The organism is Tumebacillus lacus, assembly GCF_026410385.1.
Classification (GTDB): Bacteria; Bacillota; Bacilli; order Tumebacillales; family Tumebacillaceae; genus Tumebacillus; species Tumebacillus lacus.
Map to the genome: position 1 here is coordinate 279,932 of NZ_JAPMLT010000003.1, position 56,555 is coordinate 336,486.

Consider the following 56,555-nt stretch of genomic DNA (forward strand, 5'->3'; position numbering starts at 1 on the left):
CGGCAGCCAGTTCTTCATCGGCACCGGCGAAGGCGTGGTCTCGCTGAACAAGCAGCCGAACTACACCGTGTTTGGCGAAGTGGTCGGCGGCATGGAAGCGGTGCAGGCGATCGCCTCCACGCCGGTCGGTCAGAGCGAGACCGGTGAAAAGAGCAAGCCGACCGAAGACGTCGTGATCCAATCGGTCGAGATCCAGGAGAAATAAGGATCGGCACAGTCGCCCCTGCCCGCCCTCCATGCATAGACTGCCAAGAGAGATCATGCAGGCAGGGAGGCTCGGCCGATGGGAAAACGAAGAAAGAAACGACGCGACCGCGGGCCGCTGTTTGAGTATTTTCGCGAGTTGGCGAACCGACCCGATTTCTTGGTCATCCCCACACCGCCGGGGTTTGGTGTCGTAAGGCCCGAATATCAAGAGGCCTCGCCGCTTTTGACCGGGCAGGTTTTCTTTGACGATCCGTTCTGGAATGTGCTCACCCCGCCGCCGTTCGGGGAACAGGACCCTGTTTATCCGTACTACGCCCGCGTGCTGGCAGCGGTGGAACGGCGTCAGGAGGCCTGCCCCCACGGTCAGGAGTCGCCGACGTGCACGGCTGCAAGGGAAGCCTATTTTGCGGCTGCCCGTGAGTACTCGTATGAGTTGGACCACGTGTATGGACTCCGGCGATTTCAAGAAGAACGCCAAGAGGCGGCTCGGCAGAAAAAAGCCGCCAAACGAACAAAAAAACGTACCTGACACGCGTTCAGGTACGTTTTTTTCGTGCCGCCGAGCCGGTCATTTCGTCGCCGTTCAGGACCGTGCCGTTCTCCGTCTGGTACACAGCGCTGTATCCGTCTCCCATCCCGTTCCCCGTACCCGCGTTCGGGGGGAACGGGGCGGCCTCTTTGACGGGCAAGCCTTCTTTGTTCAAGATCGGTTTCACCTCTTTGGTGATCTTGCTCTCCAGCTTTTGATGGGCCTGTTGTTGCGGGATGTACTCTTTGATATCTTCGGCGTGCGATTTGATCGAGCCGCTGGTGCCGACCTGCACAATCGAGGAGTTGCTCATCGAGTTGATCCGCAAAGTGCCGATCGAGATCTTTTGCGTGACGCGCATCCCTCCACCTCCTGCCGTCAAAATGCCGAAAAGACATTGTCGTCGACCAAGTCGTTATCGTTCGTGTTCGTGGAACTGACCACGTTATAGGTCTGCGGGAAATCACCCGTGTTAAAAGAACCGGAACCGGAATACGTCTTGGCGGTCGTCTTCGGCGAGATAAACCCGGTATCCCCGATGTGCAGAACGCCGCCGGAGGAGACGTTGATCACTTTCAAGTTCCCTACTATGGCCGGCAAGACGACACCACCTTTGCTGACAACTTCTTGGATATAGGCAATCTATGCGGGGCGCCCGCCTAACGTGAACCTTTGCACCCGCCGTGCAATAGCCTATGAAGGAATCACATCTCACAAAAGGGAGTCTCCCGATGATCGCACGCGACCGAAAAAAACAAGTGTATGTCCAAAACGTGCAGGCCCTGACCGTCTTTTTCAGCTCTGTGCTGCAAGTCGGCGACGTCTACGGTGATTGCCATCCCTTCACGTACGCCGAAGCCTACTCCGGGTACCGAGGTGAACCCAGTTTCAAGACGGAAGAGGTGGCCCCGCCAAACAAAACCCGACTCAACTTTGACAATCAGCTCGATGAAGACCCGATTAACTTCAACATCATCGGCGAAAAGGTGGTCACTTACACGCCGAACATTCGAGGTGAAGCAGCGCGATGAAACTCAACATGCATGTGCAAAATGCCGACCTGCACGTCGGCGGCGTCAAGATCAACTCCGTCTCTTCCTCCTCCATCGTGATCTTTGGCGACGCCGAAAGTTTTTACCCGAAAGTTGTCTCGATCACACGCGGGCTCAGCACCGCCACCGTCGTGCCGACTGCCGGCCCCGGCGGTCCGGTCGGTTCGATCCGCTGAGTCTTTGTCCAATTGTGAGCGTCTCGGACACCGACAAGCGCGAAATCACATATTCTATCTAGTAACTACAACTGAAGGAGCGATACCGATATGCCAGCCCTTGTGGGGGGACCCATCAAAATCATCAGCGTTTCCGGCGGCAACGTCAGCTTTGGCGACACCGGGTTTGTAGCCCCGAAATCAGCATCCAAATCGTACAGCGGATCAGGCGGCGGTCTGACCGGCGACTTCCCTGTCTCGATCAACGGGATCAGCAACGTGAATACGTTCGACGCAGACGGCATCGATACGAACACGGCAGCGGGCGTCTAGAGAGCACCCCGATGATCAAGCGAGATCGACAAAGGCAAGTGATCGTTGGCCACATGACGGTACTGAACATCTCGTTCTCCTCCGTCCTGCAGGTAGGCGACGCGCCGGTGATCGAGCCGTTCGACTACGCCGAAGCGTATTCCGGCTATCGCGGAGCGGCTAGTTTCGTGACGGAAGAAACGCAAAAGCCCGTAAACACCCGCCTCCACTATGCCAATCAGGTGGATGAAGACGTTCGGGATTCCAACACCCTCGGTGAAGAGTACCTCGAAGCATTCGAACCGAACATTCGAGGAGTGAAAGCGCGATGAAGATCAAGATGCACATCACCAACGCCGATCTGCAAGTCGGCGCCATCAAGATCAACAACGTCTCGTCTTCCGCCGTGGTCATCCTCGGCGATTCGGAAGAGATCAAGCCCAATTCGATCTCTGTCACGCGCGGCATCCAAGCGCCGCTGGTGGTCACACCGTCCGGCCCCGGCGGCCCGGTCGGCGCGATCCGGTAAGAGCAGACAAGGCAAAAAAAGACCCTCTCGCCTGTTCGCGAGAGGGTCTTTTGCGTCTTACTCAGCCAATGCTTTTTTCAGCTCTTCGGTCAGGATCGGCACGATCTCGAACAGATCGCCGACGATGCCGTAGTCAGCGACTTTGAAGATCGGAGCTTCCGGATCTTTGTTGATCGCGACGATGACTTTCGAGTTGGACATGCCAGCAAGATGCTGGATCGCGCCGGAGATGCCCGCTGCGATGTACAGGTCCGGGGTGACGACTTTGCCGGTTTGGCCGATCTGCAACGCGTAGTCGCAGTATTCTGCGTCGCATGCACCGCGGGATGCGCCGACTGCCGCGCCGAGGACGTCAGCCAGCTCTTGGAGCGGCTTGAAGCCGTCAGCCGATTTAACGCCGCGACCGCCGGAGACGATGATTTTCGCTTCGGACAGGTCGACGCCGCCGGTAGACTTTTTCACCACTTCTTTGATGAAGGTGCGCAGGGAGTCAGCCGGGAGATCGACAGACAGGTTGACCGTCTCAGCAGAGCGGGAGGTGTCCGGCTCGGACTTGGTCAGGTTGTTCGGGCGGATCGTCGCAAAGATCAGGTCGGAGTTGACGGTGTTCTTGGTGAACGCTTTGCCCGCGTAGATCGGGCGGGTGAACACGAGGTTGCCGCCATCCAGTTCGACGTTGATGATATCAGACACAGCACCTGCGCCAAAGCGAGCTGCCAGTTTCGGCGCGAGGTCGCGACCGATCGCGGAGTGCGCCAGGAAGACGACGTTTGCCCCCGCTTCTTTGATCACAGCTTCGAGAGCTGCCGCGTATGCGTCCGGCACGTAGTTCTCCAGTGCCGCGTTGTTGACGACGTAGACTTTGTCAGCGCCGTAATGAGCGAACTCACCGGTGTTGACTGCTGCGTTGTTGCTAAGGACGGCTACCGATACTTCGCCGCCTTCCGAGATGTTTTTCGCTGCGCTCAGCGCTTCGAAGGTCACGTTGCGCACACCGCCGTTGCGGAGGTCTGCCAGGACGAGAATCTTTCTGCTCATGAATGATGCTCCTCTCTATCGGACGGTCTCTATTTTTACAGGACTTTTGCGTCGTTTTTCAGCAGGTTGACCAGTTCGGTCACGCGAGCTGCGTTGTCGCCTTCGAGGATGCGACCAGCCGCTTTGGACGGCGGCAGGAACGTTTCGAGGACGGAAGATTTGGCAGCGACTGCGTCGCCGGATACGCCCAGATCGCCGGCAACCGGAGTTTCCAGCGGCTTTTTGTTCGCTTTGCGGATGCCGATCAGGGACGGGTAGCGCGGGTCGTTGAGACCTTGCTGCGCGGTGATGAGCAGCGGCAGTTTGCCGCCGACGACTTCCAGGTCGCCTTCTGCGTCGCGCTGTGCGGTGACGTCGGTGCCGTTGATCTCAAGGCCGGTGACGGTGCCGATGTGCGGGATGTTCAGCAGTTCCGCGAGGCGGATCGCCGTTTGACCGGAGCCGCTGTCTACCGCTTGGTTGCCGGTGAGGATGATGTCGTACGACTTGTCTTTGAAGTACGCCGCCAGCACGTTGGAAGCGGTGAACTCATCGCCAAACAGCGACTCGTCGGAGATCAGAACCGCTTCGTCAGCGCCCATCGCAAGAGCGGTGCGCAGCGCTTCTTGTGCGCGCTCCGGGCCGATGGTGACGACGGTGACAGAACCGCCGTTAGCGTCGCGCAGCTTGATCGCCTCTTCGACAGCGTACTCATCGTACGGGTTCATGACAAAACGCACGCCGTCTTCTTTTACCTTGCCGCCTTCGACGACGATCTTTTCCTCGGTATCAAACGTTTGTTTGAGGCACACGAAAATGTTCATCGGTGTAGCTCCTTTCAACCAACTGGATTGTTCAAGGATGTGCTTGCTATTTTTTGCTGAGTCCGCCGATCATGATGTCGCGGACCGGCTGAATCAATGATAACAGATCGTACTTCGCCCCGGTAAGTATCCATGCGGTCACCGTCTCATCCATCGTGCCGAAGATCATGCGGCGGGCGATGCGCAGATCATGGTCGCGGAACTCGCCGCTGTCGACGCCCATCCGGATGATGTCGTCGATGATGCTGTAGTAGGGACGGATGATCTCGCCGATCTGCTTGCGCATCTCGGCGTTCGACTGACGCAGGTGCACTTGCGTAAACATCGCCAAGTCGGTGCTCTTGCCCAGCGTTTCAAAATAGACGGTGACGACGAGATGAAGCGCTTTCACCGGATCTTCCACGCCGGGCAACTCTTCCTGAATCCGGTCGACAATCGTGCCGATCGTCTCGCGCAGGATCGAGATTAAGATGTCCTCTTTGTTCTTGAAATACAAATAGACAGTTCCGTCGGCGACCCCGGCTTCGCGCGCGATCTTGGAGATCGGAGCGTTGTGATAACCGGCTTGACCGATCACCTTGACGGCGGCGCTCAGGATCGCTTCATATTTTTCACTGTTTTTCTTCTGTGCGATCTCTCTCACCTCAATGAATGAGTGTCCATTCATTTCTTGTTTTCTATTTTAGAATAGCGGGTCTAAAACGTCAACCGTCCGTTTGGTCAAAAGATGTGAAAAAAAACAGAAAAAAGCGGCCTGACCTCCAATAGGTCAGGCCGCTCTCCAATGCGGTATGTAAGCCCCGCGCGTGCCGTCGGACCCCGTGTTCCAGAACCCGCTCTCGCAGGTGGGTGACTCTTCGCCGTTTTTGACTTCCCAATCGTCTTGCAAGCAAGAGGTGGGCCTGTCAGCGACAGACGAGTTCCGTCTCCCTAGAAACACTCAAGGTTCAAAACATAAGAGCCCTAACGAGCACCGCAGGAAAGTTGCTTCTATAAGAACATTGTGCATAGGTTCGCTGCTTTCATATGTGCCGCGCTGCTTGGCTTGGCGTCTCGATTGCGTGTCGCTCTCGATGTCCTTATACTACTCTCTTCTCGAGTTCTCCTCAAGCCGCTGCGGAGAACACGCATTCACGGAATCGCGAGGATACGAGCGAGGAATGATACTGATGTCGCGCCAAGCAAGCGTTTGTCGGTCAGATTCACTTGCAACAGTCCTAGTTTGTCCTTTGGACAAGCTGGCTAAACCTGCCGATTTCATCGTCGTGGCGGTACGTCGTTTGGCAAACGAATAATATGACCATCGTCATATGGGGAAAATGACTTTCGACACTGTAATTTCAGCGATCCGACTGGTACGATAAGTCACGAGAGAAATGCCCAACATAGTTGAACGGAAAAAGTCCGGCTTCTACAGAGAAGCCGGACTTTTTTCTTGTGCAGGGTCTGTGGCGGACGGGATGCGATACTGATCGCGCACCGACCGGTACCACGGTGAGAAAAAGGCGAGCAGCGCGGTCGCTCCGTAGCCGATCGACGCGTAGAGATACAGCGTGCGCGCCCCGAGTTGGTCGCCGAGCACACCGGCCGCCAGCATCGTCACCATCGACAGCGAGGTGACGAGCGAGCCGTACATGCCGGTCACCCGCCCCATCAACTCGACCGGCGTGTTTTCCTGGCGCAAGGCTTGGTTCAGCGGATTGACAAACCCATTGAAAAACGCGCCTGCCGCGTAAAAGCACAGCGCGGTGATCAGATCGTCCGACAGGGCCAGACCTACCGAGGAGGCGCCAAACAGAAACAGCCCGGTCTGCATCAGATAGATCCGGTTGAACGAACGGTTCAATCGCGGCGAGACGAGCGAGCCGAGGATCGTGAAGATGCCAAACAAGGACACGGCCAGCCCGATCATCCGGCTGTCCGCTCCGAGTTCCCCTTGAAACAGCGGGTAAAACAGCACGTTGGTCGGCATCGCAAACATCATCACGAACGGAAACAGCGTCATCGAGAACAGCAGAGCCGGCGTCTTTTTGATATGCGCCGTGCCCTCCCGGAAATCGCGCCGCATTTTCTCCCGCAACGGTTCGCGCACGGTGGAACGCTCCAGCGGCGGGATGCGCACGCGCAACAGGAGCAGGCCGGAGATCAGAAAGGTAAGGCCGTCGAGATAGAACGGCCACTCAAAGCCCAGCGCCGCGATGGCCGCGCCGGCGATGATCGGTCCGAGGATCGTGAACAGATTGTCGAGGCTTTGCACCAGCGAGCTGGCGGTGAGGAGTTGGTCGCGCTCCACCACCTGCACAGTCAGCCCGACCTTGGCCAGATCGAACAGCCGCCCCGTCGAGGCGATCACAAAGCAGAGCGCGTAGAGCAGCGGCATCGACGGCATCAGCGGGATCAGGACGGTCAGCACGAGCCGCACGATGTCGGTGATCACCATCAGGCGCTTGCGGTCGACCCGGTCGACATACAGGCCGAAAAACGGGGCGAACAAGATCGGCGGCAACCAGTAGGCGGCCATCATGAACGCCATCGACATCGCCGAACCGGTGCGCTCAAAGATCAGGAGCGGCAAGGCGATCCCGGTCAGCATGTCGCCGATCTTGGAAAACGACTGCGACGCGAGCAACGCCCGAAAATCCCGATTTTTCAAAAGGGCGGCGTAACTCATCGCTCCGTCTCCCCGTCCGGGAGCCGGATGCGCTGCCAGCGGATGCCAAGGTCCGGGTGCGGGTCGAGCCCGTGCACACCCTTCTGTTTGGCGATGATCGACAGGCCGCTGCGGGTAAAGATAAACGGCGAGTCCTCGACGATGATCTGCTGAGCCGCCCGATACAGCAGGATGCGCGTGTCGCGGTCCGCTTCGACGCGGCACCGTTCGAGCACGGCGTCGAGTTCCGGATTGGCGTAGCTCATCCGGTTTTGGCTGCCCGCGGAGTGAAAGAGCGGATACAGCACCTCGTCCGGGTCGGTTCCGCCCGACGCGCCGAGAAAGAGCGCGTCATAGTCGCCGCTTTGCAAGGCGTCGTACAGATCGGACATCGGACGGACTTCGATCTTCATCTCGATTCCGCAGGCTCGCAGTTGATCGCCCATGTACGAGACCATTTTCCGCATCTGCTCGGTGGGGATCAGGATGGTGAAGGAATACCCGTCCGGGCAGCCCGCCTCCAAAAGCCGTGCCCGCACCTGCTCGCGGTCGCCTGTGAACGGGCGGTACTCGCCGTCATAAGCAAAGCTCGCGGGCGGGATCGGGCCGTGCATCGCATAGCCGACGCCGAGATTGACCTCGGCCAGCATCCGCTCGCGGTCGACGGCGGCGGCGAACGCTTGGCGCAGCGGTTTGCTGTCAAAAGGCGGCCGTGCGCAATTCAACCGCACGCCGTTGTAGCCGTGGGAGGCGATGGCGTCGAACGCCAGGTCCTGCCGCTCGCGAAGTTCCGGTACGCGCGCGTACGGCACTTCGTTGATCACCGTCAACTCCCCTTGCTCCAACGCCGCCAGCATCTGCGTCCCGTTTTCGTACCACGGCAGCTCAAGTCCCGCCGCATAGGGCAAGGCCGTGCCCGACTCATCGCGGCCCCAGTACCCGTCGTATCGCGCCAGTTGCACGGCAGACGGCGTTTTGGCGACGAAGCAGAACGGGCCGGTGCCGACCGGCACCGTCAGCGGTTCGCCCGCCCCCTCGTCCGGCACCACGATATTTCGCGTGGAAAAGATCATCCCGGCATTGGAGGCGAGGCTGGCGAGAAACGGCGCGTGCGGTTTGTGAAGGCGCACGCGGAAGGTCAGTTCGTCCACCGCTTCGACGTCCTCGACAAACGACAGCGCCGAACTCTGCGCCGAATCGTTGCCGCGCAACCGATTCAGACTCCAGACCGCATCGTGCGCGGTCAGCCGCACGCCGTCCTGAAACGAAACACCGGCTCTCAGGTGAAAACGGTACGCCGTCGGCGATTCCTGTTCCCAACGCTCGGCGAGATGAGGTTGCACCTCCATCGCGCTGTCGACTTCCAGCAGCGTGTCGTACAGGGCCCGCATCACGTGATACTCGGCAAAATTGACATCCGCCGTCGGATGGAACCGAAACGGCTCCGTGTCGAGGGCGAAGCGTATCCGATCGGAACTGCTCATGAGAAAATCACCCTTTCGCGGTTCTGTGTATACCCGTATGTACAGGGAAAAACGCCCCTGCAGGACGTTTTTCCCGGTGCTATGCATCACGCAGTCAAGGCCCTATGTAGGCCGTGCTGTGATTAGCAGTTGCAGTTGTTGTTGTTGCCGGTCGCTTTGCGCTCTTGCGTTGCTTTGACGATCCATTTCATCCCCGCTCACCTCCTTTTACGAATCGAACGAAGCGTGGATCAACCGCAGTTGCAGTTGTTGTTGTTACCGGTCGCTTTGCGCTCTTGCGCTGCTTTGACGATCCATTTCATCCCCGCTCACCTCCTTCGTTTCGTTCACCGGGCAACCCGATTAGCAGTTGCAGTTGTTGTTGTTGCCGGTCGCTTTGCGCTCTTGCGCTGCTTTGACGATCCATTTCATGCGAGATCACCTCCTTTCAAGGCATCGGAATGTCAGGATGTCAGGACGTCGAGCGCGTATTTCATATGCGTTTTCGTCGGCGGGCAAGGCTGGATGCCGTTTTGAATCCGCTCCAGCGGGCAGGCCGCGCCTTGACAAGACGGGCGGAAGAAACATTTCTGACACCCGCTGTCGACCGTCTCGTTCGCCTCCACCCAGAGGTTGAACCGCTCCTCGTTCAGGTTCAGGTTGCCGGTCTCGTCGAGCTGCCCGACGTGATTTTCCGCCAGGTCCAGTGCGACTGTGCATTTGCGGACAAGCCCGTTGGCCCCGATGACAAAGTGGAACGGCAACGCTGCGTAGCAGACGTGGGAGTGCGGCGCGATGATGTTCTCGATCACCGCCAGTGACAGCCCTTTGTCTTTCGCTTTCTTGTGCAAGGAGAACATCTCTTTGATGCCTTGCGAGCCGTCGCACACCTCCAGCGACTCATCGTTCGGTCCGCCCCATTTGCCGATGTTGCGGTAGTAGACCGGGAAGCGCGGGTCGCCGTCAAACACGTCGAGCAGATAGTCCATCAGGCGCGGCACTTCGTCGAGCGAGTTTTTGTCAAAATTAGTGCGCAGTTGGCAGTGATACTCGTAGTCGGTCTCCTTCATCGCCTTTAAATTGGAGAGGATCGTCTCGAACGTCGCTCCGCCGCCTTTTTTGATTCGACGCTTGTCGTGCTCTTCGCCGCAGCCGTCCAGCGTGATGTTGTAGGAGGTGATGCGGCAGTCGTCAACCAGCTTTTTGAACAGGTCCGGCTTGAGGTTGTAGCCGTTTGTCGTCATCGCCGAGGAGTATTGGATGCCGTACTTTTCGCAAAGTTCCAAAAAGTATGCCGACAGCTCCAAGATCACATCCGGCGCCTCGGTCGGTTCGCCGCCAAACCAGGAGATGTTCAGGTATTTGATGTGCGGCGCGCGCTCGGCGACCAAATTTTTGATCCCCTCGCGAATCTCCGGCTTCATCTCTTTGACCGCGAAGTCCTCGTAACAGTACACGCAGCGGAAGTTGCATTCCTCCGTCGGCATGATCGTCAGCTCAAACAGGTCATCGCGCTCGAACAGCTCGCGGTGCAGATCGTCCGCTTTGGCAAACTCATCTTCCTCCGCCGCCACCAGCAGCCCGCCTTCTTTGAGATCGGCGAGGATGCCGTCCAACTCCGTGAGCACCGCTTGCGGCTTCAGCGCCGCTTCGACTGTCGCCTGATCCTCTTCCGGCACCACGCCCACGACGCCGGTGTAGGAGTTGTAGACGACGAGATCGCCGTTTTCATTGCGCGTCTTAAAGTTAAAACGAGAAGGCTTATAGTGGGCAGAATCTGCCATTTGATCTCCCCCATTCCATTCATCCAACACTTTGTAAGGATTTATTTTGTAAATACCCTTCACTCACACTCTCAGTATATTGACCCCTTTGTAAATCATTCCAAATCATACATGAAATAATTTGAAGAGCCTGTACATTATTTATCAGAAAATAAAGAAAACCGTCCTGCACGAGAAGGACGGTCAGCCGATGGAGCCTTTCATTTCAAATTTGATCAAGCGGTTCATCTCGACGGCGTACTCCATCGGCAGCTCGCGGGTAAACGGTTCGAGAAAGCCCATCACGATCAGTTGGGTGGCGTCTTCTTCGCTGAGACCGCGGCTCATCAGGTAGAAGAGCTGGTCCTCCGACACTTTCGAGACGCTGGCTTCGTGCTCCAGCGTCACGTCATCGGTGCGGATCTTGTTGACCGGGATCGTGTCGGCAACCGATGCGTCGTCGAAGATCAACGTGTCGCATTTGATGCTCGCTTTTGATCCTGCCGCTTTGGGGCCGAATTCACAGAGACCGCGGTACGTGGTTTTGCCGCCCTGTTTGGAGATCGATTTGGAAAGCACCGTCGAGGTGCAGCCCGGCGCGAGGTGGACGACTTTTGCTCCGGCGTCTTGATGCTGGCCGCTGCCTGCGACGGCGATGGAGAGGATCGTCCCTTTGGCGCGGGGGCCGGTCATATAGACGGCAGGGTATTTCATCGTCAGTTTGGAGCCGATGTTGCCGTCGACCCACTCCATCGTCGCGTCGGTGCGGGCGACGGCTCGTTTCGTGACGAGGTTGTAGATGTTCGGCGCCCAGTTTTGGATCGTCGTGTAGCGGCAACGGGCCCGGTCCTTGACGAGGATCTCGACGACCGCCGCGTGCAGGGAGTCGGTGGAGTAGATCGGTGCGGTGCAGCCCTCTACATAATGCACGAAACTGTCCTCTTCGGCGATGATCAGCGTGCGCTCAAACTGGCCCATGTTTTCCGAGTTGATCCGAAAATACGCCTGCAACGGCACCTCGCAGCGGACGCCTTTTGGCACATAGACGAACGAGCCGCCCGACCAGACGGCGGAGTTGAGCGCGGCAAATTTGTTGTCGACAGGCGGGATGACGGTGCCGAAGTATTTTTTAAAAATCTCCGGGTGATCGCGCAAGGCGGAGTCGGTGTCGGTAAAGAGGACACCTTGATCGGCCAGCTCTTTTTGCATCGAATGGTAGACGACTTCCGACTCGTACTGGGCGGAGACCCCGGCGAGAAATTTGCGCTCCGCCTCCGGGATGCCAAGCTTTTCAAACGTGTCTTTGATCTCTTCGGGCACCTCTTCCCACGTCTTACCTTGCCCTTCGGACGGTTTGACATAATAGGTAATATTGTCAAAGTCGAGGCCGGTGAGATCGCCGCCCCACTGCGGCATCGGCATCTTTTCAAACAGCTCCAGGGCACGAAGGCGAAAATCGGTCATCCACCCTGGCTCGTTTTTCATGGCGGAGATCGCTTCGACCGTTTTGCGGGTCAGACCTTTCTGGAATTTGACGACCGAGATGTCGCGGTCGCGAAATCCGTATCGGTACTCAGGCAGGTCGAGACGTTGTTTTTTGTCTTTGTCGTTGTGTTTGTCGTTGTCGTGTTCACGGCTCATCCGGTTCCCCCCTGATGCCTTGCTCCAGCGCGTTCCACGCGAGCAGGGCGCATTTGATCCTTGCCGGAAACTGTCGCACGCCGCTGAGCGCTTCGAGATCGCCGAGCTTTGTCACGTCCGCGTCTTCGCCTTGGACGAGCCGGCGAAATGCACGGCTGAGTACGAGCGCTTCGGACAGCGGCAGTCCTCGGACCGCCTCGGTCAGCATGGAAGCCGAGGCGATCGAGATCGAGCAGCCGACCCCTTCGAAGGAAGCGTCGGCGACCACACCCTGCTCGACGGTGAGATAAAGCGTCACTTCGTCGCCGCAGGTCGGGTTGAGCAACCGGACGGCGAGGGCGTTCGCAAGGGCATGGCGGTTGCGCGGGCGTTGGCTGTGGTCGAGGATGACGTGGCGGTAGAGGTCTTGCAGGTTCATGCCTGAAACAACTCCTTCGCCTTGCGCAGCCCGTCGACGAGTCGGTCGACGTCCGCACGCGTGTTATAGAGGGCAAAACTGGCCCGGACTGTCGCTGGCACCCCAAGCCAACGCATCGCCTGCTGGCAACAGTGGTGTCCGGCGCGCACGGCGATCCCTTCGCTGTCGAGCACGGTGGCGATGTCGTGCGGGTGGATGTCCCCGAGGTTGAAGGTGAGCAGGTCGCCGCGCTCTGTGCCCGGTCCCGGACCGTAGAGGGAGATGCCTTCGAGGTCTGCGAGAGACACGTACGCGTAGCGGGTGAGGTCTTGGACGGCGCGGTGGATGCGATCCATGCCGATCCCGGACAGATAGTCGAGAGCTGCCCCGAGTCCGATCGCCTGCAGGATCGGCGGCGTGCCCGCTTCCAATTTCCAAGGCGCGTCTTTCCACGTGGAGTCGGTCAGTTCCACGCGGTCGATCATCTCGCCGCCAAAGAGGAGCGGGTCGGTCCTCTGCAACATCTCCCGCTTGCCGTACAGCACGCCCACTCCGGTCGGGCCGTACGCTTTGTGCCCGGAAAAGGCGAGAAAGTCGCAATCGAGCGCCATCACGTCCACCAGCCGCTGCGGCACCGACTGCGCGGCGTCGACCACAAGGGCGGCTCCGACGCGATGGGCGAGGTCGGCGAGACGGCGGATCGGGTGGACGGTGCCGAGCACGTTGGAGACGTGGGCGATGGTGACGAGCTTGGTACGGGGGTTGATCTTTTTTTCTGCCGCCTCCAGATCGAGCGTGCCGTCGGGCAGGAGCGGGAGAAATGTCAACCGGGCGCCGGTGCGTTTGGCGACCTGCTGCCACGGGACGAGATTGCTGTGATGCTCCGCCAAGGTGGTGACGATCTCATCGCCCGGCTGCAGGCGCGGCATCGCGTAACCAAACGCGACGAGGTTCAGCGATTCGGTGGTGCCGCGCGTGAAGACGATCTGCTGCCCGGACGGCGCGCCGAGGAAGCGGGCTGTTTTTTCCCGGGCCGCTTCGTAGAGGTCGGTCGCTTCGGCGGCCAGTTCGTAGACGCCGCGGTGGACGTTGGCGTTGTGCAGCCGATAGCAGCGGTCGAGCGTGTCGAGCACGAGTTGCGGCTTTTGCGAGGTGGCCGCGCTGTCGAGGTAGACGAGCGGTTTGCCGTGCGAAGAGCGGGCGAGCAGCGGGAAATCGTCGCGCAGGACGCGGCGGTCGGGATCGTTCATCGCGGGCTCAACTCCTTCGCCCGGTCGTCGATGTGCCGGTCGAGCCAGCCGTCGAGCGCAGGGACCATCCCTTGAAACGGCAACGCTTTGGCGAACGGCTGCAGGAAGCCGCACAAGAGCAGCCGCTTTGCCTCCGTCTCGCTCAGCCCCCGGGCCATCAGGTAGAACATCGGATCATCCGGGAGCGGCCCGACGGAGAGCGCATGATCGCATTGAACGTCCTCTTCCTCTATATAAAGAGTCGGCACCGCCTGCGCACGGGCAGTCGGATCGAGCAAGATCATCCGCTCCTCTTGGATCGAACGGGCCTTGACCGCCCCTTTGTCGATCTGCGAGACCGTCTGAATCTGCAGGTTCGCCTCTCCTGTCGCCAGCGCATGCGCCCGCATCCGGCTGTCGGTGTGGCGGCCCTTGTGGTGAGCGGTCAGGGTCAGGTCGAGATGCCGCTGTCCGCTGCCCAAGCAAACTGCATCGAACGTCGCGGCCGCCCCGTCGCCGCTCAGCTCCGCCTTGAGGTCGGCGCTGTGGTAGCCTGCACCGAGATCGGCTGTCAGCACTTCGACGCGGGCACCGCGGGCGGCTTTGGCGTGCAGGAGGTGCACCCGCGTCATCTTCGCGTCCTGCTCCTGCACCGAAACGATGCGCACGCGGGCGTTGGACTTCGCGATAATCTCAGTCAGACCGAGCGACACGGCCGTCCCGGTCAGGTGCGACGTTTCACCGAGCAGCAACGTGACGTCGCTCCCCTCCTCCGCCACGATCAGCACGCGCGGATGCAGATGACCGCCACTCTCCGTGCGCCGCCACCAGACTTGGAGCGGTTGTTCGGCACGGACGTTTTTCGGGATGTACAAAAAAAGCCCCTCCGTCCACAACGCCGTCTGCAACGCCGCATAGCGGTCCGCCGTGTACGGCAAGGCCGTGCCCAGATCGTTCTCCACATACTTGGGAAACATCCGGGCCGCCAATCCCAGATCGGTGAACAAAATGCCGTGGCGGGCCAATTCGGTCGTCAGGCAATGCGCCGTTTTGCGCCCGTTGACGAACTGTATCCGGCTCTCGCAATCGGCGCGAAACCCTTTTTCCAGCGGCGTCGTGTCCGGGTTGCCCGGCAGGCAGACGGCCAGCGAGGTCGGCGTGCGAAACAGGTCGACGCCACTGTCGCCGATCCGCTTCGTCAGCGGGCTTTGCGGCGGCGCGGGCATCTGCAGGGCGGCCGCCAATGCCGCCGTGCGCAGGTCGCGCAGAAACGCGGGCTCTTGGCGGCATTCGGAGATGCGCCTCACCCGCTCTGTTGCTTTCGCCTCATCGATCATCGGGCGCCCTCCCCCTCTCCCGACACAGCCTCGTACCCTTTTTCTTCCAACAGGTCGGCCAGGTCCTTGCCGCCCGACCGGACGATCCGACCGTTTTTCAACACGTGCACATGATCGGGCGCGATGTGATCGAGCAGACGGCGGTAATGCGTGATGATCAGCACGCCGAGATGGTCCGACCGCATGTCGTTGATCGCCTTCGCCACCGCTTTCAACGCGTCGATATCAAGCCCGGAGTCGATCTCGTCGAGGATCGCGATGCGCGGCTTGAGCAAGGCCATCTGCAGGATCTCGTTGCGCTTTTTCTCGCCGCCGGAAAATCCTTCGTTGAGGGTGCGGTCGGCAAAAGACGGGTCGATGCCAAGCTCCTGCATTTTCGCCAGCAACCCCCGATGAAACGGCAGCACGGGCACCTCCCGCCCTTCCCGTGCGTTCACGGCCAGCCGCAGAAAATTAGCATTGGACACGCCTGCGATCTCGCCCGGCTCCTGCATCGCCAAAAACAGACCGGCCCGCGCCCGCTCGTCGACCCTCATTTCCAAAAGGTTCTGCTCGTCGAGCGTCAGACTCCCCGCCGTCACCTCATAGCGCGGATGGCCCATCAACGCCATTGCCAACGTGCTTTTGCCCGTGCCGTTCGGTCCCATGATCGCGTGGACTTCCCCTCCGTTGATCTGCAAATCCAAGCCCTGCACGATCCGGGTGCCGCCGGCGGAGACATGTAGGTTTTCGATTTTCAATTGCGGTTTGCTCATACGTATTTTGCGCCTCCTCTCTTCCAAATCCTGACCGCTCTGGTCAAGTATCTCTTGTCAGCATATGTGCAGAAAGTTCGTCTGCTTCCAACATTTGAAAATCTCGTTCGACCGGCACAACAAAAAGGACAGCCTCCTCGCGAGCGCTGTCCTTTTTCCCGTTTCATCAAAACAGATAGCGCAGCAACGTCCGCGCCTCCTCCGACATCTTTTCCCGGCTCCACGGCGGGTCGAACGTCAAGTCCACATCGACCTGCTGCACGCCCGGCAGTTCGGCAACCCGCCCGATGATCTCCTGACGCATGCTGTCAAACGCCGGGCAGCCGAGCGTGGTCAGCGTCATCTTGATCCGCACCTCCCGGCCGTCGCCGCTGATCCCGATGCCGTAGATCAGCCCGAGATTGACGATGTCGATCATCAACTCCGGGTCGAACACCTCTTCCAGTTTGGCCCGCACCTGCTCTGTCGTCACCATCCGCCTCGTGCTCCTAGCGGCCTTTTTTGATCACAAAATTGTCTTCCAGCAGCACCCAGTTTTGCGGGAACGGCAGGCCGAGCTTCCAATAGGAGATGCCGCGCAGACCGAGTTCTTTGATCAGGTCAAATTTGGCCTGCATGCTGCGCGCGTCTTCAAACCAGACGACATGCTCTTTGCCCGCATCATCCCGGTAGCGGAAGAACGGGGCTTGCGCTTTTTCATCGTATTGGATCGCGACGTTCTCACGGGCTGCCAACGCGATGGCCGCTTGCGGCGACAGGGCTTTGGCGTATTGACCCCCGGCGACAAAAGGCAGCGTCCAGTCGTAGCCGTATAGATTTTGCCCCATCATGATCTTCGAACCGGGCATTTCGGTGAGGGCGTAGTTCAGCACTTTGCGCACCTCGGAGATCGGCGAGACCGGCATCGGCGGGCCGCCGGAATAGCCCCATTCATACGTCATGATCACGACAAAGTCGGTCACCTCGCCGTGGAAGCGGTAGTCGTGCGCTTCGTACCAGGCTCCCTTTTGCTCGGCGCTGGTCTTCGGAGCCAGCGCGGTCGAGAACAGGAACCCGGCGCCGCGGATCGCCGTCGACGCTTTGCGCAGGAAATTGTTGTACGCCTCGCGGTCCTCCGGGCGCAAGTACTCAAAGTCGAAGTGCACATCGTTAAAACCGAGCCGTCTAGCGGTCGTGATGATGTTGTCGATCAGACGGTCGGCCAGCGCCGGATTGTTCAGGAACAGGCGGCCGAGCTCGTTGCTGAATTGGCCCTGCTCCAGATTGGTCACGACCATCATCGCGATCACGCCGTTGTCACGGGCGATCTGCGGCAGGTCGCCGAGCGGGGGCGGGGTCAGCGTCGCATCCCGGTTGACGCGGAACGAGAACGGGGCGAGATAGGTCAAAAACGGCGAGGCTTCGCGCGTCGCTCTGCGCTGTGCTTCTGTCACCGTCCCGCCGAGCGGCTCGACATAGGCGTTGACCTCCACCGTGCGCTCCGGACGTCGCGGGATGTAGAGCCGCTGGCCGATGGATAGCGGCGACCCGACGGAGATGGCATTGATGCGGGCCAGTTCTTGGTAGTTCATCCCAAATCGTCTGGAGATCGACCACAGGGAATCTCCCGACTGCACATAGTAATACTGTCCGACAATCGGGATCACCATCGATTGCCCGATCACGAGTTGACCGGGATTGGGTATTTGATTGATTTCTGCGATGCTCTGGTAGGACACGCCGTAACGTTGTGCGATCCCCCAAAGACTCTCACCGCTTTTGACGACATGAATCTGCAAGAGAATCCCTCCTTCTCTCCCCTACCCTATTCCGCGACCGCCCACATTGGTGAAACACTAGGCACAAAAAAAAGACCTCTGACCGGGAAATGAAGTGACCCCCTTATAGTAGACACATGGGAAAAACCCCTTTCCCGTCGAAGTCTACTTTAGGGGGTTTTTCATATGTCGAGAAAAGGACAGAAACATATCACGTATTCTCTTGATCTGAAGAAACAAGCAGTTGAAATGAGACTGAACGGCATGACGAAAAAACAGGTGACGGAGCAATTGGGGATTCATGATCTGGACCGTCTCAAAGTTTGGATGAGGAAGTATAAAACGGAAGGTGAAATTGGTCTTATAGACCAACGTGGGAGGCGGGAGAAGTATGTTGACCGCGAGCGATATATTCGCAAATTGGAAGTGGAGAACGCCGCATTAAAAAAGGTTTTGGAAATCCGCATGAGGAGGGGACGCAACTAAAGTATCAGGCAGTGGAAGAGCTCAAACACCAATTTTCTATAACAGAGTTGTGCAAGGCTCTCAAAGTCTCTAGGAGCGGTTACTACAAGTATCTCGAACGCAAATGCCAACCCGATAAGAACCAAGCACTGAAAAACATGATTCAATCCATTTACCAGCGTAGAAAGGGTACTTATGGGTACCGCCGCATCCAATGGGATCTTCAGCGTAAGTACGATATGCAAGTCAATCACAAGCGAGTGTACCGTCTTATGAAACAAATGGGACTGGCATCTGTTATTCGTCGCAAGTACCGTTATAAAGCGTATACGATGGCGGCAGCCGGGGAAAGAACCGCAGACAACCTGCTCAACCGCGATTTTCGTGCAACAGGCCCGAACCAGAAGTGGGTCACTGATGTTACTCAGATCCGAGTCGGAGGCAAGAAGATGTACCTATCGGTTATCTTGGACTTGTTCAACAATGAGGTGATCGCCTACCACACAAGTCATAGAAACGACAACCCATTGGTTCTGAACACTGTACGTAAGGCCTTGAAAAAACGGAAAGACGTATATCAGACTATCCTCCACAGTGATCGAGGATACCAGTATACGTCCCATGAGTACCATGACCTGCTCACGAAGCGGCAACTTCGTTGTAGCATGTCACGCAAAGGCAATTGCTTAGACAATGCCTGTATAGAGAGTTTCTTCTCCCATTTGAAAAGCGAAGCACTCTATCCCTATCATATACAAGATTTAGAGGAAGCACAAAAAAGAATTGTACAGTTTATGCGATTCTACAACGAACAACGCGTACAGCTGAAACTAAACAAGCTGACGCCTGTAGAATACAGACGTCAGCTTGCTGCTTAGACCAGGGTGTTTTTATCCCTGTCTACTAATTGGGGTCTTGACCAAAAAAGTCAGAGGTCTTTTTGTTTTTGTCGTGGTGTCTGTCGATCAATAGGAGCGGTCCGTGTCCACCAAACCGCAGAGGGTCTGCTTGATCTCGTCGGCCAGCTCGACCAATTTCACGATGTCGCCGCCTTGCGCCTCATGGAAGCGTTGGTGGTAGTCGGCCGCCAGTTCGATGTGGCCTTCGCGGATCATCTTTTCGAGGTTTTTGAGGATCTCTTCGACGGTGTTCGATTTGGTTTCGAACAGCACCTGCGCTTCTTTGATCTCTTCGCGGATCGCCGACATCTCGCCGTCGAGGTGGTAGGACGCTTCGGCGGCGCGCACGAGGCGCTCCTTGACCGGCTCCGGGATGTTGCCTTTGTATTTGTAGTTCAACGAGTGCTCGATCGTCGCCCAGAAGTTCATCGCCAGCGTGCGCAATTGGATCTCCGCCAGCAGTTCTTTCTCGCCGTCGGCCGTCTGCACCGGATATTTGACGATAAAGTGGTAGGAGCGGTAGCCGCTCGGCTTGCGGTTGGTCACATAGTCGCGCTCTTCGACCACCGTCATGTCTTTGCGGTTGCGGATGTGCTCCGCGATGCGGTGCATATCTTCCGCGAACTGGCACATGATGCGAAGACCTGCGATATCCGGCACCAGTTCGACCTGCTCCAGCGGGATGTTCAGCACTTTCGCTTTTTCGATGATCGAAGATACTTTTTTCAAGCGGCCGGTGACAAACTCGATCGGCGTGTACTCTTCTTTGCGTTTGATCTCCGTGCGCATCGAGCGAAACTTGACTTTCAGTTCTTCCACAGCCTGCTCATAAGGAAGCAAGAACGTATCCCAATCACGTCCAAACACACGGGACGCCCCCTTCTATTGCCGATTCATCTGATGCTCCATACAGAATCATAGCAAATCTGCGTGCAAGATGCCATTTCCCTGTCGCGCTTTACAGCGGTCCGCAAGGCAAAAAGGCACCCGCTGCCACGCGGATGCCCTTATTTCGGCGATTATATCGCTTGACCGTATTCTTTAATAAAACGGTTGGTGTGGATGCGGACGTAGTCGATGCGCCCTGTGTCGTCGGTGCGGAAATGCACGGTGACAGGAATCCATTGTCCCTTTTCGCGGGAGACGAGCACCGTTTGGTGGTGGCCGCGCTTGTGTTCGTGCGGGTTGACGAGCTCTGCTGTCAGCAGGCGCTCGCCGAGTTGGTCGGCCGATTCGGGAGTGAGGATCGTTTCGTTTGGCATGTATTCGCCGACGATGGTCTGGACGGCAGTGATGTAATCCGGGTATGTGAGCATGTCGCAGGGTGCCTCCTGTGCCAAGAAAATAGGTGTGCAAAGTCTATTGCCGATGATAGCATATTTTCTTTACATTTCAACTGCTGAATAGTATTATGGGCTCAAACTCCTCAGAATGGCTTGTCTTTCCAATACGTGGATTCGCTCTGCACCCGTGCGGTGGGGAGATGCAATCCCTGTTTCACTTCTTTTTGAGGAGGAGTTTTGGATGACCAACGAAGAAATGGTGCTTGTGATTGTGACCAGAGTCTCTGATGTCATCGAGCGGATGTTCGATGAGAAGTTTGACCAGAAGTTCGATCTGAAGTTTGATGAAAAGTTCGATCAGAAATTCGATGAAAAGTTTGATCAGAAATTCGATGAAAAGTTTGATCAAAAATTTGCACAGGTCAAACGCGAGCTGAAAGGTGAATTGGGCGCGGAGTTCCGATCTGAGGTCGGCCACCTCCGCAGTGAGATGAACGCGCAGTTCGTGCTGATGCGTGTGGAGATCGAACAGTTTAAAGATCGTTTCACAGCGTTGGAGCAAGTCACCCATGCTCTTGAGGGGAAAATGGGTTCGCTGGATGACCGAGTCGGTGTCCTCGATCACCGCTCCGTCATGGTAGAGGTCAAGCTCGACAGCGTCCTGGAAAAAACGCGCCTGCTCGATACCAAAGTAGACAACCTGAGCCGCACATTCGAAGCCAAGCTGAACAACCTGAGCCTCACGTTCGACGCCAAGTTGGACAACCTGAGTCTCACGTTCGACGAAAAGTTGGACGCTGTGAAATCCGAGTTGATTTTGATCAATTCCAGAATGGAAGCTCTCGATTCCAAAATGGAAGCGCTCGATTCCAGAATGGAAGCTCTCGATTTCAGAATGGATGCTCTCGATTCCAGAGTGCAAGCGCTCGATTCCAGAATGGATGCGCTCGATTCCAAGATCAACGATCTGTTCCAGATGTTCCACCGGCTTGATGCCAGGATCAGCGAGATTGAAGAAAGACTGGACATCATCCGCACTCAGACAGCCACCAACGCCGAGATGGCTGCGACTGTGGACGATCTGAAGGTCGATTTGGTCATTCATCAGAACACGTTTCAGTCTGTGCAAGACGCGATCAACAGCCAATTCAAACGCAGACGGATCAACAGGCACTTCTAATGCTGCTTCCTATAAAAGACTCCCTGCCACGCAGGGAGTCTTTCTTTTCCCGATCACATCCCCTTGCAGATCCCCCGATACCCGCATCCCCCGCAACGACGCTCCTCCGCCGTCCGAGCATACTCCTCCGGGTGCTCCGCCATCGCGATGTGCTCCAACGCCGCTTCCGCTTGCCCCGCGAATGCTCGCAGTTCCGCCTCGCCGGTCGGCACCGCCGCTTCTTGCGCCAATGCCGTGAAGTACAACACCGCCCGCTCCACGTCCCATCCGAGCAACTCTCGCACCACCATCGTATACAACTTCAACTGCGGCGCATACTGCCTGACCACATCCGGAAGCCGAGCCTCCGTCAGCCGATTCGTCTTGAAATCGATCACGACCGCCTGCCCGTCCTCCCGCCGAATCGCCTTGTCAAGCACCCCGGTCACCTCATGCCGTCCGAGCGCATAGCGGAACATCATCTCCCGCTTTTGCTCCGCCGCCTCTTGCACCTCGCGGAACAATCCGCTGTTCAGATACGCATCGAGATCCCGCCGCAACACCGGCTCCCACGCCTCTGTCGCAGGGCCGACGATCCCCTGCTCCGCCAACGCCCGCCGCATCGCCTGATCCGCCTGTGCCGGTTCGTCTGTCCACTCCAACACGCGGTGCACGAGCGTCCCGCGCAACGCCGGATCGAGCGCCGTCTCCTCGCGAGCCGCCGCTGGTTCGTCATCAGCCGCATCCCGGCCGCCCGACTCCGGCAACCGCCACTCATACCGATAGAAATACAAGCGGGGACACTCCAAATAGGTCATCAACGCGCTCACCGACACGGTAACCCCTCTGCCCTGATCCGTTCTCGGCACCGGGGCACGGAGCAGCGGAAACGCCTCCGTCACCGTCTGCCGAGCCCCCTCGGCGGAGACAACGGACGCGGCCGCTTCTCTTTCGGCCAGCGCGACCTCGCGCCACGCCGCCACTGCCTCCGCAGGATCGCGCACCAGAGCTGGGTCAAGAGCATGTACCGGCACCACATCCGCCATACCGCCCGCTTCCGCTTCCACGCCGCCATCCATCACGCCATCCGCCGCGTCAGCCTTCGACGTCCACCGCACTTCCGGCCACTCCGCCCGGATCGACGCTTCCATCTGCGACAGCCTGCCTTCCGCCATCGCCGCCACCAGCCAGTCGAACCAACGAGAGCTGTCCAGCGTCACCGCTTGCTTGGGCTCATCGCGCGTCCCGACCAGCAGCAGATAGTCGCGGGCACGCGTCATCGCCACGTACAATTTGCGACGCTCCTCCGCCAGCGACTTGCGCCGCTCCCGCTCCCGCAGGGCCGCCGCATAGCCGAGATCATTCCACGCCTCCTGCTCGGCAAACGACACGACCAGCCCGTACTCCGGCGCATAGCGAAACTTCCCGTCTGACCGCGCACTCGCCTCCCGCGCCATGTCCGGCAAGATCACCACCGGAAACTCCAGCCCTTTCGACTTGTGCACCGTCATGATCTTCACGACATCGCTTTGATCCGACTCCACCTGCGCGTCCTCTTCATCCGCACCGTCTTCGATCTGCCGCGACACCATGTCCAGAAACGCCGGCACCGATGCCCGCTTCGGCGGTTGCTCCAGCGAGAGATCGAGCAATTTTCGCACGTTCCCGACCTTCTGCACACCGCCGAACGTCAGCAACACCGCCTGCTCATACCCTGTCTGCTCCAGCACGTCGGCCAGCAGTTCATACGCCCCGCGAAACACGACGCCCTCGCGCCAAGCCCGCAGCCGCTCTTGCGCCGCCGTCAGCACCTCCCGATCCCGCTCGGAGATCCGGTGCCAGTTGGCCGTCTCCCGCCAGTCATCAGCCAGCAACCCTTTGCGCCCCAGCCAATAGATCGCCTCGTCCGACACGCCAAACAGCGGCGAACGCAAAGCCCCGATCAGCGGCACCACCGCACCCTGCAACGCCACCGCCTGCAACACCTGCACCAGATCCCACACTTCCTGCCGCCGGAAAAAGTGACGCGAGCCGACGATGTAATAGGGAATCCCCGCCTCCTGCAACGCATGCTCATACAGCGACACATGCGTCATCGCCGCAAACAGCATCGTCACATCGCGGTATTGCACAGCCCGCAGCCCGTCCGCCGTCGGCACCAGCGCCTCTTGCTGGACCATCTCCTGAATGCGCCGTGCCACCGCCTTCGCTTCCTGCATGCGGTTCCCGGCACTGTCCCCCGTCTCCGGCAGATGCAAAATTTCCACCGTCGCGGCATCCTGTGCAGCCGCCCGCGTCGCTTCCATCGGCTGGTACTCGACGCCGTCCTCCCCGGACGCCATCACCCGCGCAAACAACCGATTCACAAACTCGATGATCGGCCCCTGCGTCCGAAAGTTATGAGCCAGCGAGAGATGCTCACCCCCGCGTTCCCGTATCTCCCCTTGCGTTTGCAAAAAGACATCCAGATCCGCGCCGCGAAACCGGTAGATCGACTGCTTCGCATCCCCGACAACAAACAAGCGCAACTGCTCATTCCCCGCCGTCAGCGCATCGAGCAACAGCTTTTGCACCGGATTCGTATCCTGAAACTCATCCACCATCAAATATCGCAACCGCTCCGCCTGCGCTTCCCGCACAGCCGGACGCATCAACAGCTCCACAGCGCCGTTTTGCAGATCGGTAAAATCGAGCGCCCCTTCCGCCCGTTTGCGCTGCCCGTACGCGGCATGCACCCGCTCCAGCAGAGCGCAGACATCGCGCACCGCCGTCACCATGCCCGGCGGCACCAGACAGCGCGCCAGTTCGACCGCCGCTTCCTTCAAGGGGGGCACGTCCTCTTTCAATTCCTTGATCAGCACGCCCCACCCGTCCGGCAGCCCGGCCAGCCACGCGCCGATCTCCTCCTCATACAGAAAGCCGCTCTGTCGCCAACCATGCAGCCGCTCCGAGATCGACGGCCACTGCACCTGCAACTGAGCCGCCCGTTTCGCCGAGCCTTTCGACGTATCCTTCTTCGACAGATCCAACTGCGCGATGTTCCGCAGACGCAGTTCCAGCGCGTCAAACCACTCGGGAATCCGCGACGTCAACCGTCCAAGCCGTTCCACCGTCTCCTCCGCCATGCGGGCAAAGTCTTCCGTCTGTTCCCGCACCCCGTTGTAAAACGGCTTCACCGCCCCGACCAACGCCTCATACCCATACTCCCCGACCAGCCGAATCACCGCTTCCTCCTCGCCGTCGAGCCCTTCGTCGAGCACCTCGCGCACCGCCTCATCCAGCCAGCGGCGCGCCTCGCTCTCCTCCGCCACCGCAAACTGCGGATCGACCCCCGCCTCCAGCGGATACTCACGCAGCAGTTCCGAGCACCACCCGTGGATCGTCGTGATCGTCGCCCGCTCCACCTCTTCCTTCAGCAGCCCGATCCGCCGCCGCTCCGCCGGATCGGCCTCCGCCAACCACACGGCGAGCCGCTCCCGGACGCGGGCCTTCATCTCCCCGGCCGCCTCCTTCGTAAACGTGATCGCCACAATATTCCCAGGTCGGCTCGGCGCATGTACCCCAGCCTCCGCCTCCGATACACCGTCCGCACTCTCAGACGGCGGCAAGATCAGCGGCCGTCCCGCCAACATCGCCGTATACCGCTCCGTCAGCACCCACGTCTTGCCCGCCCCGGCACCGGCCGACACCGACAGATGCTGATTTAGCCCCGTGATCGCCTGCCACTGCTCTGCCGTCGGACGCACATCCCGCTTCTCATTCGCCATCTGACACCGCTCCTCTCCCGTTTCGCTTCATCGCCCGCAGCCGGTCATACCGGCACGCCTGACGATACTCGCAGTAGTCGCACACCTTCTCGTCCCCCGGCTCCACCGGAAACTGCCCGTCCGCCATCCTCTCGCGATATCGGCGCAGCATCGCCTCACTGCCCGCCAACAACGCGTCCCATTCCTCGCTCCCGAGCTTGAGCCGCTTTTTGCCCATCCCGAGATCCTGCAGATGTTCCGCTTTCACCAGCGCACCGGTCGTCCGATCCGCCTTTTCAATCGAAACGTACGCCCCGCCGACAGCCGAGCCCTCTCCAAACAGCGCCTGCTCGACCGCCTTCAGATACACAGGCAACTGAAAATCCAGCCCCTGCTCAATCGCCTTGGGCATCGCCTTCGTGCCCTTCGTCTTGTAATCGACGAGGTAAAACGCCCTCGCCCCCGACTCAGTGCCCGCCACATCGATCCGGTCGATCTGCCCGCGAAATTTCAATCCGGCGACCGTCACCGGCTCCGTCTGCGAACGCGGGTCCTGCTCCGGCCCAAACTCCATGCCAAACACCCACTCCAGATAGCGCGGCACCAGCGGCAACCCGAGCGTCTCCCACGCCTCGATCTCGCTCTCCACATACTCCTGCAGCCGCCGCAGCATCCGCTCCTTCGCCAGCTCCTGCCGCTTCCCGCCGGCCTTTTGCCGCCCGGACTGCGCCTTGCGCCACTGCCTTTCAAACACCAGCGGCAACTCCCCACGCAGACGCTCGACCGCATCCGATGTGATCCGCTCCACACAGGTCAGCGGACGGTACAACTCATGCAACACCGCATGATACAGGTTGCCTTTCTCCAGCGCGGACAGCTCTTCTTCCTCCTCCTGCTCCTCTTCCAACCTCAACACACGCGACAGGAAAAATTGATACGGACACGCGCCGTACCGATTAAACAGCGACACGCTGTACACCCGTTCCTCCGAAAACGCCGCCGCCAACTCCCGCTGCGCCTCCGGGTCCTGCAACGCGCCGTCAAACGGCGTCCTGCCAGGCTGTGCGGCACGCTCCAACTCCCCTTGCGCCTGCCGCAACACCTGCCACCACCTCGCAGTGCCACCGGCAGCCGTCACCGCTTCCGGCGGCACTTCGCCAGACGTCGCCGCTCGGGCTGCCAGCCAGTCCCGCACCTCGCGTCGATTGGAGATGCGTCCCTGCTCCGCCGGATACAGGGCCGACCCGGACAAATACGCATCCTTGTCCCGCTCCTTCAACGCCGGACACAGCCCGCAGACCTCCTCGACATACCGTGACGGCAGATCCCGCTTCGACCCGCCGACATAGGAAAGAAACGCGCCTTCCCGCGCCGTCTGCCAGCCCATCAGGAAAAACAGCTTCTGCTGATCCCCCTGCACATGTGCGGACAGCAGCGGCATCTCCGCCGCCAACTCTTCGCGCAGCCCTTCCCGCAGCAACCACGGGGTACTCGGCGGCACCGGCCACGCGCCTTCATTCAGCCCGACGAAAAACACATACCGGAACGACAGCCCTCTGGCAGCCGACGGCTCCAACACGGTCACCCCGCCGCGACGCCCGCGATCCGGCCGCACCTCTGCCGCTTCCAACTGCCGGCGTATCCACCCGACACATTCACCGCGCGTCATCGTCTCCGCACCGAGCAACGCTTCCGTCTTCACCACGCCGTCGAGCACCGCGACCAACGCCTCCCGCGCTTGCAGATCGCGCTGCAGATCCGCGCCGCTCAGCTGGCCCGTCCGATACCGCTCCGTCCACGCCGCGTGCATCTTCGCCGCCGGTATCCAACCGCGCAACGCATCGGCCATCTCGCTCCCCGTCGCCGCCACAGGCAGCGCGGCCAACTTCTCCGCCAAAAATTCCAACCAGCCCGCGACCGCCTGCCAGATCTCCGCCGCTTCCCCGTCGGCCGAAACCAGCGCCGTCGCCAAACGAGACCGCCACTTCTCCAGTCCCTTCACCACACCGAGCCCGCGAGCGGCCGCCATCACCTGCGTCTCACGCCCGCGCAACGGGTGCTCCCACCACCACAGAGCACCTGCCGCCCGCTGCAACGCCTCGCGATGCCAGTCCTCGTCCGCGACCGCGCACAACGCCAACAGATCGCGCACCCACGGCACATCGGCCGCGCGCATCGTCGCCGCTCGCTCCACCTGGATGCCTTCCGCCGCCAGCACCCGTTGCCCCGTGCCGCCGACCCGCCATTCCTGCGGCGTCAGGATCGCGATCTCATGCGGCGACACACCGTCCGCGCACAGTTCCTTGATCCGTTTCGCGACCCACAGCCACTCCTTCTCCACCGTCCGGGCCGCAAACACCTCCACGTTCGGCGCGTCTGACACCGGTTCCGCATGCGGCGCAAACAACCGCTCCCGAAATGCGAGCAAATCCTCAGCAACAGCATCGTCCAAAGCCGCACCCGCATCCGCGACCTCCACCTCAAACCCGCGCTCCGCAAACTGCCCGATCATCCGCTCCATCTGGGCGGCCGCTGCTTCCAACCACGCCCACCGCTCCTTTTGGTACGGCAAATAAACCAACACCTGCTCCGCGCTCAGCACTTGCTCAAGCACGCTCCACTGGTGCGGTTCAAAGTCGGTAAACGAATCGACATACACCCGCGTCGCGCCGGGAAACGCCGCCTGCAGGCCATGCTTCAAAAGCCACCTTGCCGCCTCCAGATACGTCTCCTCCGTATCGAGCAGCACCGCTTCCCCGGCCCGCAGCTCCGCCTGATATGCCGCATACACGTCGGCCAACGCCTGCACATCGGCCGCATCCCGCGCACCGGAACGCGCCCGGCTGCCCGCGATCTCCTGCAGCCGCTCCGGCTCGATCCGCGCCCGCTTCAGCTCCCCGATATGTTGGCGAAACGCCGCCACCACACCGGGCGAGTGCGACCACGTCTCCCACGGCGAGCCTTGATACGTACCGTCCATCCCGCGCATCACCCGTGCCGTCAGCCGTTCGGCCGTCAACGCATCGATCCGCGCCACAGCACGGTCGCCGCTGCGTCCGCTCCGAGCCAGCACCGCCTCGACGACCTCATACAGCGTCAACACCTGCTCCCCCGCCGTTCCGGGCAGCCCGGTCAAGATCTGTTGCCGCACCGCGCCTGCCAATCCCCGCGTCGGCACCAGATACAGACACGACTCCCCTTTCCCGTCCTGGATCGCCCCGGCCACTTCCGCCGTCCACACCTCGCGCAACGCGCTGTCAAACGGTCCGCAGATCACTTTTTTCATCATTCCGACCTCCCTTTCTTCGTTAACATAACTTCTACCTCACCACCTCCTGATCCTTTTTGCGCACACAAGAAAAAAGAGGCAGCCCGCACCCGGCTGCCTCTTCCCGTCCTACTCTTCCACTCGCAAATACCCGACCATCGGCCCGTTCTTTTCCTTCGACGGGTGCGTCAGGCACACGATCGGATACGTCCCTGCCTTCTTCGGGGTAAACGTCACCGTCGTCACCTTGCCTTTGACGACGTTGCCTTTCACGCCGAGCCCGATGATCTCGAAGGGGTGCGCCTTGCCTTTCACGCCGTAAAAATGCAGCGTGACCGGCTTGTCCTTTTGCACCACCAAAAATCCGGGGTCCCAGCGGTACACTTCCATCTCCGGCGTCGTGTCGGTCGCCTTTGCCGAGATTTCATTGGTGACGATCCAGTACTCCTGCTTCGGCTCGACCGGCTTTTGCGACACGTGCGTCGTGCTCAGATACGACTTGGTCTCCGCGTGCACGTGCTTGGGCAACACGATGCCGGTCGCGACCAGCATCCCGAGTGCGGCCAGCAACAGCTTTCGTTTCATCCACTCTCGCCTCCTTCCTTTACAGGTAGGATTCCCCGCCGTCCCCGAAAACATAAAAAAAGAGCAACCCGTCGCAGGCTGCTCTCCTCCGCCGCTTCCTAGTAATAACGGCGCGGCTCTTCTTTTTTCTTCTTCATATGCTCTTCATGCTTCGTGCGGTTCCACTCTTGCCACTGCTGTTCCGTACCGACGTAGAAACTGCCGGTCAGCGGGCCCGAGAGATCGTCTTCGTCACGGCCGAGGAAGATGCCGTGGATGTCCTTGCCGTAGACCAGTTCCGTGCGATTGCCGTTCGCGTCCACATAATAATACAGATCTTGCGCCACGCCGGAGTTCGGTTGCTTCGTCACCGTGTCGAGCTTGCCGTCCGGCGGGATGGTGAAGACAAAATGATCGCCGTCCTTCGTCAGCTCCGGTGTGCCTTCGATCCAGTACTGCACAACCACCGGACCGTTGTACCCTTGCGGAATCAGATAGACATCTGCCTCGCGCGGTTTGTTCTTATCATAGAGATAGGCCAAAGTGCCGGCAAAGACAATCACGAGCACACCGATCAACACGATCATGCCGCGTTTAAAGCTTCGCTCTTTTTGAATCGGATCAGCCACACTGTTTCACCCTTGTCTGTCAAAAATGAGTTGTCCAGTAGCATTATAGCATACTAGATGTGTCATTTTCGCAACAAACTCGCTTCCTAAATTGTTTATCGCACTCCCGGCAACACAATCTCCTGCATCGGTGTCAGTTCCGCTCCCGCCTCGTCAAACACGCGCACCCGCACCTTCTGCCCCGCATAGTCCTTGAGCAGCAGGCTCGGCACCGACCACACCTGCAGCCGGGTCGGCTCTTGGCGGATTCTCACCTGCAGTTCGCCGTCGGCCAGCCCGTACGCCTGCACACTCCCGTTGAGCAGATACAGGCCAAATTCTGTCTCTTCATCGAGCATCTGCTCGGGCGGCAACTTGAGGTCGCGCATCTGTTCCGCCGTGATCTGCCCGGAGAAATAAAACGCGAGCTGCCCCGACCCCAGATCGGGCACCGTCGTGTCGTATTTCACCACTTCCTGCGGTGTCGCCACTCGTTTCGCCGTGTCCGTTGTCATGTTGGCTGCCGCGGACGAAGCGGATTCTGTCGCGGATGTCTCCCCTCTCGCCTTCGGTTCTCCCGCCTGGCTGTAGAGTCCCGCACCCTGCTCCGTCTGCGAAGCGGTGAACGGATCGGCGATCAACAGCCCCGCCCAGACCGCAGCCGCCGCCGTCAAGCCCGTCAGCCCCCGGCCCAGCCAGCGCGAACGGGTCTCCGCATGCGTGCGCCGCTTGTATTCGCGCACCACCCGCCGCTTAAAACGCGCCTCGTCAAACTCCGGTCCCACCGGCAGTTCGCCCTGTTGCGGTCGGATCGACTTCAGTTCCTCGTCGAGGCCTTCCCACTGTCTGTCGGTCATTTCACGCTCACTCCTTTCTCCGCAGACTCCGGCGCAAACAGCTCATCCTCGCCAAGCAACTCCTGCAATTTTTTCATCGCCCGATGCAGCGTCGTGCGCGTCTTCGCCGACGACCAGCCGAGGATCTCCGCCGTCTCTTCCGTCGAAAACTCATGGAGCATCCGCAGCACCACCACATCGCGGGCGTCTTTTTTCAACTGCAACAGACCTTCGCGCAGCCTCGCTTCCCGTGCGCCCATCACCGCCTGTTCATGCGGCGACGGCTCCTCGCTGACCACGTCAAACGCCTCCGACAGCGAAAACAACGCCTTCAACCGCTTCTTGCGGTACCAGTCGGCCACCGTCCGGCGGGCGATCGCCAAGATCCACGTCTTGGGACTGGCCAGCCCCTGATATCGTTCCGCCCCGATCAGCACCCGGACGAACACCTCCTGCGCGATGTCCTCCACATCCTGTCGCCCCCGCACATGATAGCCGATATACGCAAATACATCGCGGTGATACAGCCGGTACCACTCGTCCAGATCCCGTTCCACCATCTCTCGTTTGTCCCCCGCCTTCTCCACCAACGCGTTCTTCTGCCTATCTAGTCGCGGCCCGCCCCCTTTTTGTTACAGAGCCGCAAACACGAAAAACTCCCCATCATGTCGATGGAGAGTTGCGCTTTTCGATGGCGAGCAGCACGGGCGGGTCGTTTTTCTGGTTCCAGAACTGATAGAGCAACACGTGCGCCCGCTTCTGATCCAGCCCCTTCGCCCACTCCAGCACCGCCTGCGCCTCTTCTTTGCCCTGCGGATGCCCGGAGTAGAGCATCGCCGTCACCAGCCCGCCGGGTGCCAGCAGATCGAGCGCCGCTTCGAGGGCGGGCAATGTCGTCGACGTCACCGTCACCCGCTCCTTGTCACCGCCTGGCAGATAGCCGAGGTTGAACGTCACCGCCTTGACCTGACCGCGATGCATCGCAAGCCGCTCCCCCATCTGCTCATGCCCGGCCTGCCACAGCGTCACCCGCTCCAGCACACCGGCCTCGTCGAGCCTCGCCTTGGCGCTGGCCAACGCCTCCGCCTGCACATCAAATCCGTACACCTGCCCGTCCGCGCCCGTGCACGTCGCTAAAAACAGCGTGTCGTGCCCGTTGCCGACCGTCGCGTCGACCGCGATGTCGCCCGGTTCCAGCACCTTGGACAGGATCTCTTTCCCATAGCCGAGCAGCGGCTTCAGCGTCAAGCTCATGCTTCCGTCGCCACCTGCTTTTTCTGATAATACTTGCCCTGCCACGAGTTGCGCCGTTTCATCTCATCGTCGATCCCGTTGAGCACCGACCATTTGTCCAAGCTCCACAGCGGACCGATCAGCGTATCGGGCGGACCGTCCCCGGTCAGGCGGTGGATCACCATGTCGGGCGGCAAGATCTCCAGCATGTCACAGACCAACTTCAGATAGCGGTCCATATCCAAAAACTCGACCAGCCCCTGCTCATGCTGCTTGACCATCGGCGTGTATTTCAGCAGATGCAACAGGTGGATCTTGATCCCCTGCACATCCATGTCGGCCACCGCTTTCGCCGTCTGCATCATCATCTCATCCGTCTCACCCGGCAGGCCGAGGATGATGTGCGAGCAGACGCGGATGTCCTGTTTGCGGAGCCGCTCCACCGCATCGAGATACGTCTGGAAATCATGCGCCCGGTTGACCAGTTCGGCCGTCTCTTCATGCATCGTCTGCAGGCCGAGCTCCAGCCACAGATACGTGCGCTTGTTCAGATCGGCGAGGTACTCGACCACGTCGTCCGGCAGGCAGTCCGGCCGTGTCGCGATCGACAGCCCGACCACGTCCGGCTGGGCGAGGATCGTCTCATAGTACTCGCGCAGCTCTTCCACCGGCGCGTACGTGTTGGTGTACGCTTGGAAATAGCCGAGGTATTTCGCTTTCGGCCATTTTTTGTGCATCTTCTGGCGGATGTCGTCAAACTGCTGCACGAGGTCATCGCTGCGGTTGCCCGCAAAGTCGCCCGACCCGCGCGCCGAGCAGAACGTGCAGCCGCCGGTCGCCACCGACCCGTCGCGGTTCGGACAGGTAAATCCGGCGTCGAGCGGCACTTTGAAGATCTTCTCTCCAAAAATGCCGCGCAGGTGATGATTCCATGTATGATAGCGTTTATCTCCCCAGAGGAGAGGTTGTTGTTCCATTGCGTGGTCACCCCTTTTTCAAACAGTCTCTCCTATTGTATCACATCCGACAAAAAGCCCTCTTGGAGAAAGAAATCCGCATCCGCCCACCGTTTTTTGAGCACCGAACCAAACCTTTTGGACATATGATACAACACATCAGCGGGTCATGATGCAGGTCTAGGACGAGAAAGTACTTACCATGCACCTCTCCGATCAAACGCTTGCAAAGAAAAAGCCCCTTTGCCCCTCTCCGGCAAAGGGGCTTTTTCTTGTTCCACTCCCCCGGCTGACGTATGAACCGCCGAGGTCGCGAGTATCCTAGTTCGTGGGATGCGTTACAAAAACACCACTTGGCTTTCCCATCTTTATAAGATAAGATACAAGTATGTATAATAACTCGACTACATAGGAGGTTTTTCCCAATGGCACATCAACTCCCGGCACTCCCGTACGCGTTTGACGCACTCGAACCGCATTTTGACGCGCTGACCATGGAGATCCACCATGACCGTCACCACGCGACCTACGTAAACGGCCTGAACGCAGCTCTGGAAGCACACGCAGACCTGCAAGGCAAATCCCTGGAAGAGCTGCTCGCAAACATCGACGCGCTTCCGGAAGGCATCCGCACCCCGGTTCGCAACCACGGCGGAGGCCATCACAACCACTCCCTGTTCTGGGAAATCCTCTCCCCGAACGGCGGCGGCGAGCCGACCGGCGCAATCGGTGACGCGATCAACGCGGCATTCGGTTCCTACGAGAACTTCAAAGCCGAGTTCACCAAAGCGGCTACCACCCGTTTCGGCTCCGGCTGGGCATGGCTGGTCGTAAACAACGGCAAGCTCGAAGTCACCTCCACCCCGAACCAAGACTCCCCGGTCATGGAAGGCAAAACGCCGATCCTCGGCCTCGACGTCTGGGAGCACGCGTACTACCTCAAGTTCCAAAACAAACGCCCGGACTACATCGGCGCGTTCTACAACATCATCAACTGGGACGAAGTCAACAAGCGCTTCGCAGCTGCGAAGTAATTCGTCTTTCATAAAAAACAACCGACTCTCACTGCAGAGTCGGTTGTTTTTTATTTCTCATACACATACCCGATATCTCTGAGGTCTTTCAACAACTTCTCTTGATCCAAAGAAATCAAAAAATCATCCTCACTTTCCCAATCATCTCCCGCGGAAATTCGACGTCTCATACAGGGCTTTGCGATTACGAAAGAATTGAAGCCGTTTTTCAATGTTGTGTGGGTGGAGCTTGTTTTTCACGAATTTTTTCTAGTTTCTTGATCACTTTTTTCGCTTCGTTGCGATATCCGGCAACTTGGTGAGTCAAAAAAGGCTCCACATAGGGAATTAAGTTCGAGTTCTTCAAGCCCCAATCGCATCAATCGCATGCAAATTCACATCCTGATCGTGTAACAACTCGAGTAAGACAGATGCTTCCTTTGCACCCCCGAGTTTCCCAACTAGCGTTACAATCATCTGTCTCGATCTTCCATGCTCTTTGTTCTTAATGATCTCTACATATTCGTGAAGTTTAGACTTATCCCGGATGATTTCTAACGAATTGCCGATCGCCCATTTATAGTAGTGACTATCAGATTTACGGTACTCCTCGATAAGAAACGAAGTCACCTCATCGTATCCCTTTACCCCTAAACATCGTACCAGTGTTTGCTTGTCCCGTTCATCTGTGATCGTTTGCAGATGTTCTAAAAGAACAGGTATGACAACTTTGTCCTTTGGACCGATCTTCATTAGATCGTTTAACCCAGAAATACTGTATCCAAGCTGATTAACTTGCTCAATTAATCGATTCTTATCTAATGGGATCATGGTACCTCCTCACTTCTTAGCTTCTATATGAGTGTAATCTTGCCTATATCGATTCTTGTTAGCCCCTGTCCACTCCTTCCACCTCGCCAGCACTTCCTCTCATTCTGCGACTCGCATGTCTCATGGCTCAACCCCACTTGAATCCTTCCTGATTTTCCCGCAAAAGATATTTAAAATGTCGAATCATCGTGCAGGAATCTGTGTTTTCTTGTCGAATTCATGTCGAAACGTGACGAACGAACGCCTGTATTCTGTTTGACTTGATTGAGGTGAAAACCAGTTGTCCGGTATTCAAGACTTATTTCTGAATTTCCTGTTGATTTTGATTCCGATCTTTATCTACCAGTCGTTTTGGGTGGAACGCCGGGACTTCGTGCCGCATCGCAACCGCGCCGCGATCACCGTGCTCACCGCCGTTTCCATACTGCTGTGCATGACCTTCCCGCTGCGTCTGTCGCCCGACTATCTCTATGACCTGCGCTTGATCCCGCTTCTGCTCGGCATCCTCTACGGCGGACGCCGTTCCGGGCTGTTGCTGATCGCCGTGTTGTTCGCCTATCGCCTGTTTCTGGGCGGCAACGGACTGTGGGTGGCGCTCGGGACGTACCCGGTCGTTCTGCTGATCGCCTTTTGGCTGGCTCCCCGCTTCCGCTATTTTGCGAGAGGTCAGAAAGTCATGCTCGCCGTCCTGCTGGCGACGCTTTCCTCGACGCTGGTCAACCTCGTCATCCTGCTCTCCGAAGGGATGCCTTTCTTTGAGAATGAGCATCTGCCGCTGTTTGCCGCCTATACGCTTCTTCACGCGTTCGGCATGTGGCTCGCTCTCTATCTGATCGAAAACATGCGGGAAAAAGTCCACATGCGCCGTGAGATCCAACGCGCCGAAAAGCTTCAGGTGCTCGGCGAACTGGCCGCCTCGCTGGCCCACGAGATCCGCAATCCGATGACGGTCGTGCGCGGCTTCCTCCAACTCCTGCTCGAAGGCCGCCTCGACAAAGAAAAAGAGGCCCTCTTCCTGCGCATGAGCATTGAAGAACTGGACCGCTCGGAAAAGATCATCACCAACTACCTGTCCTTCGCCCGTCCCAAAACGGAAGAAGAGCAGATCTCCTTCGACGTCGGGGAACGCATCGCCCACGTCACCGGCATCATCTCCTCGTTTGCGCTGTTGCGCAGCGTCGAGATCCGCCAACACACGGAGCTCGGGCTGTTTGTCGAGGCCGATCCGTCCAAGTTGAGCCAAGTGCTGGTCAACCTGTTCAAAAACGGCATCGAAGCGATGCCCACAGGCGGCACGCTGACGATCCAGGCCGGCCGGGAAAACCGTCACGTCATCATCGACGTGCGGGACACCGGCATCGGCATGACCAAGGAAGAGACGGCGCAGCTCGGCAGCGCCTTTTACACGACGAAAGAATCGGGCACCGGCCTTGGCTTCATGGTCTCCTACCAACTGATCCAAGCCATGAACGGCACGATCGAAGTCACCAGCGAAAAGGACATCGGCACCCGCTTTAAAATCTCCCTGCCCGCCGCTGACGAAGAGATGCGAGGTGAGCCTGCATGAGCGAATTTAAAGACCTGTTGTTTAACGTGCTGATCGTCCTGTTGCCGATCTTCCTGTTCCAAAGCCTCTGGGCGGAGAAATCCACCCAGTGGTCGCGCTCCCGGCACCGGGCGGTGATCTCCCTGTTTTCCATCCTGTCTCTGCTCCTCGTCATGACCGTCCCGGTGCGCCTCGTGCCGGGTTTTCTCTTCGATCTGCGCCTCGTGCCGATGGTGATCGGCATCCTCTACGGCGGCTATCGGGGCGGAGCTGTGCTCGTCGCAGCCTTCTTTCTTTATCGGTTCGCCATCGGCGGAGTCGGCGCGCTGTACATGTCGCTGACCTTCCCGCTGATGTTCCTGCCCGCCTTTCTGTTGATCCCGTATTTTCCGAGATACGCCAGACGGACCAAAGTGCTGGTCGCGATGGGACTCGCCCTGCTGGAACTGGTGATCCTGGTCGTTGTCGCGCTCTGGCAAATGCACGATCAGATGCAGATCCCGCCGCTTTCCAATCCGCTCATGCCCTTCTTCCTCTGCCTCACCGCCATCACGCTGCTCTGTCTGTTCATCGCCGTCTACCTGCTGGAAAGCACGCGGGAAAAAGAGGTGATGCGCTATCAGATGCATCGCAACGCCAAATGGCAAGGCATCGGCGAATTGACCGCTTCGATGGCGCACGAACTGCGCAATCCTTTGACGGTCGTGCGCGGCTTTCTCCAACTCTTGCAACGCGACGGCGTCGATCCCCAAAAGCGCGAGACGTTTTTGAAAATGGGCATCGAAGAGCTCGACCGCTCCGAGAGCATCATCCGCAACTACCTCTCTTACGCCAAACCGCAGTTCGAACGCATGGAGGCGGTCGACGTCTGCGAGCGGATCACTCACGTCACGGGGATCATCTCACCGTTCGCCACGCTGCGAGGCGTCATGATCGATACGGTGTGCGAACACAATTTGAGCACGATGGCCGACCCGGAGCAGCTCAGCCAAGTGCTGATGAACCTGCTCAAAAACGGCATCGAAGCGATGCCGGACGGCGGTACTGTCACCGTCCGCGCCTACAAGCGCAGTCGGCAACTGATCATCGAGATCGCCGACTGTGGCGTCGGCATGACCCCGGATGAGCTGACCAAGCTCGGCAATCCGTTCTTCACCACCAAAGAAAGCGGCACCGGGCTCGGCCTGATGGTCTGCTACCAGATCATCCACTCGATCAACGGCCGCATCGACGTGCAAAGCGAAAAAGGCAAAGGCACGCAGTTCACCCTGCTCTTGCCCGCTCTCTAAACAGCAAAAAGCAAGTCTCCGGACCGGAGACTTGCTTTTTTTGTTTACTTCACCAGCACCCACACACCCACGTGCAGCACGGCGAGGATCACCAGATACACCCCGTCGCGCCACGTGATCGGCACCGTGCGGTAAAACGTGCGGTTCCACGAGCCGTCAAAGCCCCGTGCTTCCAATGCGACCGCCACTCGCTCCGCTTTGCGGATGCCCTGAGCCAGCAGCGGCACGGTGTAGCGGAGCACCGCCTGCACCTTGCCCCGTATCCCCGGTACGCGGGCCACGCCGCGCACGCGATGCGCCGCTTTGACCTGCTCGTACTCCTCTTTGAACATCGGCAAAAATCGAAACGCGGCCAGCATCGCATAGGCGATCTTCGGCGGCAGTTTGCACTGTTGCATCAAGGACAGCACCAGTTTGGTCACATCGGTCGTCTCGGTGAACAGCAGCCCGTAGCTCACGAACGCCATCGTCCGAAACCCGATGTTGAGGCCGTTGCTCAGCCCCTCCTCCGTAAATCGGAACCAACCCAGTTCATACACCACCGTCGTGCCTTTGCCGTACGCCGCGAGCATCCACGTCGTCGTCGCCAGCAAGACCAAAAACGGCGCGATCCGCACGAGGAATCGCTTCAGCGGAATCCGAGCCACCGTCAGCGACAGGAGCACCGGAATCGCCAGCAGATACAGCGTGGTCACCGGGTCTTTCGCCACGATCAACAGCAACATCGCGATCAGATGCAGAAACAGCTTGATCGACGGATTGACCCGGCTGACCAGACTATCGGTCTCAGACATGCACGGCACCTTCCTCCCGTTCGCGCACCCGGCGCTTGTACTCATACGCCAGCGGCTCGTTCAGCGACGCGTGGCGCAACAGGTCCGGCCGGGCAAACAACTCCTGCGGCTGCCCGTCAAAGAGCAGCCCGCCCTCGGCAAACACCAACACCCTCGTCGCATACGCTGCCACGATCTCCATGTCATGCGTCGCCATCAGGATCGTCGTGCCCTGCCCGTTGCGCTCGGCGAGGCGCTGGAGCAGTTCTTCCGTCGTCGCCGCATCCTGCCCGAACGTCGGCTCGTCGAGGAGGAGCAACTCCTGATTTTTCAAGAGCATCCCGGCGACGCTCAGCCGCCGCTTTTGCCCCTGAGACAGCGTGAACGGGTTTTTGCCGCGCAACTCCTCAAGGCGGAAATCGACCAGCAACCGCTCCGTCTCCGCCTGCACCTGCTCCTGCGGCCATCCGGCGAGCTTGCCGCCAAATGCGACCTCCTCATAGACCGTGTCGGCGATAAACTGATGCTCCGGGTTTTGAAACACAAATCCGACCGCGTCATACAACGCTTCTGATTTGTAGCTCTTCAGTTCCTTTTTCTTCCACAAGACCTTGCCTTCCGTCAACTCGTGCAGACCGCCGACCGCCTTCAGGAACGTGCTCTTGCCCGCTCCGTTCGCGCCGACGACCGCGACCCACTCGCCCGGCCGCACCTCGACGTCCACATCCGACCAGACCCGCAGGCCGCTGCGGTACGTCAGCCCGCCGCCCTGCACAGCCAGCAGCGGTGCATCCGCTTTTCGAACCGCCTGCTCCATCTGCGTCTCGACCGCCCGCTGCTCAAAGCGGGCCGCCTGCTGAGTCAACGAAGCACCCAGTTCATGGCCCGGAAGCAACAGCTCCGGCCACGTCACCGGCCACAGGCGCGGCGTCCAGATCCCGTACCGCTTGATCGCATCGGCGTGATCGCGCAGCACATCCTCCGGTCGCCCTTCACCTTCGATCCTCCCCTGCGATCCGAACAGCAGCACCCGGTCGACCGCTTCCATCGCACCGTCCAGTTTATGCTCGATCAGCACAAGCGTCTTTTTGCCATGCAGGCGGCGGATGTCCTCCAGCACATAACGCGTGTTCTCCGGGTCAAGCTGCGCCGTCGGCTCGTCAAAAAACAGCACATCCGGCTCCAAAGCCAACAGACACGCCAAAGCCAATCGCTGCTTCAACCCGCCCGACAGCTCATTGATCCTGCGGCAAAGCGGCACATCCAACCGCACTTCCTTCATCAAGGCCTCGATTCGTCCGCGCATCTCGGCAGGCGGCACCATGCGATTTTCCAAGGAGAACGCGATCTCGTCCTCCACCGTCATCATGCAAAACTGCGCATCCGGGTCTTGGAACATCACCCCGACCCGGTCCGGCCGGTAGACCGTCCCTTTCATCCACGCATCGACCGAGCGCGGGATGATCCCGGACAGCACCAGAGCCAGCGTGCTTTTGCCGCTGCCGCTCGGGCCGAGCAGGAGCACGCTTTCCTTTTCTTCGATCGAAACACTCATCTCGCTCAGGGCAGGCGTTTCCCGGTCAAAAAATTGCACAGACACCCCTTCACAGCCGAGAAAGGGTGTCTTGTTGAGGTGCGTATGGTTCATTAGAACGGCCGTTCCATCTTTTTCTTGACGATCGCGTAGGAGTTCAGCACGCCGGTCTTGACCAGCAGACCTGCCACCACTTGTGCGAGGAGACCTGCAAAGATCGCCCCGGACAGCACGCGCAGCACGATCTTCGCCGTCATCGCCGTCGTGTTCAGCTCCGCCAGGTAGCCGGAGAACGCGTCGTACACAAGGCTCGCCGCACCTGCAGCCGCGCCTGCCAGCAGCAGCACCGGGAGCTTGAAGTTTTTGTAGCCGAAGATCAGGAAGATCACCTCGGTCGCCGCGCCTTGCGCCAGACCGTAGAGCAGCGTCGACAGCCCGTACGGACCGCCCATCAAAAGCTCCCCGGAAGCGGCCGCCACTTCAGCCAGCAGCGCGATGCCCGGCTTTTGCACGATCAGCGCGGCCAGCACGCCCGCAAAGAACCAGACCCCATAAATCGAATCGCCCGCGCCCGGAAGCGCTGCGTCCAAGCCCATAAACAGCGGAGCCCACCCCACGTAGAGAAAACCACAGATGATCGCCAGGATCACCGTGATCATCACTTCGCGGAAGTTTACGACATTGCCAGTTTTCATGTCCCATTTCCTCCCAAGATGTCATGTATGATGCGGATAAATAAAAATCCTCTCCCGCAGAAACGCGGCAGAGGACGAGACAGATCGAGGCTGAGTGTTTCAGTACTTTTGCTCAGTCAGGTCACTTCCTCACGCCGGTATTACCCAGGATCGAGTTCGGAGGGTTAGCGTTCTTTACGCTTCTCAGCCTGCAAAAGGCACCCCTAGCGACTGCGGGTATGGAATTGTCCAGTACGAGTTACATTTTAGAGGAAAGACGAACCTTTTGTAAAGAACAAAAAAAGCCCGGCCTGCGTCCTGCGCATAACCGGACTTTTTTTGGTTGTTCGCCCGCTCATATTACCAGATGATGAGGATGTTGCGCTCCATGTCTGCTCACCTCCTTGACTTCATTTTATCTGATTATTCTTTTTATTACAACTATTGACTTTATTTCTGAAATGAATATAATAGCAAACAATACATTAATGGATAAAATAAAAAGTCCGGTCAGCGTCAGACGCGTGGACCGGACTTTTTGGGTCATCGGGTGATTACCAGATGATCGGAGCGACTTCGTTGTTCCAGATGATCGGCTCAGCCGCGTTTTTCCAGATGATCGGCTCAACGTTTTTCCAGATGATCGGTTGGTTTTCCATGTTTGTCATCCCCTGTTCTCGATTTTTTATATGGAAGCGGTCAAGCCGCAGGTCCATCAGTTAGGAAGATCTTACGCGTTTTCCAAAACGACCGTCGGCTTCTCGTCGAACGGAAGCAGCAGCTCCGTCCGATCCGGCTCTCGGCCGTCTTCGATGCGGCCCTCGATGTAGTTCGAGATGATCGTGCGGCCTTTTTCCGGCATCAGGTAGTAGATGAGGTTGACGTAGAACAGCCAGCCGGGCTGTGCCAGCAGATAGCGGTCCTCGTACTCCACCACAAACCCGCCTGCCACCACTTCGTCAAACCGCTGCTTGACCTCGGCCGGGATGCGATCCCAGTCGATGCGGTCTTTTTCCAGCGAGCCGCGGTACGGGAAGTAGATGATGCCTTTTTCCGGGCATGCCTCGATCTCGTACGCCTGCGTCGGCAGTTCACCTTCGTCCAGCGCTTTGAAATACTGGTCGAGGTTGGCCACGTTGGTCATCAGGAAGCCCTGCGCCTGAGTGTAAGCGCCGGCGCCGAATGCGATGACTTCGTCTTCTTCATGGCCGTACGCAACATCATGATACATGAACACCGGGTCCGGATGAATCGAGACGCGACCGGTGACTTCGGCCGGTTTTTTGGTGTAGGCATAGCCGTTGATCGCGACGTAGCCCCGAGCACGCATGTACTCGTCGAGGAACATCCGGTGCGAGACCTTGGTCATCATCGAGAGCTGCGGCAGCGATTGCTTGCGCATCTCGCGGTGCATCTTCATCGACGCCGCCATGTTGTTCAGCGGGTAGAAGTCGACCGTCTTGGTCCCGAGCGCCATCGCATGTTCCGCGTCTTCGATCAGTTCTTCGACCGTCTGCCCGGCCATGCCGTAGATCATGTCCACGTTGACGTAGCCGATGATCTCTTTGCCCCACTCGGCCACCTGGCGCACTTGCTCCACCGTCGACGTGATGTTGAAGATCTCGCGGTATTTCGGGTTGAAGGTTTGAATGCCGAAGGAGATCCGGTTGACCCCGATCGACTTCATCGCTTCGAGTTTCTCGCGGGTCACGCTCTTGACTTCCAACTCGAACGTGAACTCTTTGAGCTGTGAGAGATCGAAGTGGCGATGGATCGCTTCGCCGAGGCGCTTGATCTGGTCGGCGGTCATGACCGACGGCGTGCCGCCGCCGATGAAGATCACCTCGACCGGGACTTTCCCGACCGCCGGATACTGGCTCTTCAACTCGATCTCTTTCAGTAAAGCGTTTACATATCGTTCTACCGCATCAGACTCCGAATGGTTGGCGATCCGGTAGAAGGGGCAAAACGTACAGATCGTGTCACAGAACGGCACGTGGAAGTACAGAGCGCGGCGGCGGCTTCCCGGCACATTTTCCAACCGAACCAGCGCTTCGTGAGCGGATACTTTCGGGCTATCCGCTGTCAAGAATGGATAGTACCAGTTGTAAACCGGCAGCTGACGGTCGAACTTGAGCAGGGTATCGTGTTCGTTGATCTTCAAATCAAACATGTTCGTCCTCCCGTTCCAGATGCGGACCGGTGACGCCCGCAGCCGTTGTAATGTTTTATTTTTGCATGATTACTTTCAAGCGTTTCTTGTTGACTCAATAGTATCTGATAATTCTATGTATTTCAACTATTGACTTTACAGTATCTTTGATTATAATAATCAGGCATATTGGGTTAGGGTAATTAATACACAAATGCATAGGAATTTCACTTCTTTTCGAAAATGTTTTCTTCCTTCCGTTTTGCATGCCTTTTGTCCGATTGACCCTTATGAATTTTCGGAATAAAATAAACTCTTACAAGCGAATCATGGAGGTGCACTTGATGAGCAACCAGACTGCGCCGCCTGTCACCTACCGCGCTGTCTTGCAAAACCGCAACTATTTCTGGATGTGGATCGGTCAAGCGATCTCGCAGATCGGCGATGCGCTCAGCGTCGTGGCGATCCCCTTGCTGGTGTATCAGATCACCGGTTCGGCACTCGACCTGGCGATCTCCTTTATGATCACCACGTTGCCTTGGATCTTGATCGGTCCCTTTGCCGGCGTGCTCGTCGACCGGGCCGACCGGCGGACGGTGTTGATCGCAACAGATTTGATTCGTGTCCTGTTTATGTTGATCATCTTCTTCACCAGCAACATCTACCTGATCTACGTCTTGCTCTTCCTGTCGCAGTGCATGGCGACGATCTTCTCCCCGGCCCGTTCCGCCGTCATTCCGGAACTGGTGCCGCGCGAGATGTACGTCAAGACGATCGGACTCTCCTATACGACCTTCCAGATCTCGCAGATGATCGGGCCGTTTCTGGCGGCCGGTCTGGTCGCGCTGGCAGGCGGTGCCCGCACGATCATCCTGCTGGACAGCTTCACCTTCCTCGCCGCGGTGCTCGCCACGCTGATGATCCGCTTCCCGGACAGTGCTCGCCGCTCGGCCGCCCGATCTGCCGCCTCTTCCGCTGGCAGATCAAACGGCATCGTCACGATCCTGAGCCAGATGAAAGAAGGAGCGATGACGATCCTCCGCACACCGCTGCTGCGCTTTGCGACGATGATCTCGCTGTTGCGCTACTTGGCACGCACGGTGTTGCTCATGGGCGTGTTGCTCTATTTGAAAGACGGCCTTGGCATGTCGGCGACGGAGAGCGACTCGCTCTACACGCTCGTCGTCTCGGCCGCCGCTGTCGGCACGGTGCTCGGCACGTTGTTGATCGGCTGGAAAGAGCGCTCGTGGGAGCGTCGTCTCGTGATCGTCGGCGGAGTGATGCTGCAAGGGCTGTGCTACGTCGGCGTGCTGCTGCACCCGTCCGCGTGGTGGCTGATCGCTCTGTTCCTGCTCTCCGGCCTGTTCGAAGCGGGCGCGATCACCCCGGTGTCCGCGCTCTTCGCCGAAGGAACGCCAAACGAAGTGCGCGGTCGCGTCTACTCGGTGATCAACGCGATCCTCTACGCGTTCTCGCTCCTCACCTACAGTGTCGCAGGTCCCGTCGTCGAAACGGCTGGACCTGTCGCGCTGATCGCCCTGGGCGGCCTGTTCATGCTGATCGCCGCCCCGCTGATCGCTTGGAGCACCGGAGCGTATCGCCTGTTAAAACCGGACGTGCCGCAAGGGCACACGCATTCCGCGTGATGTTCCCACATCAAAAAAGCTCTCCCCGTTTCAGGGGAGAGCTTTTTTTACATCTCCAACACCGCACCGTCCACCCGCTTGATCCCTCGCACTTTCGCGAGGTCTTCCGCCAGTTTCAGGCAGGCCAGATCCTTTTGTTTCGCTTCGACCATCACGTCGACGCGGTTCATTTTCTGCTCTTTGCACCCTTTGAGAAACAAAAGCAATCGCTCCGGGTCGATAAAGTCGGCGTGCGAGCGAAACTCATGCTCGTCCTTTGGCGACGACACGTGCATTTTCAGCGGCGCGTCCCCCCACGTGTCCCGGATGCGGGGCAACAGGTCCAGCGTGGTCTCGTCGCTTTTGTTGCACCAGTCGTGGTGGATGTCCAGCATCATCGGCTGCCCGAGCCGTTCGCAGGCGGCCAGCGTCTCGGCCATCGTGTAGGCTTTGTCATCATTTTCAAACGTCAGCCGCTGCCGGACGTTTTCCGGCACGAGCGGAAAATTGTCATACAGCTTTTGCAACGCCGTCTCTTTGTCCCCGTACACGCCGCCGATGTGGATGTTGACCTTGTGCCGGTGATCGAGCTCCATCCCGTCCATCAGCGACGTGTGGTAGTCGAGGTCGCGCAGGGCCGCCTCCACCACCTTGTCCGAACCGTTGAGCAGCGTGAACTGATTGGGATGCATCGACAGCCGGATGTCGTGCCTTTTGGCAAATGCGCCGAGGTCGCGCAACTCCTTTGCATACGTCGCCTGCACGTCGATGCCCACGTCCGGGTGCGTCGCCAGCGGGATCAGCGACGAACTCATGCGGTACAATTTGATCCCGTGCGCGGCGTTGTAATAGAGAATGCGCCGGGTGGCGGCGATATTTTTGCGCCCGACCTCGATCGCCCGCGCCATCGCTTCCTCATAAGGTCGCTGCTGAAACAGCTTATACGTAAACGTCGAACTCGGCGTGTTGTTGTAGATCGCCAATGCGATCGACACGTATCCGATACGAACTTGCATAACCAGACCTCACCTCAACGTTCAGCATGCCCGGAACGCTGCATCTTCATTGCTTGTCCGCTTTTCGCTCCTCCAGATAACGCCGCAGCCAGTGCTCGGCGATCTTCGAGACAAACGCCTCTTCCCCGTCGATGTGCAGCACCGGGATCTTATCAAAATAGCGGGCGTACACGCTCTCGTCGGTCGTGATGTCAAACTCCTCCACCGTCAACGGATAAAACAGCCCCACCCGGTCGAGGATCTCCTTGGTCTTGTCGCAGAGGTGGCAGTCCTCTTTGGTAAACAGCGTCACTTGAAACGGCTTCATGCCCTCCCACTCCTTTCGTTCCTCTCCCAGTATAAACCACGGCACGCGGCAAATCCTACCGGGTAAAGGAGGCGTCTCCCCATGCTGCCGTTTTTGTTTGGCCTCAGCGCGATCCTCGCTCCGCTGATCATGTTCGCCCTGCGCAACCGCCGATACGCGTGGTGGTTCGATCTGATCGGCGCACTGGCGATGGTCACCGCCAACATCTCCGCCGCCTGGCACACGCTGAAAATCAAGCTGGCGGGCACCGAGTTCACCACGCACATCCACGAGATCTTCATGGACCCGTTCTTCCTCATCGCAGCCGGCTACCTCGGCCTCTACGCCGTCTACCGCGTGTTGCTAACCGCCGTCTACACCAAAGCGAAAAACGCCTGACAAACAAAAAATACGGGTCTGTGCCATCCCGTTTCGGGAACACAGACCCGTATTTTTTTAGGAAGCCGATTCGACAGCCGAAGACGACGAGGACGCAGGCACAGGTGTCTCCGCCGCTTTGGGCAGGCGTTTCAGACTGAGCAGGGCGATGAGACCCGCGGTGACCAGACCGCCGTAGATAAAGATCTCACGCACGGTGAATACCGTTTCCACCACACCGGCCAACGCCATCGACAGCACGGTGCCGGCCATGAAGATCGTGTCGTAAAAGCCCATCACCCGCCCCATGTACTGCGGGTCGGTCTCCGTCTGAATGATCGTCGCAGCGGCGATCATCGCAAACACCGTGCAGACGCCAAATCCGACGACGACCACCCATTCCGCATAGAACGAGTGCACCAGATAGCCGAGTGCGCTGATCAAAAGCGCGTCGACGATCATGCCGAGCCGCACAAAGAGCAGCAGATCGATCCGCTTGGCAAAGTTCATCAGAAACGCACCGAGGGCAAGTCCAATGCCGATGCCCGCCTCCAGCCAGCCGAACTGACGGTCGGTGACAGCGATGATGTCTTTGGAAAAGACGATGAACAAGACGTTGAACATGCCCGACAACGCCATCGCCGTAAACATGATCAAGATCGCGTTCATCACGCGCGGCTGACGGACCATATAGGTCGCCCCTTCACTTAATTCACGCCAAAACTGCGACTTCTCACGCTCCGTGTCCGACGGCGCGATCCACTTCGGCACGATCAGCAAAGCCAACGTGAGGGCTGAGAGGACAAACGTGGCAAAGTCGACCACGAACGCAGCGGTGTATCCCCACATCGAGACGACGAGGCCGGCGAGAATCGGGCCGACGATGCCCATCGTCTGGATCGCGGTCTGGATCTTGGCGTTGTAGCCGAGCAACTCCTCGCGCGGGAACAACTGCGGCGTGAGCGCCGACTGAGCCGTGTTGGAGATGTTGCCGATCATCGAAGAGAGGAAGGCGAACAGATACATAAGGCGAACATCCGGCATGAACGGGATCGCGAGCACCGTCAATCCGCGCAGAATCTCGCAGATCACCGCGAGTTTGCGTTTGTCGAGGCGGTCGATCCACACGCCGGCGAGCGGTCCGACGATCAGCATCGGCAGCGTGGTGGCGACCATCGCTTGACCCACGCTGAGCGCAGATTCCGTTTTCGCATAGATCATTAAGGAAAGAGCCAGAAAATGAAATGTATTTCCCAAGCGGGAAATCGAGCGACCGATCAGAGTCAACCAAAAATTGCGCTGTAATTCTGTCATTTTAGAGAACTCCCGTTTCCTTAATAATGTGTTGGGATTCCTTATAGTATGGTTGACGACAGAGTATAAGTCAACCGGAAGTTCTCGTTTACAATCGATACATCCCGCTCCCGCTCGGGGATCGCCGTTGGCGTATGCTTCCTCGTTGCCCAGTCGATTTGACTGCTCTGGCGCGTGTAAAAAACGATGCAAGTCTGCTATAATGAAAAGAAGACCGCACGCGTCGGTCTTCTTTTTTCACATCATGATTCTGCGGATCAGGCCAGATGATCCCGTTTGCGCATCAGTTTGTCGAGGCGTTTGAAGCGGATCAGTTCGCTCACCTGCGACTGGATCACCTTCATCACCGTCGCCTCGCTCATCTGCCTGACCGTCTCTTCGCCGTGATGGCGGATCGTCGCCGTCAGAATACCTGACAGCAGTTCCATAAACTCATCGGCCGTGTAGCCGGGCTGTTGCTCGGCGAGCCGATTGGCATATTCGTGCAATTGGGTCTCCAGCATGGAGACATCACCCCGATTTCTATCTACCTGTACTGTCCCGAGAGGAGGACATTTCTTATATGATGAACCTTGTGGATCAACGCGCTGCCATTCTCGGCAAAGCGCATCAGATCGTCAACCTTTTGCAAAGCTCGGAAGAGATGCACCGCTTCCGTCAAGCGTCCGACAAAATGAACCGCCATGCAGACGCGCAAGCTCTGATGTTTATCGTCAAAGCAAAGCGCAACGCGTTTTCGCAGACCTCCTTGCGCCACGGCTACGACCACCCGGCCTCGATCAAGGCGCAACAGGAGTATGAGACGGTCCTCGACCAGATCGCGTCCATCCCGCTGATCGACGAGTACCGCGAGGCGCAGGAAGACCTCAACGACATCGTCCAAGGCATCCTGCAGACGGTCGTCTCCACCGTCTCCGGCGTGCTCCCGGTCGAAAAGAGCGAAGACCCGGGCAGCGGCGCGGCAGGCGGCTGCGGCAGTTGCTCCAGCGGCGGTTGCGGCCGTCACTGATTCATGAGCGGAAAAGCCAGCGTATGGTCACATGCGCTGGCTTTTCGCATTTACTCCGCCCGCTGGTACCAGTCGTCCGCGCCCCACTGTTCCGCTTTCCACGGCAGGGTCTGCGGCGTGGCGAGGTGCATGATTTCCTTCCAGAAATCAAGCCGCTCCATCTCCGTCATCGGGGAGAAGCTTTCGGCGACGGCCAGATTTTTCTCCAGTTGGTCCATCGTCTCCATGCCGACGATGATCGTCGAGATCGGCAGCGACATCGTGTAGCGAAGCGCTTGCTCGTACCACGGACCGAGCTTGCCGAGCGCGATCACCTTCATGCCGATGACGGCCGTCTTTTTCTCCATCGCCAGCGGCAGGAACTCATGAGCGAAGGAATAGATATGATGGTCGAGCGCCGAGAGCGCGACCAACGCCGAGTCAAAGTCAAAGCGGCGCAACGCTTCCACCTGCACCTGCGGGTTGGTGTGGCCGCTGATCGAGAGCTTTTTGACGACGCCTTGCTCCTGTGCCTCTTGCAGAGCCTTCAGGGCGCCGTCGGGGGCGAAGCAGCGGTCCAATTGCTCCAGATCGACGACGTTGTGCAGCCGCCATTCGTCGACAGAGTCGGTCTGAAGTCGTTTCAGGCTCTCCTCCAGCAGCCGCCACGAGCCGTCGCGGGTGCGGTCGTGCGTTTTGGTCGCGATCTTGACCCGTTCGCGAAGGCCGCCTTGCAGGGCGAGGCCGAGGCGGTGCTCCGATTGACCGTCGGAGTAGCTCGGAGCTGTATCGAAATAGGTGATGCCGCGCTCGATCGCCGTGTGGACGATCTGAATCGCTTCTTCCTCGGTGCAGTTGTGTTCGTCGACGATGCGCTGGGCACCGAAGCTCAAGATCGGGACTTGCCAGCCGGTTCGGCCAAAGGAACGTTCGATCATGTGGACAAGACATCCTTTCCAGCCAATAGCAGTAATGTACAGCAACAGAGATTCGCTTCTTACACAGGATTCCCTTTTGCTCATGAAAAAAAATCCCGTCTCTCCTGAAATGAGAGGCGGGATTTTTTTGGTCAGGCTTCCGGCAGGAGCAGCGTCTCGACGGCCCGTTGCGGAGAGACCTGGGGAAGCACGTACAGCGTGTAGGTGATGTTTTTGTCGAAAGTGATTTGCGGGATCTTGATCAGGGTCTCTTTTTTGCCGGCTTGGCGCAGTTCCAAGTCGCGCACGCCCGGGGTCACCTGCAGGTAAGGCGAGATCTTGCGGAATCGCAAGTCGCCGATCAGGATCTTGCCGGAGGGAAGCGTCACATCCACAGACGGCGCGTTCGTGGCGAGATGGACGATCTTCAAGCGGGCAAAGCCGGGTTTGCCGCCACGACGGCTGTCTTCCACCACCACCGGCTTGACATCTTCGGGGATGCCGGAGACAGCGACCGTGTAGTGGCGGTTCGGCAGGAGTTTGACCTCCTGATCGATGACGGCGCCGGTCGTCTGTCCCGTGCGGAACAGTTGGACACGGTGCGCGCCCGGTCCAAGCGCCAGATACGGGCTGATCCCTTCATAGCCGACGTCGGTCGCCACTTTGCGACCGTCGACGACCACATCGACGTTCGGCACGCCCGGTGCTGCATGCAAAAATCGAACCTGCGCCTGCGCCGCCTTCTGAGGGCGAATGTCCGTCTCCGTCTGCCCATCGTCCGTAATACCCGCCACAGCCGTTTCTTCCGCACGCGCCGGCGGCACCAACTCGGTCGGTTGCGGCAAGCCCGTTCCCGGCTGCATCGACTGACTCATGCCCCCGCTCAGATCCACCGCCTCGTCCGCCGTCTTCGGCATCATGCCCGGCTGCATCGTCCCCGGCTGCATCGTGCCCGGCTGCATCGTGCCCGGCTGCATCGTGCCCGACGGCATCATGCCCGGTTGCATCGTACCCGGTTGCATCGTACCCGACGGCATCATGCCCGGCTGCATTGTCCCTGACGGCATCAGGCCCGGTTGCATGGTGCCCGTCATCTGCTGGAACTGATCCTGCAGTTCCGGCGGCAGGGCGATCTCCATCGTGCTCGGCAACTTGCCGTCCGCCTGCAACGCCTGTTGCAATTGCTCCAGAATGTATTGGCCCAGGCTCTGTTGATGGCGCATCAGTTCCACATCCTGCCCTTGCTCCCGGATGATCTGATAGGCCTCCTGCATAAACTCATGTTGGTTCTGCTGGCTTTCGTGAATGAGTTCGGCCAATTTCTCCATCTCACGCATCAGCAGTTCATATGCGACCTGTCGTTCGTCCTTCAAAGCCCAGTTCCTCCTTCATCCTTGAAAAAATGTCGAATCTGCCTCGACTTCCCTCTTCAAGGTATTACGGGAACTGGGCAATGGTTACAACAAAGGCGACAACAACCTCGCCCCCGACTCTTTCAACCGATCAAACAACGGCCGTTTCATATACGACTCCCGGCGCACCTCGATGCTGTCCTCCACATCCCGCCAAAAGTCCTGCTCCAACCGCTGCACAAACCCCCGGTCATACAACAGCGCACTCACCTCAAAATTCAACTGAAAACTGCGGATGTCAAAGTTCGCCGATCCCACCGACCCGACGATGTCATCCACCAGCAACACCTTGGCATGCATGATCCCTTTTTGATACTTGTACACTTTTACCCCCGCCTTGAGCAGATCGTCAAAGTACGAGCGCGATGCCCAATACGTCAGTTTGTACTCCGCGATGCCCTGCACGATCAACCGCACATCCAGCCCGCTGAGCGCCGCCGTCTTCAACGCCATGATGATATCCTCATCCGGCACAAAATACGGTGTCTCGATGTAGATTTTCCGCTCCGCCGTCGCCAGCGCCGTAAAGAACACCTGCCGGATCGACTCCCAGTCCGAGTCCGGTCCGCATGCCACTACCTGCGCCAGTTGCTCTCCGACGGGATCGTGCTCCGGGTAAAAAGGCGCGCCGTTCACTCGCCGCTCGGTGATAAAATACCAGTCGTTCAAAAAGATCTGCTGCAGATAATGCACACAGGCCCCTTCCAATTTCAAATGCGTATCCCGCCAAAACCCAAACTTCTGCGTACGCGACAGATACTCGTCGCCGATGTTCATCCCGCCGATAAACGCTGTCCGCCCATCGACCACCACCGTCTTGCGGTGATTGCGGAAATTCAAGCGTGACGTAAGAAACGGAAAGCGCACCGGGAAAAAGATCGCCAATTCCACACCGGACTGCCGCATCTTTTCCCAAAACGCCTCCGGTGTCGTCCGCGAGCCGAGCCCGTCGATCAACACCCGCACCTGCACGCCTTCCTCCGCCTTTTGAATCAGCAGGTCGCGCGTTTCTCGCCCGATCTCATCATCTTTGAAGATGTAATATTGCAGATGCACGTGATGACGAGCCCCGCGAATCGCCGAGAGCATCGCGGCAAATTTTTCATCGCCGTCGGTCAGCACCGTGACCCGGTTGTTTTGCGTGATCGGGGCCATCGCGGTGTGCAACAGCAGTTTGATCAGCCGCCGCTTTTGATCGACCACGTTGCCAAAGCGCTGCTCGCCCGCGAGGATCCCGCGTTGATGATGCACCACGCTTCGCAGTTTCTGTTCGTCGATGTACTTGTGGTGGAACAGTTTGCGTTTCCGGGCGTTGCGCCCGAAGAGCAGATAGAACACAAAACCGACCAGCGGAAAGACCGCCAGCACGACCAGCCATGCCACAGTCTTTTCCGGATTGCGGTTTTCAAGGAATATCACAGTCCCGACCAGCAACAGACCGAGGATGGTCAGCAGTACGATCACCGTCGACCAGATGATAGCGATCACTCCCTTCCGCATGTGGTTCGGATACGAGTCAGTTAGCCGTTAGTATGTGTCAAACGGGCACAAAAAAAGCGCGACTCCGTCACGCAGAGTCACGCTCTTCTTGTCTCCCCATCCGCACACGCCACCACACGCTCCACCGCTCGCCCGCATAGCAGGTAAACGCCGCCAGCGCGACACCGGCGAACACGTCGATCACATAGTGATAGCGCAGATACACCGTGGAGATCAAAATGCTGACCACCATCGGCACGTACAACCACAGCCAGCGGGGACGGTACTTGGCGATGTAATAAAACATCACGCAGGAGATCGCCGTATGCAACGACGGGAACACATCGCGCGGCACCGCCAAGTCGTTCGGCGAGACCACTCCTTGCCGCAGGTCGGAGATCGCACCGCCGGTCAACGACACCGTATAGCTGTCGGCCAGCGTATACAGCGGACCTGTCGCCGGCACCAGCGTATAGCAGAAATAACCGATATAAAACGAAAACAGCGCGGACGTCACATACGCCGCCACCGTTTGCCGCGCATGCAAAAACATCAGCAGCAACGTGATAAAGATCATCGGGAACCACGCCATATACACGAACGACATCCAGTCGGTCAACCAAGGCCTGATCATCGGCTCCATCCACAGCGACGGGTGGGTGCCGAACAACCACTGATCGACATCCAACAGCCACTGGTCTCGGTCGACCGGCGCAAACAGCGGGATGTAAAAATTCAACGCCCGGTAGATGATCAACAGCACGCAAAACGGCAATGCCACGCGGGCGATCGTCAGCGTCTTTTTCACACCCCAGCGCAGGTCGCGGTACTTCCACCAACCGACGAAAAGCAGCACGGCGAGCGCAATCAGAAACGCCTTGGGGATAAAGTCCCGGTAGATGTCCCAGATCCACTGCACCGGATACCAATGCCAGCCCTCCACGCCCTGCTTTTGGTCGACCGCATCGCCATAGGCAAAAAACACGGTCATCGCCAGGATCGAGACCACGATGCCGACCACTTCATACAATTCAAAATGAGAGAGCCCCTTGCGAAGCCCGTTCCATGCTTTCATTTGCAGGATCCCTTTCCGTCCGAACTACTGCATGCGCGGCGCCGGCATCGCTTCTTTGCCCATCTCGCGCAGACGCTGTTCGATCATCGCATGCACACGGTCGTCTATCGATTCATAAAGCCTGTCGTCAGGCAACGCCAACACCTCGACCGACTCGTCGTCCCACTCCCAGATCAGCCATTCCTGCTCCAACACGCAATCGTCTCCTTGCCAGAGCGCCAAGTGCATGTTGGCATGTGCCTCGCGCAGCTCGCGGCCGTCAAACTCCTCGTTGTAGAGCACTTGCGGCTCCACGCGCCATCCGTATCCGAGCAGCTCATTCTGATACCCGGCGATCACATCATCGGCCGTATCGATCAGCCGGGCTTCCAGACGCTCCAGACTGGCGCGGTCCAATTCGGCCGTCGGCAGCGCATCGTACGCGACCAGCTTGCGGACGCCAAGGGAGTCCAGCACGCGCTCCATCTCTTCGCGGTGCGGACCATACTGCTGTTCGACATGTCCGAGCGGTTTGAGCGCAAACAGGATCGTCCCCCGCTGCACCGAATAGCCAAAGCAATCCTGCCACTCGATCCGCGTCTCAAACGTCCCCTGCCCGACCAGCGCGTAACGAGGGGGCAAAATCGTCACCCCCTCAGAATCAAACACCACGATCTCACATGTGCGCGTCTGACTGCGCAGATAAAACGGCCAGACCGCCGAGATCAGCACACCGGCCAACGCGACCCCTTTGGCAAACTCCACATCCACCCCGCGCAACAGTCCGGCGGTGAAAAAGGTGACGATCATCGTCGACGCGATGGCGTTCAGCGTGCCCGGAGGCGACGAGACGACGCGCACGGCGATCTCCGCCCGCACATTGCGCTCCAGAGCCCGGCCCAGTGCCCACTGGCGAAGCGGCACGTTCCATCCATATAAAAACACCCAGACCAGCGTGGCACATACAAATCCGATCACAGCCCCGCTCATGACACCACCCCCTTCGAAGACGGAGTGCTGTCATGCAACACATGACGAATCCACTCGTTGAGGCGGTCCAGCAACTCCTGATCGAGCAGACCGATCAGATAACCGACCGACCCGCTGCTCTGCCAGAGCGGGTAAGAGCCGACAGACTGCCGCTCCAACGTCTCCGCATGGAACAGATGGAGTTGCAGCCACGAGCGCGCATGCTCGTCGAGCAGCCGATCACCCGGCATGTTGCGCATCACGCTCAACTCCGGCCGCAGCCCCATCGCCTGCATTTCCTCTTGATAGAGGTCGATCAACTCCCAGCCAAGGGAACAGATCTCATCTTCCAAGCGGAACAACGCCTGCTCATCAACCTGCGCGACCCAGACGCGGTCAAACGCTTCCAAGCGGGGGATCTTCAGATCGTGCAACAACTCGCGCAGACGGCGGTGATCCGGCAGGTCAAACTCCACCTGCACCGCCATGTGCTCCCCGCGGAAAAACTGCAACAGGCTGCCGTCGACCCGGTAGCCGTCGATCTCCTGCCAGTCAAGAAACTGATGACGCCCGCCCTTCCAGATCGGGCGGCCTTGTCGCTCCGGGAACAGGTGCAGACCACGCAAGGTGATAACAAATCCTTGATCCGCCTGAAAAGCACTGTGACGGTACAGATGACGCACCACCATCAGCAGATAAGCAAACGTGGCAATGCCGCGCGTCCCGCTGCTGTCGGTGAGCCACCAGACAAACGCCAGCGCCGCTCCCCAGCCGACCAATTCCCAATGATTTTTCACTAGGGTATAGCCGATCAATTCGGTATGAACCTCCGCCGTATGCAACACTTTTTCCCGGCGGCCGATCCGCTCTTTCATCCGTCGTCTCCACATCGGTTCCAATCCATAAGCAATCGTCCCGACCATCGCGGCCAACAGACCGGCGATCAGCAGGACGCCTGCCGCGTTTAAGATCGTTTCCAGCAACGGTCCTGCCTCCTTTCCCGTTCGATGTTCCGATCCGGCTTTACACATTTCGAGTCAAACAGCCAAAATCCTCCCATCTGTTACTTGTTAATAAAAAAGCATGATCCCATGTAAGTTCTACATGGGATCATGCGGATGTGCGTCGATTATTTCTTCGTAGAGATGGAGGACGTGAAGTTGAACAACATCCACAGCAGGCCGGAGAAAACAAACAGCCCAAGCGCAGCGCCGATCATAATCATGTTAGAGTCCCTCCCTACTTAGTTGGTGAGTTGCTGGAGCTTCGTGCCGCACCAGTCAGCGAATTCGCCAATGGAGATCATGTTGGTGATCACGAGGACAGCAAGGCCGATCACAACTGCGTAGAAGATGATCGACATCGTCGCCGGAACCAAGCTGCGCATTTGCTTTTCATTGCGGTCGCCGTAGTACTTAACGTTCGCGATGAGGAAGCCGATGATCGTGAAGGCGAGCAGGATCTGGCAGACATAAATGCCGATGTATCCGGTCCAAGCGCCGGCACCGAGGTACCAGGTGAACGCGATCAGATACATTTGCAGAGCGGTGTACACGAAGAAGACGAGGGTCAGAGCGACCATGAAGCCTACGAAGGCTTTGCGCTTGCCCGCTTTCCAGGAGGTACCCGCAAAATAAGCAAGGAAACCTGCCAGCAGCAAAGCAATCACGGTGAAGCTCGGGAGATCTGCTTGTGCCCCGAAGTCCACGTTGAACTGGTCGGGCGACCAAGCACGCAGATAAACGTTCGCCGCAACGAAGGTTGCCAGGAAGAACGTGAAAGAGATCAGGCTGAGCCACGTTGCGAGGATACCGTCGTGTTTCGCGCCGGTGCCTTCGCGATGCGGGACCCAATCAGGAGCGTGATGGGCAGACATTGCGATTCCTCCTTTTTCAAAACTTTTAGATCGATGCTTCGATGATCCACACGACGTTGATCGTCGTGAGGTAGATCAGAGAGAACACAAACGAGATGCGCGACCATTTGATCGTATCTTTTGCAAAGAATCCGGCGACGGCCAGCGCGAACCAGATCGCGCCCAGCACGATTGCCGTGTACAGGTACACTTCGGTGACCGGTGCCACTTTGTACAGCAGGAACGAAGCCGGGATCAGACCCGCGACGTACCGGATGTTGTGACGCTTGGTTGCTTCAAAACCTTTGACGACCGGATGAACCGGGATGCCTGCTGCGCGGTAGTCTTCCGAACGGCGGATCGCCAACGCCAGCGTGTGCGGCATCTGCCACAGGAACATGATCGTAAACAGGACCCAAGCTGCGAGGTCCATCTGTCCGGTGATCGCCGTCCAACCCATGACGAGCGGCACAGCGCCGGAGATGGCGCCGCCGATGGTCGAGGTGGTCGACGTGCGCTTCAGCCACATCGTGTAGATCACGACGTAGTCGAAGAGCCCGATCAGACCGAGGATCGCGGTCAGCGGATTGATCATCGTCGCCAGGAGCACAGTCCCGACGGTTGCGAAGCCAAGGCCCATGTACAGGACCGCTTTTGCAGAGATGCGACCTTCCGGCAGAGCACGGCTGGCGGTGCGCTGCATCATCTTGTCGAGGTCTCGGTCGATATAGTTGTTCAGGCAGGTGCCGGCCATGATGACCAACGCCGTCCCGAGCAACGTGAAGAGAATCTCCGTGCCGGTCGCCTGACCGCCGG

58 protein-coding genes, 1 other RNA gene and 1 riboswitch (2 of these 60 running past the window's edge) are annotated in these 56,555 nt (G+C 58.6%); of the genes, 16 read left to right on the plus strand and 43 right to left on the minus strand.

Features of this window, described 5'->3' with window-relative positions; all coding sequences use genetic code 11:
- Positions 1-205 carry the 3' portion of a peptidylprolyl isomerase gene (locus OS242_RS08645; RefSeq protein WP_323372924.1) on the plus strand. 473 nt of this gene lie to the left of the window's left edge, so the window shows 205 of its 678 coding nt (coding positions 474-678); its start codon lies off the left edge, out of view; the stop codon is at positions 203-205.
- Positions 206-283: 78 nt separating this feature from the next.
- Entirely contained in the window at positions 284-736 is a 453-nt protein-coding gene (locus OS242_RS08650; RefSeq protein WP_267151276.1) for a hypothetical protein, read from the plus strand.
- Between the two features lie 7 nt (positions 737-743).
- Here OS242_RS08650 and OS242_RS08655 read toward each other — a convergent pair whose 3' ends face one another.
- Both OS242_RS08655 and OS242_RS08660 read right to left on the minus strand, forming a co-directional pair.
- Positions 744-1,097 (minus strand): spore germination protein GerPB, encoded by a 354-nt coding sequence (locus OS242_RS08655; protein ID WP_267151277.1) that lies wholly within the window; start codon positions 1,095-1,097, stop codon positions 744-746.
- Between the two features lie 17 nt (positions 1,098-1,114).
- Positions 1,115-1,336 (minus strand): spore germination protein, encoded by a 222-nt coding sequence (locus OS242_RS08660; protein WP_267151278.1) that lies wholly within the window; start codon positions 1,334-1,336, stop codon positions 1,115-1,117.
- Between the two features lie 131 nt (positions 1,337-1,467).
- Between OS242_RS08660 and OS242_RS08665 the strand changes: the two genes are divergently transcribed.
- The 5 genes from OS242_RS08665 to OS242_RS08685 all read left to right on the plus strand — a co-directional run bounded on the left by OS242_RS08665 (position 1,468) and on the right by OS242_RS08685 (position 2,784).
- The gene (locus OS242_RS08665; RefSeq protein WP_267151279.1) at positions 1,468-1,767 is read left to right on the plus strand and encodes a hypothetical protein; all 300 of its coding nucleotides are present in this window, start codon (positions 1,468-1,470) and stop codon (positions 1,765-1,767) included.
- Positions 1,764-1,964: a hypothetical protein gene (locus tag OS242_RS08670; protein WP_267151280.1), complete on the plus strand. Its 201-nt coding sequence runs from the start codon at positions 1,764-1,766 to the stop codon at positions 1,962-1,964. Before OS242_RS08665 ends, OS242_RS08670 begins: the two co-directional genes overlap by 4 nt.
- 90 nt (positions 1,965-2,054) lie before the next feature.
- Entirely contained in the window at positions 2,055-2,276 is a 222-nt protein-coding gene (locus OS242_RS08675; RefSeq protein WP_267151281.1) for a spore germination protein, read from the plus strand.
- Between the two features lie 11 nt (positions 2,277-2,287).
- Positions 2,288-2,587 carry a hypothetical protein gene (locus tag OS242_RS08680; RefSeq protein ID WP_267151282.1) on the plus strand — a complete coding sequence of 100 codons (300 nt, stop codon included), beginning with the start codon at positions 2,288-2,290 and terminating at the stop codon, positions 2,585-2,587.
- The gene (locus tag OS242_RS08685) at positions 2,584-2,784 is read left to right on the plus strand and encodes a hypothetical protein (protein WP_267151283.1); all 201 of its coding nucleotides are present in this window, start codon (positions 2,584-2,586) and stop codon (positions 2,782-2,784) included. The genes OS242_RS08680 and OS242_RS08685 overlap by 4 nt, the downstream gene beginning before the upstream one ends.
- A gap of 57 nt (positions 2,785-2,841) precedes the next feature.
- On the opposite strand, the gene OS242_RS08690 is transcribed toward OS242_RS08685, so the two are convergent.
- The 14 genes from OS242_RS08690 to OS242_RS08755 form a co-directional block, all read right to left on the minus strand.
- A complete protein-coding gene (locus OS242_RS08690) occupies positions 2,842-3,822 on the minus strand; it encodes an electron transfer flavoprotein subunit alpha/FixB family protein (RefSeq protein ID WP_267151284.1) in 981 nt (326 codons plus the stop codon).
- Positions 3,823-3,857: 35 nt separating this feature from the next.
- Positions 3,858-4,625, minus strand: a complete 768-nt coding sequence (locus OS242_RS08695) for an electron transfer flavoprotein subunit beta/FixA family protein (protein WP_267151285.1) — start codon at positions 4,623-4,625, stop codon at positions 3,858-3,860.
- A 46-nt stretch (positions 4,626-4,671) separates the two neighbouring features.
- Positions 4,672-5,268, minus strand: coding sequence for a TetR/AcrR family transcriptional regulator (locus OS242_RS08700; protein WP_267151286.1), 597 nt, complete (start codon positions 5,266-5,268; stop codon positions 4,672-4,674).
- Positions 5,269-5,418: 150 nt separating this feature from the next.
- Positions 5,419-5,610: non-coding RNA, 6S RNA (gene ssrS, locus OS242_RS08705), on the minus strand.
- Positions 5,611-6,036: 426 nt separating this feature from the next.
- Positions 6,037-7,296: an MFS transporter gene (locus OS242_RS08710; protein ID WP_267151287.1), complete on the minus strand. Its 1,260-nt coding sequence runs from the start codon at positions 7,294-7,296 to the stop codon at positions 6,037-6,039.
- Positions 7,293-8,759, minus strand: coding sequence for an ABC transporter substrate-binding protein (locus tag OS242_RS08715; protein WP_267151288.1), 1,467 nt, complete (start codon positions 8,757-8,759; stop codon positions 7,293-7,295). The genes OS242_RS08710 and OS242_RS08715 overlap by 4 nt, the downstream gene beginning before the upstream one ends.
- 443 nt (positions 8,760-9,202) lie before the next feature.
- Positions 9,203-10,522: a radical SAM/SPASM domain-containing protein gene (locus tag OS242_RS08720; RefSeq protein WP_267151289.1), complete on the minus strand. Its 1,320-nt coding sequence runs from the start codon at positions 10,520-10,522 to the stop codon at positions 9,203-9,205.
- A gap of 183 nt (positions 10,523-10,705) precedes the next feature.
- On the minus strand, positions 10,706-12,142 hold the full coding sequence (gene sufB, locus OS242_RS08725; RefSeq protein ID WP_267151290.1) for a Fe-S cluster assembly protein SufB: 1,437 nt from the start codon (positions 12,140-12,142) through the stop codon (positions 10,706-10,708).
- A complete protein-coding gene (gene sufU / locus OS242_RS08730) occupies positions 12,132-12,560 on the minus strand; it encodes a Fe-S cluster assembly sulfur transfer protein SufU (protein ID WP_267151291.1) in 429 nt (142 codons plus the stop codon). Before sufU ends, sufB begins: the two co-directional genes overlap by 11 nt.
- Entirely contained in the window at positions 12,557-13,789 is a 1,233-nt protein-coding gene (locus OS242_RS08735) for a cysteine desulfurase (protein ID WP_267151292.1), read from the minus strand. Before OS242_RS08735 ends, sufU begins: the two co-directional genes overlap by 4 nt.
- The gene (locus tag OS242_RS08740) at positions 13,786-15,105 is read right to left on the minus strand and encodes a SufB/SufD family protein (RefSeq protein WP_267151293.1); all 1,320 of its coding nucleotides are present in this window, start codon (positions 15,103-15,105) and stop codon (positions 13,786-13,788) included. Before OS242_RS08740 ends, OS242_RS08735 begins: the two co-directional genes overlap by 4 nt.
- Positions 15,102-15,860 (minus strand): Fe-S cluster assembly ATPase SufC, encoded by a 759-nt coding sequence (gene sufC / locus OS242_RS08745; RefSeq protein ID WP_267151294.1) that lies wholly within the window; start codon positions 15,858-15,860, stop codon positions 15,102-15,104. Before sufC ends, OS242_RS08740 begins: the two co-directional genes overlap by 4 nt.
- A gap of 166 nt (positions 15,861-16,026) precedes the next feature.
- The gene (locus tag OS242_RS08750; protein WP_267151295.1) at positions 16,027-16,335 is read right to left on the minus strand and encodes a metal-sulfur cluster assembly factor; all 309 of its coding nucleotides are present in this window, start codon (positions 16,333-16,335) and stop codon (positions 16,027-16,029) included.
- 13 nt (positions 16,336-16,348) lie between these two features.
- Entirely contained in the window at positions 16,349-17,638 is a 1,290-nt protein-coding gene (locus OS242_RS08755; protein ID WP_267151296.1) for a glycoside hydrolase family 18 protein, read from the minus strand.
- Positions 17,639-17,803: 165 nt separating this feature from the next.
- On the opposite strand from OS242_RS08755, the gene OS242_RS08760 reads away from it, so the two are divergent.
- Entirely contained in the window at positions 17,804-18,103 is a 300-nt protein-coding gene (locus tag OS242_RS08760) for a helix-turn-helix domain-containing protein (protein ID WP_267151297.1), read from the plus strand.
- An 11-nt stretch (positions 18,104-18,114) separates the two neighbouring features.
- Complete coding sequence (locus tag OS242_RS08765; protein WP_267151298.1) at positions 18,115-18,960, plus strand: IS3 family transposase; 846 nt, start codon at positions 18,115-18,117, stop codon at positions 18,958-18,960.
- Between the two features lie 87 nt (positions 18,961-19,047).
- On the opposite strand, the gene OS242_RS08770 is transcribed toward OS242_RS08765, so the two are convergent.
- Both OS242_RS08770 and OS242_RS08775 read right to left on the minus strand, forming a co-directional pair.
- Positions 19,048-19,848: a GTP pyrophosphokinase gene (locus tag OS242_RS08770; RefSeq protein WP_267151299.1), complete on the minus strand. Its 801-nt coding sequence runs from the start codon at positions 19,846-19,848 to the stop codon at positions 19,048-19,050.
- A gap of 152 nt (positions 19,849-20,000) precedes the next feature.
- Positions 20,001-20,297 (minus strand): hypothetical protein, encoded by a 297-nt coding sequence (locus OS242_RS08775; protein WP_267151300.1) that lies wholly within the window; start codon positions 20,295-20,297, stop codon positions 20,001-20,003.
- Between the two features lie 208 nt (positions 20,298-20,505).
- Here OS242_RS08775 and OS242_RS08780 point away from each other — a divergent pair, with 208 nt between their 5' ends.
- Positions 20,506-21,444, plus strand: coding sequence for a coiled-coil domain-containing protein (locus OS242_RS08780; protein WP_267151301.1), 939 nt, complete (start codon positions 20,506-20,508; stop codon positions 21,442-21,444).
- Between the two features lie 53 nt (positions 21,445-21,497).
- Here the strand turns inward: OS242_RS08780 and OS242_RS08785 are convergent, their stop codons facing one another.
- The 8 genes from OS242_RS08785 to OS242_RS08820 form a co-directional block, all read right to left on the minus strand.
- Positions 21,498-25,190, minus strand: a complete 3,693-nt coding sequence (locus OS242_RS08785) for a UvrD-helicase domain-containing protein (protein ID WP_267151302.1) — start codon at positions 25,188-25,190, stop codon at positions 21,498-21,500.
- Positions 25,180-28,455, minus strand: a complete 3,276-nt coding sequence (locus OS242_RS08790; protein WP_267151303.1) for a PD-(D/E)XK nuclease family protein — start codon at positions 28,453-28,455, stop codon at positions 25,180-25,182. Before OS242_RS08790 ends, OS242_RS08785 begins: the two co-directional genes overlap by 11 nt.
- A 111-nt stretch (positions 28,456-28,566) precedes the next feature.
- Positions 28,567-29,022, minus strand: a complete 456-nt coding sequence (locus OS242_RS08795; protein ID WP_267151304.1) for a cupredoxin domain-containing protein — start codon at positions 29,020-29,022, stop codon at positions 28,567-28,569.
- A gap of 98 nt (positions 29,023-29,120) precedes the next feature.
- Entirely contained in the window at positions 29,121-29,630 is a 510-nt protein-coding gene (locus OS242_RS08800; RefSeq protein ID WP_267151305.1) for a DUF6843 domain-containing protein, read from the minus strand.
- A gap of 95 nt (positions 29,631-29,725) precedes the next feature.
- Complete coding sequence (locus OS242_RS08805) at positions 29,726-30,466, minus strand: hypothetical protein (protein WP_267151306.1); 741 nt, start codon at positions 30,464-30,466, stop codon at positions 29,726-29,728.
- On the minus strand, positions 30,463-31,032 hold the full coding sequence (locus OS242_RS08810; protein WP_267151307.1) for an RNA polymerase sigma factor: 570 nt from the start codon (positions 31,030-31,032) through the stop codon (positions 30,463-30,465). Before OS242_RS08810 ends, OS242_RS08805 begins: the two co-directional genes overlap by 4 nt.
- Before the next feature lie 76 nt (positions 31,033-31,108).
- On the minus strand, positions 31,109-31,699 hold the full coding sequence (locus OS242_RS08815) for a class I SAM-dependent methyltransferase (protein WP_323372925.1): 591 nt from the start codon (positions 31,697-31,699) through the stop codon (positions 31,109-31,111).
- The gene (locus tag OS242_RS08820) at positions 31,696-32,655 is read right to left on the minus strand and encodes a TIGR01212 family radical SAM protein (RefSeq protein ID WP_267151308.1); all 960 of its coding nucleotides are present in this window, start codon (positions 32,653-32,655) and stop codon (positions 31,696-31,698) included. Before OS242_RS08820 ends, OS242_RS08815 begins: the two co-directional genes overlap by 4 nt.
- A gap of 404 nt (positions 32,656-33,059) precedes the next feature.
- On the opposite strand from OS242_RS08820, the gene OS242_RS08825 reads away from it, so the two are divergent.
- A complete protein-coding gene (locus tag OS242_RS08825) occupies positions 33,060-33,668 on the plus strand; it encodes a superoxide dismutase (protein WP_267151309.1) in 609 nt (202 codons plus the stop codon).
- A gap of 342 nt (positions 33,669-34,010) precedes the next feature.
- Here the strand turns inward: OS242_RS08825 and OS242_RS08830 are convergent, their stop codons facing one another.
- Positions 34,011-34,478, minus strand: a complete 468-nt coding sequence (locus OS242_RS08830) for a HEAT repeat domain-containing protein (RefSeq protein WP_267151310.1) — start codon at positions 34,476-34,478, stop codon at positions 34,011-34,013.
- Positions 34,479-34,758: 280 nt separating this feature from the next.
- Here OS242_RS08830 and OS242_RS08835 point away from each other — a divergent pair, with 280 nt between their 5' ends.
- Both OS242_RS08835 and OS242_RS08840 read left to right on the plus strand, forming a co-directional pair.
- Positions 34,759-36,045 (plus strand): ATP-binding protein, encoded by a 1,287-nt coding sequence (locus OS242_RS08835; RefSeq protein ID WP_267151311.1) that lies wholly within the window; start codon positions 34,759-34,761, stop codon positions 36,043-36,045.
- The gene (locus tag OS242_RS08840) at positions 36,042-37,313 is read left to right on the plus strand and encodes an ATP-binding protein (RefSeq protein ID WP_267151312.1); all 1,272 of its coding nucleotides are present in this window, start codon (positions 36,042-36,044) and stop codon (positions 37,311-37,313) included. The genes OS242_RS08835 and OS242_RS08840 overlap by 4 nt, the downstream gene beginning before the upstream one ends.
- A 44-nt stretch (positions 37,314-37,357) precedes the next feature.
- Here the strand turns inward: OS242_RS08840 and OS242_RS08845 are convergent, their stop codons facing one another.
- The 4 genes from OS242_RS08845 to OS242_RS08860 all read right to left on the minus strand — a co-directional run bounded on the left by OS242_RS08845 (position 37,358) and on the right by OS242_RS08860 (position 42,467).
- A complete protein-coding gene (locus tag OS242_RS08845) occupies positions 37,358-38,107 on the minus strand; it encodes an energy-coupling factor transporter transmembrane component T family protein (protein ID WP_267151313.1) in 750 nt (249 codons plus the stop codon).
- Positions 38,100-39,734, minus strand: coding sequence for an ABC transporter ATP-binding protein (locus OS242_RS08850; protein ID WP_267151314.1), 1,635 nt, complete (start codon positions 39,732-39,734; stop codon positions 38,100-38,102). The genes OS242_RS08845 and OS242_RS08850 overlap by 8 nt, the downstream gene beginning before the upstream one ends.
- Positions 39,734-40,315, minus strand: coding sequence for an ECF transporter S component (locus tag OS242_RS08855; RefSeq protein ID WP_267151315.1), 582 nt, complete (start codon positions 40,313-40,315; stop codon positions 39,734-39,736). The genes OS242_RS08850 and OS242_RS08855 overlap by 1 nt, the downstream gene beginning before the upstream one ends.
- Positions 40,316-40,424: 109 nt before the next feature.
- Positions 40,425-40,530: riboswitch (TPP riboswitch) on the minus strand.
- Between the two features lie 494 nt (positions 40,531-41,024).
- Positions 41,025-42,467 (minus strand): coproporphyrinogen-III oxidase family protein, encoded by a 1,443-nt coding sequence (locus OS242_RS08860; protein ID WP_267151316.1) that lies wholly within the window; start codon positions 42,465-42,467, stop codon positions 41,025-41,027.
- Positions 42,468-42,790: 323 nt separating this feature from the next.
- Between OS242_RS08860 and OS242_RS08865 the strand changes: the two genes are divergently transcribed.
- Complete coding sequence (locus tag OS242_RS08865) at positions 42,791-44,092, plus strand: MFS transporter (RefSeq protein ID WP_267151317.1); 1,302 nt, start codon at positions 42,791-42,793, stop codon at positions 44,090-44,092.
- Between the two features lie 47 nt (positions 44,093-44,139).
- Here the strand turns inward: OS242_RS08865 and uvsE are convergent, their stop codons facing one another.
- Together uvsE and OS242_RS08875 are read right to left on the minus strand one after the other, a co-directional pair.
- Positions 44,140-45,087 carry a UV DNA damage repair endonuclease UvsE gene (uvsE, locus tag OS242_RS08870; RefSeq protein WP_267151318.1) on the minus strand — a complete coding sequence of 316 codons (948 nt, stop codon included), beginning with the start codon at positions 45,085-45,087 and terminating at the stop codon, positions 44,140-44,142.
- Between the two features lie 46 nt (positions 45,088-45,133).
- A complete protein-coding gene (locus OS242_RS08875; protein WP_267151319.1) occupies positions 45,134-45,394 on the minus strand; it encodes a glutaredoxin family protein in 261 nt (86 codons plus the stop codon).
- 81 nt (positions 45,395-45,475) lie between these two features.
- Here OS242_RS08875 and OS242_RS08880 point away from each other — a divergent pair, with 81 nt between their 5' ends.
- Positions 45,476-45,772: a hypothetical protein gene (locus OS242_RS08880; protein ID WP_267151320.1), complete on the plus strand. Its 297-nt coding sequence runs from the start codon at positions 45,476-45,478 to the stop codon at positions 45,770-45,772.
- 57 nt (positions 45,773-45,829) lie between these two features.
- Here the strand turns inward: OS242_RS08880 and OS242_RS08885 are convergent, their stop codons facing one another.
- Positions 45,830-47,065: an MFS transporter gene (locus OS242_RS08885; RefSeq protein WP_267151321.1), complete on the minus strand. Its 1,236-nt coding sequence runs from the start codon at positions 47,063-47,065 to the stop codon at positions 45,830-45,832.
- A gap of 257 nt (positions 47,066-47,322) precedes the next feature.
- Positions 47,323-47,568: a hypothetical protein gene (locus OS242_RS08890; protein ID WP_267151322.1), complete on the minus strand. Its 246-nt coding sequence runs from the start codon at positions 47,566-47,568 to the stop codon at positions 47,323-47,325.
- A gap of 59 nt (positions 47,569-47,627) precedes the next feature.
- Between OS242_RS08890 and OS242_RS08895 the strand changes: the two genes are divergently transcribed.
- On the plus strand, positions 47,628-48,074 hold the full coding sequence (locus tag OS242_RS08895) for a YlbF family regulator (protein WP_267151323.1): 447 nt from the start codon (positions 47,628-47,630) through the stop codon (positions 48,072-48,074).
- A gap of 50 nt (positions 48,075-48,124) precedes the next feature.
- Here OS242_RS08895 and OS242_RS08900 read toward each other — a convergent pair whose 3' ends face one another.
- The 8 genes from OS242_RS08900 to cyoE all read right to left on the minus strand — a co-directional run.
- Positions 48,125-48,991 carry an aldo/keto reductase gene (locus OS242_RS08900; RefSeq protein WP_267151324.1) on the minus strand — a complete coding sequence of 289 codons (867 nt, stop codon included), beginning with the start codon at positions 48,989-48,991 and terminating at the stop codon, positions 48,125-48,127.
- A gap of 131 nt (positions 48,992-49,122) precedes the next feature.
- Positions 49,123-50,343, minus strand: a complete 1,221-nt coding sequence (locus OS242_RS08905) for a DUF4397 domain-containing protein (RefSeq protein ID WP_267151325.1) — start codon at positions 50,341-50,343, stop codon at positions 49,123-49,125.
- 84 nt (positions 50,344-50,427) lie between these two features.
- A complete protein-coding gene (cls, locus tag OS242_RS08910; RefSeq protein WP_267151326.1) occupies positions 50,428-51,870 on the minus strand; it encodes a cardiolipin synthase in 1,443 nt (480 codons plus the stop codon).
- 79 nt (positions 51,871-51,949) lie between these two features.
- Positions 51,950-52,936, minus strand: a complete 987-nt coding sequence (locus tag OS242_RS08915; RefSeq protein ID WP_267151327.1) for a phosphatase PAP2 family protein — start codon at positions 52,934-52,936, stop codon at positions 51,950-51,952.
- Positions 52,937-52,960: 24 nt separating this feature from the next.
- Entirely contained in the window at positions 52,961-53,905 is a 945-nt protein-coding gene (locus OS242_RS08920) for a hypothetical protein (RefSeq protein ID WP_267151328.1), read from the minus strand.
- Positions 53,902-54,867, minus strand: a complete 966-nt coding sequence (locus OS242_RS08925) for a hypothetical protein (protein WP_267151329.1) — start codon at positions 54,865-54,867, stop codon at positions 53,902-53,904. The genes OS242_RS08920 and OS242_RS08925 overlap by 4 nt, the downstream gene beginning before the upstream one ends.
- 260 nt (positions 54,868-55,127) lie before the next feature.
- Positions 55,128-55,760, minus strand: a complete 633-nt coding sequence (locus OS242_RS08930; protein ID WP_267151330.1) for a hypothetical protein — start codon at positions 55,758-55,760, stop codon at positions 55,128-55,130.
- Between the two features lie 25 nt (positions 55,761-55,785).
- On the minus strand, positions 55,786-56,555 hold the 3' portion of the coding sequence (gene cyoE / locus OS242_RS08935) for a heme o synthase (protein WP_267151331.1). The gene runs 166 nt beyond the window's last position; only the last 770 of its 936 coding nucleotides appear in the window; its start codon lies beyond the right edge, outside the window — the gene reads right to left on this strand; its stop codon occupies positions 55,786-55,788.

Coding starts and splice junctions, on each gene's coding strand:
- OS242_RS08860 (WP_267151316.1), bottom strand. CDS start 42,467: ATGTTTGATTTGAAGATCAACGAACACGATACCCTGCTCAAGTTCGAC.
- OS242_RS08760 (WP_267151297.1), top strand. CDS start 17,804: ATGTCGAGAAAAGGACAGAAACATATCACGTATTCTCTTGATCTGAAG.
- OS242_RS08775 (WP_267151300.1), bottom strand. CDS start 20,297: ATGCTCACATACCCGGATTACATCACTGCCGTCCAGACCATCGTCGGC.
- OS242_RS08665 (WP_267151279.1), top strand. CDS start 1,468: ATGATCGCACGCGACCGAAAAAAACAAGTGTATGTCCAAAACGTGCAG.
- OS242_RS08675 (WP_267151281.1), top strand. CDS start 2,055: ATGCCAGCCCTTGTGGGGGGACCCATCAAAATCATCAGCGTTTCCGGC.
- OS242_RS08740 (WP_267151293.1), bottom strand. CDS start 15,105: ATGATCGATGAGGCGAAAGCAACAGAGCGGGTGAGGCGCATCTCCGAA.
- OS242_RS08855 (WP_267151315.1), bottom strand. CDS start 40,315: ATGAAAACTGGCAATGTCGTAAACTTCCGCGAAGTGATGATCACGGTG.
- OS242_RS08930 (WP_267151330.1), bottom strand. CDS start 55,760: ATGTCTGCCCATCACGCTCCTGATTGGGTCCCGCATCGCGAAGGCACC.
- OS242_RS08785 (WP_267151302.1), bottom strand. CDS start 25,190: ATGGCGAATGAGAAGCGGGATGTGCGTCCGACGGCAGAGCAGTGGCAG.
- OS242_RS08815 (WP_323372925.1), bottom strand. CDS start 31,699: ATGAGCTTGACGCTGAAGCCGCTGCTCGGCTATGGGAAAGAGATCCTG.
- OS242_RS08820 (WP_267151308.1), bottom strand. CDS start 32,655: ATGGAACAACAACCTCTCCTCTGGGGAGATAAACGCTATCATACATGG.
- OS242_RS08685 (WP_267151283.1), top strand. CDS start 2,584: ATGAAGATCAAGATGCACATCACCAACGCCGATCTGCAAGTCGGCGCC.
- OS242_RS08840 (WP_267151312.1), top strand. CDS start 36,042: ATGAGCGAATTTAAAGACCTGTTGTTTAACGTGCTGATCGTCCTGTTG.
- OS242_RS08795 (WP_267151304.1), bottom strand. CDS start 29,022: ATGAAACGAAAGCTGTTGCTGGCCGCACTCGGGATGCTGGTCGCGACC.
- OS242_RS08735 (WP_267151292.1), bottom strand. CDS start 13,789: ATGAACGATCCCGACCGCCGCGTCCTGCGCGACGATTTCCCGCTGCTC.
- sufU (WP_267151291.1), bottom strand. CDS start 12,560: ATGAACCTGCAAGACCTCTACCGCCACGTCATCCTCGACCACAGCCAA.
- OS242_RS08865 (WP_267151317.1), top strand. CDS start 42,791: ATGAGCAACCAGACTGCGCCGCCTGTCACCTACCGCGCTGTCTTGCAA.
- OS242_RS08710 (WP_267151287.1), bottom strand. CDS start 7,296: ATGAGTTACGCCGCCCTTTTGAAAAATCGGGATTTTCGGGCGTTGCTC.
- OS242_RS08915 (WP_267151327.1), bottom strand. CDS start 52,936: ATGAAAGCATGGAACGGGCTTCGCAAGGGGCTCTCTCATTTTGAATTG.
- OS242_RS08780 (WP_267151301.1), top strand. CDS start 20,506: ATGACCAACGAAGAAATGGTGCTTGTGATTGTGACCAGAGTCTCTGAT.
- OS242_RS08880 (WP_267151320.1), top strand. CDS start 45,476: ATGCTGCCGTTTTTGTTTGGCCTCAGCGCGATCCTCGCTCCGCTGATC.
- OS242_RS08900 (WP_267151324.1), bottom strand. CDS start 48,991: ATGATCGAACGTTCCTTTGGCCGAACCGGCTGGCAAGTCCCGATCTTG.
- OS242_RS08805 (WP_267151306.1), bottom strand. CDS start 30,466: ATGACCGACAGACAGTGGGAAGGCCTCGACGAGGAACTGAAGTCGATC.
- OS242_RS08670 (WP_267151280.1), top strand. CDS start 1,764: ATGAAACTCAACATGCATGTGCAAAATGCCGACCTGCACGTCGGCGGC.
- OS242_RS08680 (WP_267151282.1), top strand. CDS start 2,288: ATGATCAAGCGAGATCGACAAAGGCAAGTGATCGTTGGCCACATGACG.
- sufC (WP_267151294.1), bottom strand. CDS start 15,860: ATGAGCAAACCGCAATTGAAAATCGAAAACCTACATGTCTCCGCCGGC.
- OS242_RS08655 (WP_267151277.1), bottom strand. CDS start 1,097: ATGCGCGTCACGCAAAAGATCTCGATCGGCACTTTGCGGATCAACTCG.
- OS242_RS08875 (WP_267151319.1), bottom strand. CDS start 45,394: ATGAAGCCGTTTCAAGTGACGCTGTTTACCAAAGAGGACTGCCACCTC.
- OS242_RS08920 (WP_267151328.1), bottom strand. CDS start 53,905: ATGAGCGGGGCTGTGATCGGATTTGTATGTGCCACGCTGGTCTGGGTG.
- OS242_RS08850 (WP_267151314.1), bottom strand. CDS start 39,734: ATGAACCATACGCACCTCAACAAGACACCCTTTCTCGGCTGTGAAGGG.
- OS242_RS08830 (WP_267151310.1), bottom strand. CDS start 34,478: ATGATCCCATTAGATAAGAATCGATTAATTGAGCAAGTTAATCAGCTT.
- OS242_RS08715 (WP_267151288.1), bottom strand. CDS start 8,759: ATGAGCAGTTCCGATCGGATACGCTTCGCCCTCGACACGGAGCCGTTT.
- OS242_RS08690 (WP_267151284.1), bottom strand. CDS start 3,822: ATGAGCAGAAAGATTCTCGTCCTGGCAGACCTCCGCAACGGCGGTGTG.
- OS242_RS08895 (WP_267151323.1), top strand. CDS start 47,628: ATGATGAACCTTGTGGATCAACGCGCTGCCATTCTCGGCAAAGCGCAT.
- sufB (WP_267151290.1), bottom strand. CDS start 12,142: ATGAGCCGTGAACACGACAACGACAAACACAACGACAAAGACAAAAAA.
- OS242_RS08650 (WP_267151276.1), top strand. CDS start 284: ATGGGAAAACGAAGAAAGAAACGACGCGACCGCGGGCCGCTGTTTGAG.
- OS242_RS08695 (WP_267151285.1), bottom strand. CDS start 4,625: ATGAACATTTTCGTGTGCCTCAAACAAACGTTTGATACCGAGGAAAAG.
- OS242_RS08720 (WP_267151289.1), bottom strand. CDS start 10,522: ATGGCAGATTCTGCCCACTATAAGCCTTCTCGTTTTAACTTTAAGACG.
- OS242_RS08845 (WP_267151313.1), bottom strand. CDS start 38,107: ATGTCTGAGACCGATAGTCTGGTCAGCCGGGTCAATCCGTCGATCAAG.
- OS242_RS08750 (WP_267151295.1), bottom strand. CDS start 16,335: ATGGTGACGACAGAGCAGGTGCGGGCCAAACTGGAAGAGGTGTTCGAC.
- OS242_RS08825 (WP_267151309.1), top strand. CDS start 33,060: ATGGCACATCAACTCCCGGCACTCCCGTACGCGTTTGACGCACTCGAA.
- OS242_RS08885 (WP_267151321.1), bottom strand. CDS start 47,065: ATGACAGAATTACAGCGCAATTTTTGGTTGACTCTGATCGGTCGCTCG.
- uvsE (WP_267151318.1), bottom strand. CDS start 45,087: ATGCAAGTTCGTATCGGATACGTGTCGATCGCATTGGCGATCTACAAC.
- OS242_RS08890 (WP_267151322.1), bottom strand. CDS start 47,568: ATGCTGGAGACCCAATTGCACGAATATGCCAATCGGCTCGCCGAGCAA.
- OS242_RS08790 (WP_267151303.1), bottom strand. CDS start 28,455: ATGAAAAAAGTGATCTGCGGACCGTTTGACAGCGCGTTGCGCGAGGTG.